This is a genomic window from Salinisphaera hydrothermalis C41B8 (assembly GCF_000732535.1).
Classification (GTDB): Bacteria; Pseudomonadota; Gammaproteobacteria; order Nevskiales; family Salinisphaeraceae; genus Salinisphaera; species Salinisphaera hydrothermalis.
The window spans coordinates 57,672-115,342 of sequence record NZ_APNK01000010.1 but is presented as its reverse complement, the minus strand read 5'-3'; the positions used below and the strand labels follow the sequence as shown (position 1 = coordinate 115,342).

Genomic DNA, 57,671 nt, shown 5'->3' with positions numbered 1-57,671 from the left:
GGGCACCCCGCGCGGCACCGAAGTCGATGCTCGCGGCTGCCCGATCGAGAAGAAGGCCCCGATCGTCCTCAAGGGCGTCACCTTCGAATTCGATTCGTCCAAGCTGACCTCGCAGGCGCAGAACCGCCTGAACAACGTGGTCGACGCGCTGAACGCCAGCCCGGACGTCGACTTCCGCATCGACGGCTACACCGACAGCATCGGCACCCAGAAGTACAACCTGGGCCTGTCGCAGCGTCGTGTGGATTCGGTTAAGAGCTACCTGACCAACCATGGCATCAGCTCCAGCCGCATCACCGGCACGAAGGGTCATGGCGAGTCCAACCCGGTCGCGACCAACAAGACCGCGGCTGGCCGCGCTCAGAACCGTCGCGTCGAGCTGCACGTCACCAACCAGGGTGGCGACAACAGCGGCATGTAATCGAAGGGTTTAATCCCAACGGTTATCGCGCTAAGCGAGAGGACCCGGCCTGCAAAGGCCGGGTCTTTTTTTTGCCCGCCATTAGGGCGTGTTGAGGTTTCGTTCGAGTCCGCGCCAAGCGCTGTTTTGCGGCAAGACGAGGCGTAGCGAACGTGGCGTAGTGGGCCTACGCGAGAGAGCGACAACGCTGGATTGCCGCAAAACAGCGCTTGTCCCGAAGGGTTGGGCCGCAAATCCCGCCCGGCGGCGTTGCGAGTCTGGGTCGTGGCACGCAACGACGCGGCGACTCGCGCCTTGCCGGACACGATTTGCGGACGCCAACGCGGCGCTCGCACGAAACCTCAACACGCCCTAGGACAATTCACACCACAATTCGGCGCTATCGCCACTGTCGCTAATACGAGGGTCGCGTATTACACTGGCGCGGCCATGAGCCTGCCCGACGACATCCAACAATGCCTGCGCGAGCAGATCGCGCAGCACGCCGGCCATCGCTGCGTGCAATTCGCGCCCCGAGACTGCCTGACTGATTGGACTGAGCTAGGCGTCGAAAACGTTGCGCTCGAAGACACGCTCGCCAGCGGCCACGAACGAGAGATGCGCTCTCACCCGGCAAGACTGGCGATTGTGATCAATGCGCCCAGAATCCTGTCGCGGCGCGCGACCGAACAACTCCTCGGCCGACTTCGAAACTACGGCACCGGGGAGATCATCGCCGCGTTCTCTATTGCACAGGCACGCGAACACGACCGCTGGTCAACGCGCGATTTCCTTGGCCTGGGGTTTCGCCGTCTGCGCTGCAATACGCCGATCGAGTCCCATTACTGGCTTTATCGCTACGCTATTCACGATTACAAAATCACGCCGGACTGGCTCAATTCGCGCCACTGGGCCAATCCGGAGCAGTGGGATAAACACCGCTGGTAAACGTCCGGGGCGCGCCGTTCGCTCAACCAGCCCCGGGCATCTCCAGTCGTCGACAATCCATACGGCGCGGCACCCGGCTCGCCTCCCAGTTGTCAACGGCCCAGCGGAGCACCCCGGGCACTGATCGCGTCTCGAGCGATGCCGGCGGCATCTGGCCCAGCATCGCCAGGCACTCGATCAATTGCGCCTGACGCGCCGCGGGATCCAGCGCCAAAGCGCCGGTACTCTTGCCGAGCTTTTCCCCATCAGCATCCACGACCACGGGTATGTGGCCATATGTGGGCGGCGCCCAACCGAGACAGCGATGGATCCAGATCTGGCGCGGCGTTGAGGACAATAGATCCGCGCCACGGATTACGTCCGTCACGCCCTGCGCCTGATCATCGAGCACGGTCGCCAGTTGATAGGCCGTGATGCCGTCCGCTCGTCGAATGACGAAATCGCCGATATCGGCGGCCAGATCCTGCCCATACCGTCCCTGAAAATGATCCAGAAGCTCGATCCGCTCGCGTTGTACTCGAAGACGCACGGAGCGCGCTTCACGACCGGGCGGCAGGCCGTTGCGACACGTCCCCGGGTAGACCGGTCCTTCCAACCCGACCGGCCCATCGCGCGCTTCACGCCGCGTGCAGCCGCAATCGAAGGCAAAGCCCGTGTTCTTCAAATGCTCGACGGCCTCGGCATAGGCGACACGGCGCTCCGACTGATACAAAACCGGCCCGTCGTGCACCAGACCGAAATCCGCGAGCGTGTCCCGGATAGCTCGCTCCGCTCCAGCCACAACCCGCGGATGATCGAGATCGTCGATACGTAACAGCCAGCGGCCGCCCTGCCCGCGGGCCTGACAGAAACTGGCCAGCGCCGCAATGAGCGACCCAAAGTGAAGCGGCCCGGTCGGTGACGGCGCATAACGCCCGATGACAGCTCTAGCCTCCTGTGTCACAAGTCACTCCCGCCACGCGCCTGCCTGGCTCACCCCTAGCGCCGCACTGCCCGAGACATCGTTCACTCCGGCCGTCGCCAAAATGCGCCCCGTGCCGGCCGTGGCACGCGCGGCCCAAGATACAACGAAAAAAGCCTTGCCCGGACTGGCCGAGGCAAGGCTTTGATCGGAAAACATAATGGTCGGGGTAGCAGGATTTGAACCTACGACCTTCTGCACCCCATGCAGACGCGCTACCAAACTGCGCCATACCCCGACGAGCTGCGCATCATATCAGACTGGGCGATGGTGACAAGACGAAAATCAATGCGCCAGCGAGAGCACAATTGACTCAAGCTCTTCACGCACCGCCGCCAGGGAATCGGCCGCAGCACCTTCGCCAAGCGTGGCCAGCGCACGCCCTTTACCATCGAGCTGCTGTCGCGCGCCCTGAATGGTGAAGCCTTCGCTATAGAGCAGGTGACGGATATCACGCACGATCTGAATATCGTGCTGCTGGTAATAGCGCCTGTTGCCGCGTCGCTTGAGCGGCTTGAGTTGACTAAATTCCTGTTCCCAGTAGCGCAGAACGTGCGATTTCACACGGCAGAGATCGCTGACCTCTCCGATCGAGAAATAGCGCTTGTCGGGTATCGGCGGCAGCCCGCCCGACGGATCAGTTGTCTCCGTCGGCTCGGGATTCGACCCGGGCTCGCATTTTTTGGCCGGGTTTGAAACTGACGACCCGCCGCGCCGAGATTGGGATTTCTTCACCGGTCTTGGGGTTTCGCCCGGGGCGCTCATTCTTGTCTCGGAGTTCGAAGTTGCCGAAACCGGAGAGCTTGACGTAGTCGCCGTCTTCCAGGGTGCTCCGCAGTTCTTCGAAGAAGAGATCGACAAATTCCTTGGATTCTCGCTTGTTAAAGCCCAGCTGCTCGAATAGCTTTTCTGTCAGGTCCGCCTTGGTAAGCGCCACGTCATTCCCCCCTGAGTCTGGCGCTGCAACGCGCGCGCAGAGCGTCGGTTATGCTAGTTATGATTAGATCAACCGTATCATCATTAAGCGTGCTCGTTTTATCTTGGAAAATCAAGCTTAAAGCCACGCTTTTGCAACCCGCTTCCAGCTCCGGCCCGCGAAAGACATCGAACACGTCAACGGACTGAATCAAAGGCTCGTTCAAGTCATTCACGACAGAGAGCAAATCGCCCACGGCCACCTGCTCCGGCACGACCAGTGCCAGATCACGGGCGACTCGCGGCTGGTCTGACGGCGTCTCATAGCGCACGACTTCGCTGGCATCCAGAGCCACTCGGTCGAGCTCGAACAGATAGGGCAACGATTGTCCCTTGTAGCGGCGCGCAAAGTTGGGTGACAGCTGACCAATCCAGCCCACCGCACGTCCGTCGACGTGAATCCGAGCCGAACGCCCGGGATGCAACGCCGGGTGCGACGCCGCCTGGAACTGCGGCACGCGGCCGCAGCGTGCGAACAAGGCTTCGACATCGCCGCGCGCGTCAAAGAAATCTACCTCGCGCCCCGCCACGTCCCAATGCGCGGGCGCCGCCGCCCCGGCGATCAGCCCAGCGACGGTATCGATCTGTGCCAAGCCGTTCTCCGCCGTCTCCTCAGGCCGGAATCTGAGACCCTGCTCGTACAGGCGAACGCGCGATTGCTGGCGACGACTGTTGTGTGCCCAAGCGCCGAGCAGACCCGCCCAGAGCGTGCGCCGCATTTCGATCATCTGATCGGAGATGGGGTTGTCCAGCGCGAGTGCCGGCGCATCGCCGGTCAGCTCAGCATGCAAAGCCGGCTCGACGAAGCTATACGTAATCGCCTCGTGATAACCGCGCTGGCGTAGAACTTCGCCCGGCGTCGTGGCTTCGAGCAGCGTGCCCCCCACGCGGGCTGGCGGCAGGGCAATGCCGCCGGCTTCCGCGATCAACCGATCGTAACCATAGACCCGGGCCACCTCTTCAACCAGATCAGCTTCGATCGAGAGGTCATAGCGCCAACTCGGCGGCACCACGACCCAGGCCTGCTCGGCGACACGCTCGCAGCTCGCTCCCAAACCGCGCAGTGCAGCCTCGATGAAATCCGACGGAATCGGCTGGCCCAACAAGCGGGCGAGCTGCGTTGCGCGCAGCTCGATACGCCGCTCCTCAGCCCACACGGGCTGGCCGGCAACCGTGGTCACCGCACCGCATACCCCGCCGCCGAATTCCACCAACAACGCGCTAGCGCGGTTCAACGCGCGCCGATGCAGCGCCGGGTCAACACCCCGCTCGAAGCGATGCAAGGAATCGGTATGGATCTTGTACCGCCGCCCCTGCCCGGCCACGGCAGCCGGTGTAAAACAAGCGGCCTCAAACAGCACGTTACGCGTATGCTCGTCGACCGCCGTGCGCTGGCCGCCGATCATGCCCGCGATAGCGACGGGGCCCTGATCGTCGGCGATCACGAGCGTATCCGCCAGCAGGTCGACGTCCTGGCCATCGAGCGTCGTGATCGATTCGCCGGCCTCGGCGCGGCGCACGCGAATGTCGCCAACGAGCTTGGCGGCGTCAAAGGCATGCATCGGCTGGCCGATATCGAGCATCACGTAATTGCCAATATCGACGGCGAGATTGATCGAGCGAATACCGGCACGACGCAGGTACTCACGCACCCATACCGGCGACCCGGCTCGCGGGTCGACATTCGCCACCGGGCGCACCGCATACGCCGCGCACAGGTCATCGGCCTCGATAACGACTTCAGGCGCCGCAATGCCGTCGTCCCCGGCAGGTGCGGGAGCTTCGGTGTCAGCGAAGTTCGCGCCGAAAGCCACAGCCACTTCGCGGGCAATGCCGCGCATGCTCAGACAATCGCCACGGTTCGGCGTGAGGTCGACTTCAACGATCGTATCGGGGGTATTGAGATACTCGGCCAGCGCCTCACCCACCGGCGCATCGGATGGCAACAGCCATAACCCGCCCGCGTCGTTGCTCAAACCCAGTTCGGCCGCACTGCACAGCATGCCGTTCGAGGCAACGCCGCGAAGCTTGGCCGCCTTGATCTTCATCCCGCTGGGCAAACGCGACCCGACGGTGGCCACCGGGACGCGCACACCGGCGGCAACATTCGGCGCGCCGCAAACGATCTGTTCGCGCGCACTGCCAATGTCGACTTGGCACACTCGAAGCTTGTCGGCATCCGGATGGGCCTCGCAGGCCATGACTTCGCCGATCACGACGCCGGTGAGATCCGGTGCGGCGGACTCCATGGCATCCACTTCCAGCCCGGCCATCGTCAACTGCTCGCCGATGGCTTCGATGTCGGCATCGACATGGACCCATTCGCGCAACCACTGCTCGCTGATCCTCATGACGCTCCTTAGGCGAATTGCGCCAGCATGCGCAGGTCGTTGTTGTAGAACTGCCGCAGATCGGTCACGCCGTAACGCAGCATGGCCAGCCGCTCGATGCCCATGCCGAAGGCGTACCCGGTGTAGCGCGACGCATCCACACCCGCGGCTTCGAGCACATTCGGATGCACCATGCCGCAGCCCAGCACTTCCATCCAGCCCGACCCCGTACCCAGGCTCAGGCCGTCAATATCGACCTCAGCCGACGGCTCGGTGAAGGGGAAATACGACGGACGAAAGCGCAGCTTGAGTTCGGTATCGAAGAAGGCTTCGAGAAATGACTGCAGCTCGGCACGCAGCTCGGCAAAGCTGACCCTCTCGGCTACGTATAGCCCCTCGACCTGATGAAACATCGGGCTATGGGTTCGATCCGAGTCGTGGCGATACACACGCCCCGGTGCGATCACGCGAATCGGCGGCTGGCGTTGTTCCATCGTGCGAATCTGAACCGGCGAGGTATGCGTTCGCAGCAACAGCCTGCCGGCGTCGAGGTAGAACGTATCCTGCATGGCGCGCGCCGGGTGATCCGGCGGCACGTTCAGTGCCTCGAAATTGTGGTAATCATCCTCGATCTCGGGACCTTCCACGATCTCGAAACCCCGCTGGACGAACAGCGCCTCGATACGCCGCCGGGTCAACGTGATCGGATGAATCGCACCCGGCGTCTCGCCACGGCCCGGCAGCGTCACATCGACCGATTCGCGCGCCATCTGTTCGGCGAACTGTCGCTCTTCGAGCTCGTGGCGTCGTGTCTCGATCGCCTCGGCGAGTTCGCGCTTGAGGGCGTTGATCGCCGCACCCGCCGACTTGCGCTCTTCTGCCGGCAACGCGCCGAGCGCCTTCAGTCGCGCAGTGATCTCGCCTTTCTTGCCCAGCAACGTAACGCGCTCGGCATCCAGGGCGCGCAGATCCTCGGCCGCTGCGATATCGGACACTGCGCGCGCGCGCAGCTGCTCGAGTTCACTCGTCATGCGGTCGGCCCTCCCGGCCGTTTTCAGATTCCGATTTTCGGGACGCGCACAAAATAAAAGGGAAAGGCCACGGCCTTTCCCTTCGATCGCTATCCATCATCGCATCGCGCGCGGCGCGCCGACGATAGCAGCTATTGGGCGGCCTTGGCCTGCTCCAGAACGGCAGCGAAGGTCGCCTTGTCGCGCACGGCCAGATCGGCCAGGATCTTGCGATCCAGCTCGATGCCGGCTTTCTTCAGACCGTTCATCAGCGTGCTGTAGGACATGCCCTGCGCCTTGGCGGCGGCGCTGATGCGGGTAATCCACAGCGAACGGAAATCACGCTTGCGATTGCGACGGTCACGGTAGGCATACTGCCCGGCCTTGATGACCGCCTGATTGGCCACACGGAACGTGCGGCTGCGCGCGCCGTAGTAGCCCTTGGCTTTCTTGAGAATTTTCTTGTGACGGGCCTTGGCCGTCACGCCGCGACTGACTCGTGCCATTTTCGCGCTTCCTGTGGTGAATCTAATACAAAGCGCGCCGTATACGGCGCGCTACGATTGAACGATCGGCGATCTCGCCTACTTGTAGGGGAGCAGACGATCCATCGGCTTCTGGTCCGCCTTGTCGACGAGCGCACTCTTGGCCAGACGCTGCTTACGCTTGGGCGCCTTCTTGGTCAGAATGTGGTTGCCGAAGGCGCGGCTGCGCTTCAGGCGGCCGCTGCCGGTACGCTTCAAACGCTTGGCGGCGCCACGGTTGGTCTTGATCTTGGGCATACGACTCTCTCTCGACTCGACTGTGGCCTGAAGCGGCCGCTATTTCTTGCTGTGCTTGGGCACGCCTTTCAACGGGGCCATGACCATGGTCATCAAACGGCCCTGCATCTCCGGACGCTGCTCGACCGACGCCCATTCCTCGAGGTCGGACTGAACATGCTCCATCAGCTCCATGCCAAGTTCCTGGTGGGCCATCTCACGACCACGAAAGCGAAGCGTGATCTTGATCTTGTCCCCTTCTTCCAGAAACTCCTTCAACTTGCGCAGCTTGATGTTGTAGTCGCCCTTATCGGTTCCGGGGCGGAACTTCACTTCCTTGAGCTGCGTCTGTTTCTGTTTTTGCTTGCCGGCCTGCTGCGTCTTCTTCTTCTCGAAGACGTGCTTGCCATAATCCATGATCCGGGTAACCGGCGGATTCGCATTCGGCGACACCTCTACCAGATCGAGGTCATACTCACCGGCCTTGGCCAGTGCATCCTCGATCGACATGATGCCAACCTGTTCACCCTCGGGATCGATGACTCGAACTTCCCGAGCAGTGATCGCCTCGTTTCTGCGATCTTTTTGTGCGGCAGCGATTGTCGACGTCCTCCTTGCTAAGCCGGCGTTACGCCCGGTCGAACGGTTCGACGGGCGTAAAGCGCGCGATTATATATAAAAGATCGCGCGTGTTCCACCAACTTTTTTGGGTTCATTGGCGATTCTTGATCTGCGTGGTCGCACGCTCGATGAAATCGGCCAACGGCATGGCGCCGAGATCCTCGCCATCGCGAGTCCGCACCGCCACGGCACCGTCAGCCTTCTCGCGATCGCCGACCACCAGCAGATAAGGCACCCGTTGCATCGTGTGCTCCCTAATCTTGTAGCCGACCTTCTCGTTTCTCAAGTCCGTATCGACTCGGATGCCGGTGTTTCGCAGGGTTTCCGCCACCTCCGACGCATAATCGGCCTGGGCATCAGTGATGTTGAGGATCACCGCCTGGGTCGGCGACAACCAGACCGGCATCGAGCCCGCGTGGTGTTCAATCAGAATGCCGATGAAGCGCTCGAGCGAGCCCAGGATTGCTCGGTGCAACATGACCGGCACCTGGCGATCGCCGTTCTCATCGACGTACGCCGCGTCCAGACGCTGCGGCATGGAAAAATCCAGCTGCATCGTGCCGAGCTGCCAGACCCGGTTCAGGCAATCGCGCAGCGAGAATTCGATCTTGGGGCCATAGAAGGCGCCCTCGCCCGGCTGCAGCTCGAAATCCAGCCCCTTGTCCTCGAGGCATTTCTGCAGCGCGGCTTCGGACTTGTCCCAGATCTCGTCGGAGCCGACGCGCTTGTCCGGGCGGGTGGACAGCTTGATCAGCACCTCGTCGAAGCCGAAGTCGGCGTAGACCTCGTACAGCAGGTCCGTGAACTTCGAGACCTCTTCACCGATCTGGGCCTCGGTGCAGAAAATATGCGCATCGTCCTGCGTAAAACCGCGCACGCGCATCAGGCCGTGCAGGGTGCCCGAAGCTTCGTTGCGGTGGCAGGAGCCGAACTCGGCCAGGCGCAACGGCAGATCGCGATAGCTCTTCAGCCCGCGGTTGTAGATCTGGACATGCGCCGGGCAGTTCATCGGCTTGACCGCGAACTTGCGATCCTCGGAGCCGGTGATGAACATGTCGTCGGCGAATTTCTCGGCGTGGCCGGATTTCTCCCACAGCGACAGATCGATCAGCGACGGCGTATGGACTTCCTTGTAGCCTTCGCGATCCAGGCGCGCGCGGATATAGTCGGTGATCTGCAGATAGATCTGCCAGCCGCGGTCGTGCCAGAAGATCATGCCCGGCGCCTCTTCCTGGATATGGAAGAGATCCTGCTTGCGGGCGATCAGCCGATGGTCGCGCTTCTTGGCCTCCTCAAGGAAGGCCAGGTGCGCTTTCAGATCTTTTTCGCTGGCCCAGGCGGTGCCGTAGATGCGGGTGAGCATCTCGTTGTCGGAATCGCCACGCCAGTAGGCGCCGGCCAGGCTCATGAGCTTGAAATGCCGCAGGTGCCGGGAATTGGGCACGTGCGGGCCCTTGCACATGTCCACGTAATCTTCGTGGTGGTACAAGGCGATGGTCTCGCCTTCGGGAATCTCGCGCACGATCGCCTGCTTGTAGGGCTCGTTGCGATCGACGAACGTCGCCAGCGCCTTGTCGCGCGTGACAACCTCACGGATCACCTCGTGATCGCGCTTGGCCAGCTCGTGCATGCGCGCTTCGATCGCCTCGAGATCCTCGGGCGTGAGCGCGCGGCCGATATTGATGTCGTAATAGAAGCCATCATCGATGACCGGCCCGATCGCCATCTGCACGTCGGGATACATCGTCTTGAGCGCCTGACCCAGCAGATGCGCGCAGGAATGACGGATGATATCCAGCCCGTCCTGTTCGCGGGCGGTCACCAAGGCGACGCTGGCGTCGTGATCGATTGGAACCGAGGCATCCGCGAGCTCGCCATCGATCCGGGCGGCAAGCGTGGCCTTGGCCAGACCGGCGCCGATGGATTCGGCGACCTGCATGCCGGTCACGGGATGATCAAACTGTTTGACGGTACCGTCGGGAAGCGTGATGGCGGGCATCTGGGCATCCTGTCAGTGGCGGCCGATACGAAGGGCCGCATGCATGGCCGACCCGTTGCGGGTCGCTGGAAAGCAAAAAAGCCGCCGACAACAGTCGACGGCTGATTTCGATATCTGGTAGGCGCGGCCGGATTCGAACCAGCGACCTCTACCATGTCAAGGTAGCGCTCTAACCAACTGAGCTACGCGCCTATCGAGGTGCGAGACAATACCGAGAACTCCGGCTTTCGGCAACCCTTTTATCGAAAATTTTTCGACGCCGCCCAGCCTTCGGGTCACAAACACCGGCTCGGACGGTATGCACCGATTGCGCGGCGTCGTTCCGCGCGCGAGGCCGGGTTCGAAGATTGGGACGGCGGCCCGTCTCAGCCCGCCTTGGCCGGCAACTCGAGCGCGTGCTCGCGGATCTTGGCGATGCGGTCGCGGATCTTGCCCGCCTCCTCGAACTCGAGGTTCTCGGCGTGCTTGAACATCTGTTTTTCGAGCTTGTCGATCTCCTTGGCCAGCTGCGAAGCCGACATCTTGGCGTAGTCGGCGCCCACCTCGGCGACCTTCTTCTTCTCCTTGACCTGGCTGTAGTCCTCGTAGCCATGGCGCATGACGTCCGCCACCGCCTTCTGGATCGTCTTCGGCGTGATGCCGTGCTCTTCGTTGAACGCAATCTGCTTGGCGCGGCGCCGCTCGGTCTCGTCGATGGCCTTGCGCATCGAGCCCGTGATCTGGTCGGCATAGAGGATCGCCCGGCCCTCGACGTTGCGCGCCGCGCGGCCCATGGTCTGGATGAGCGAACGCTCGGCACGCAGGAAGCCTTCCTTGTCGGCGTCCAGCACGCCCACCAGCGCGACCTCGGGAATATCCAGGCCCTCGCGCAGCAGGTTGATCCCCACCAGCACATCGAACTCGCCCAGGCGTAGATCGCGAATGATCTCGCTGCGCTCGACGGTATCGATATCCGAATGCAAATAGCGCACCGCCACCCCGGCTTCGTGCAGGTATTCGGTGAGATCCTCCGCCATCCGTTTGGTGAGCGTAGTGACCAGCACACGCTGCTGCTTGGCGACCACGATCTGGATTTCGGAGAGCAGATCGTCCACCTGCGTTTCCGCCGGGCGGATCTCCACCGCGGGGTCCACCAAGCCGGTCGGCCGCACCACCTGCTCGACCGTGTTATCGGTATGTTCGAGTTCGTAGGGCCCCGGCGTGGCCGACACATAGATCATCTGCGGCGCGACCCGCTCGAACTCCTCGAACTTGAGCGGCCGGTTGTCCAGCGCCGACGGCAGCCGGAAGCCGTACTCCACCAACGTTTCCTTGCGCGCGCGGTCGCCCTTGTACATGCCGCCGATCTGCGGAACCGTCACATGCGATTCGTCCAGCACCATGATGGCGTCGTCCGGCAGATAGTCGAGCAGACACGGCGGCGGCTCGCCCGGCGCCCGGCCCGACAGATAGCGCGAATAGTTCTCGATGCCGGAGCAGAAGCCGATCTCGTTGATCATCTCGAGATCGAACATCGTGCGCTGCTCGATGCGCTGGGCCTCGATCAGCTTGTTCTGCGACTCGAAATACTTCACCCGCTCGCGCATTTCCTCCTTGATCGAATCCATCGCGTCGACGATGCGATTGCGCGGCGTCACATAGTGCGTCTTCGGATAAATCGTCAGGCGCGGCACCTTGCGGCTGACCGTACCCGTGAGCGGGTCGAAATAGGACAGGCGCTCGACCTCGTCGTCGAACAGCTCGATGCGCACCGCCTCTTCTTCGGCCTCGGCGGGATACACGTCGATGATTTCGCCGCGCACACGATAGGTGCCGCGTTCAAGCGTCATGTCGTTGCGTGTGTACTGCAGTTCCGTCAATCGCTTGATGAGGTCGCGCTGACTAACCGTCTCGCCTTCGTCGAGATGCAGCACCATCGCAAAATACGCCTGCGGATCGCCCAGGCCGTAGATGGCCGATACCGAAGCCACCACGATCGTGTCGCGACGCTCGATCAATGCCTTGGTCGCCGACAGCCGCATCTGCTCGATGTGCTCGTTCATCGACGAATCCTTCTCGATGAAGGTATCCGACGACGGCACATACGCTTCCGGCTGGTAATAGTCGTAGTACGAGACGAAGTATTCCACCGCGTTGTCGGGGAAGAACTCCTTCATCTCGCCGTACAGCTGGGCGGCCAGCGTTTTGTTCGGCGCCATGATCAGCATCGGCCGGCCGGCTTTCATGGCCACGTTGGCCATCGTGAAAGTCTTGCCCGAGCCGGTTACGCCGAGCAGCACCTGATGCGCCAGGCCATCCTCGAGCCCTTCGACCAGTCCCGCGATCGCGTTCGGCTGATCGCCAGCCGGCGCCCAGTTCGCCTTGAGTTGCAGTCCGTTACTCATAGCCCCAACCATTGGCCCGACAACGGGCGATTACAAGCCAGAAAAATACGCAGCCGAGCGCCGCCACGATGCACCGACGAACACGCCCAGAAAGCATGAACGCCGCCGTATCGCGGCGTAACCAGCGATTTTTATTTTCAGGCTTGCCAAGTGAGATTCCATCGCCTAGGATACGCGTCCTTCGTCGCCAAGCGGCGAAGATATTCCCCGGTAGCTCAGTTGGTAGAGCGGGTGACTGTTAATCACTAGGTCGGCGGTTCGAGCCCGTCCCGGGGAGCCAGACAGCAAGGGCATGGAGTGTTCTCCATGCCCTTTTTTATTGCGCCGCCCCTATCGCCTCGAGGCGCGGTCGTTCGGCGCGATGACGCTCGGCCGATGCGGTGCCAAGCATTCGGGTAACGCGTCACCGTTTACACTAGGTGCGTTGGCTTACTGAAACACGAGGTCTGACCGTCGTGAGCGTGCCGGCATGACCGACCACGAAAACACCCTCTCGGCAGTTCAGGGTCTGCCGAACGACGAAGTTTCTGCCCGCCTGATTCTCGAGCATCTTTTCGAAGATCTCCCGGAGGCCGTCATCATCGGCTCTCTCGATCGCCGTCTGGTGATGGTCAATGCGGCGGCGACGCGGTTGTTTCGCTGTAGCAAGGCCGACCTCACAGGTCAGCCCAGTTCGACGATTTACGCCAGCGAGGCCGATTTCATCGAACAAGGCGAGAAACGCTTCAATGTGAGTGCAAGCGCGCGCCGCGATCGGTATGTCGCGCGCTATCGTCGATACGACGGCAGCGTGTTCACCGGCGAAACCATCGGCGGGCCGATCAACGATGGGCACGGGCGAGCGACGCTGTTCATGGCGATCGTGCGCGACGTCACCGACAAATTGGCCAGTGACAGCGTGCTGGAGCAGCTTTACGCCATCAGCTCCAACGCCGAGCTTTCGTTCGAACAATCGCGTCACGCCATTCTCCAACTCGGCTGCGAGTATTTCGGCATGCCCCTCGGCGTGGTCAGTCGTATCGAGGACCGCCGTTACGAAGTGCTGGATGCCGTCGATGCTCACGACGCCGTGCAGGCAGGTCAGGTTTACGACGCGCGCGAAACGCATTGTTTCGAGATCGTGTCACGGCGGGGCCCTTACGCGGTCGATCGTTCGACCCATCCGGAAATTTGCGATCATCCGGCCTACCAACGCTTCGGCATCGCCTCGTACATCGGCGCCCCGCTGTACGTTCAGGGCGAGTTCGTCGGTGCCATCGCGTTCTCCAGCTCGGAATCCACCACGGAATTCACGGATCATCACCTGAAGCTCGTGAGCATGTTCGGGCAATGGCTGAGCCACGAGATGGACCGCGACGCGGCGCTACGGGAATTACGCCAGGCACACGAACAGCTCCAGCGGGTCGCGACCCAGGACGAACTGACCGGCCTCGGCAATCGACGCGAGCTTACCGATCGCATCCGACGCGAGCTCGATCGGGGTCGCCGGCACGGGCGCTCGGTTGGCGTGGCGCTGTTCGACTTCGACCATTTCAAGCAGATCAACGATCGATACGGCCACGCCGCCGGCGACGCTGCGCTGCAATTATTCGCCCGACAGGCCAGCAACCAGCTGCGCAGCAGCGATATGCTCGGGCGCTGGGGCGGCGAAGAGTTTCTGCTGGTGCTGCCCGAAGCCTCGGCGAAGACCGCCGCTCGGGTCGTCGAGCGCTTGCTCGAGGCCGTTCGGTCGGCCGACTTCAGAGCGGGCGGGTATCGCGTTGCGCTATCGGCCAGCGCCGGGCTGACGCTGACTGACTGTCATGAGGATATCGATCTTATCCTGAGTCGCGCGGACAAGGCGCTCTATGAGGCCAAGCGAGCCGGTCGCGATCGGTTCGTGCTGCTGGAAGACGATGCGCCGACTCAGACTCAGGCCAGAAACGCGAAATAGCCGACGAAAACCACGAACAGTGCATAAAGAATGGGGTGTAGTTCTCGTCCCCGGCCGGTGACCACCATGGTCACCGGATAGACGACCAGCCCCAGCGCGATACCGTTGGCGATGCTGTAGGTGACCGGCATCGTGATCAGCGTCAGAAAAGCCGGCACGGCGATTTCCAGCCGGTTCCAGTCGATCTCGCCCAATGACGACACCATGAGCACGCCCACGATGATCAGCGCCGGCGCCGTCACGCTCGATGTCACCACCGACAACAACGGCGAAAAGAACAGCGCGAGCACGAATAACGCCGCCGTGACCAGCGAAGCGAAGCCGGTGCGCGCCCCGGACGCCACCCCCGCGGTGGATTCGATATACGACGTGGTCGGCGAGGTCCCGATGACAGCCGACGCAACCACCGAACTCGAGTCGGCGAGCAACGCCTGGCGTGAGCGCCGGATGCGGTTGCCCTCAATCAGTCCGGCCTTGGTCGCCACGGCCATCAACGTGCCCGCCGTATCGAAGAATTCGACGAACAGGAACGTCAGAACCACCACGAGCAGATTCAGCGTGAAAACCTGGCCGGGCGCGTCAAACAGTCGCGTAATCGCCACACCGAAGACCGGCGCCACACTGGGCACTTCGCCGACGATCGCCTGCGGCGGATTGATCACGCCGGTGATCATGCCCAGTACCGCGGTGAGCACCATGCCGAAGAAAATCGCCCCCGGGAGGCGCCGCAGCATCAGCACGATCGAGGCAAACAGACCAAACACCGTCAGCAGCGTCGCCGGCAGGGTCAGATCACCGAGGGTCACCAGCGTGGCCTTGTTGTTGACCACGATCCCCGAATCCTCGAAGCCGATCAACGCGATGAACAGCCCGATCCCGCAGGCCGAGGCCATCTTCAGATCGACCGGGATCGCATCAAGAATCATCTCGCGCAATCGGAGCACGGTGATCAGCACGAAGATCAATCCGGAAAACAGCACGCCGACCAACGCCGTCTGCCACGGCACGCCCATGCCCAGCACCACCGAGTAGGCAAAAAAGGCGTTCAATCCCATGCTGGGCGCGATCCCGACCGGATAGCGCGCGACCACGGCCATCAGCAGACAGCCCACGATCGATGCCAGCGCCGTGGCGGTGAACACCGCCCCCTGGTCCATCCCCGCGGCCGACAGGATGCTGGGGTTGACGAACATGATGTACGCCATGGCCAGGAATGTCGTGATCCCGCCGATGATCTCGCGCCGGTAGCCGGTGCCTTCGCGATCGAACTCGAAGAAGCGAGCCACCGGATCGCGATGGGTAGCGGCAGTCGTCGCGTCGGCGCCGGGCTGGCTCATCGATGCATGCTCCTGTCATGACAGTCTGGCCGTGACTGCCGGTATTCGTACACGCGTACGACCCACGTCCCCGTCGACGAGACGGGCGACGTGGGCCCGGCCCCGTCAGTCTTCAGCCAGCGGATGCCGCAGCACGATGGTATCGGCCCGATCCGGCCCCGTGGACACGATGTCGATCGGCACGCCGGTGATCTCGGCCAGGCGGTCCAGATACGCCCGGGCGTTGGCCGGCAGATCGTCGTAGTTGCGCAAGCCGGAGGTGGATTCCTGCCAGCCCGGCATCTCTTCATAGATCGGCTCGCAGCTGGCCAGGGCCTCGGCGCCGGCCGGCGGCACGGTCAGCGTCTCATCGTTACAGCGATAACCGGTGCACAGCTGAATCGCGTCGAGTCCGTCGAGCACGTCGAGCTTGGTGATGCACAGGCCGGACAGGCTGTTGTTGAACGCCGCCCGACGCAGGCCGACCGCATCGAACCAGCCACAGCGCCGCGGACGGCCCGTGACGGCGCCGAACTCGGCGCCCTTGTCGGCCAGATGCTTGCCGTAGCGATCGTCCAACTCGGTCGGGAACGGGCCGGAGCCGACGCGGGTGGTATAAGCCTTGACCACGCCCAGCACGTAGTCAAAGTACGTCGGGCCGACGCCGGAGCCAGTGGAAGCACCGCCGGCCGTTGTGTTGGACGAAGTCACGAACGGATACGTGCCGTGGTCGACGTCGAGCAGCGCGCCCTGCGCCCCTTCGAACAGGATCGATTCGTCCGCCACATAGGCCTGACGCAGCAGTTCGCCGACATCCGCGACCATCGGCCGGATCTGCTCGGCGTGCTCCAGCGCCTGATCCAGCGTCTGCTGGAAATCGACCGGCGACTGGCCGAGATAGTTCTTGAGCACGAAGTTGTGGAAGTCGAGGGCTTCGCCCAGCTTCGAGGCCAGGAGTTCGCGCCGGAACAAGTCGGAGACCCGCACCGCGCGTCGCGCGACCTTGTCTTCATAAGCCGGACCGATACCGCGACCCGTCGTGCCGATCGCCGTCTTGCCCCGTGCGGCCTCGCGCGCCTTGTCCAGCGCCACGTGATACGGAAGGATCAACGGACAGGCGGGGCTGATGCGGAGCTTGTCGCGCACCGGCACGCCGCGCGCGTCCAGTTCGCCCATCTCCTCGAGCAGCGCTTCCGGCGAGAGCACCACGCCGTTGCCGATATGGCACATCACGCCATCGTGCAGGATGCCTGAGGGAATCAGCCGCAGGATGGTCTTCTCACCGTTGATGACCAACGTATGACCGGCGTTGTGGCCGCCCTGGAAGCGGACGACGTGCCGGGTGCGATCGGTGAGCAGATCGACGATCTTGCCCTTGCCCTCATCGCCCCATTGGCTGCCGATGACGATGACCCGTTTACCCATGATATCTATCCCTGCAGTGGACGGACCTGCCAGGCCCCGTCGATCTGTTTCAGAATGCGGTCGCAACCCGAGCCGAAGGTTTCGGTATGGTCGGGCGTGGCAACCACCACGCGCTCGCCGGACGCCCGCAGGCGCCGGATTTCGGCAAGCAAAGATTCATCGTTGTTGCCGGGCGGCGCGAAGATGCCGCCGGCCGGTCGGTCGTCGGCGAATTCGCCGAGCGCCGCCAACAGATTGAGGTCGGCGGAAAAACCGGTCGCCGGACGCGGCCGCCCGAATGCCGAGCCGACATTGTCGTAGCGCCCGCCACGCGCCAGTTCCCGCCCGAGACCCGGCGCGAACGCTGCAAACAACAGCCCGGTCTTGTAGCGATAGCCGCGTAGTTCCGCCAGATCGACGAACAACGGCATATCGGGATAATGCGACGCAATAAGCGCGACCATGGCGGCCGTTTCATCGAGCGCGCGGTCGATGTCGTCATCGAGCCCGCCGAGCGCTGCCCTGGCATCCTGCAATAATTCGGCCGGCCCATTGAGCCCGATCAGCGTTGCCAGCCGGTCGTGCAGCTCATGGTCCACACGTCCGTCCGCCAGTAGCCGGTCCAGATCCGGGCGCGATTTACGTTGCACGACATCGAACAGCGTCGGTTCGAACTCTGCCGACACGCCGCCCAGCGCAACCAGCCGGCGATAGATCGCGACGTGCCCGAGATCGAGATAGGTGCGCTCGATGCCCATGCGATGCAGCGTCTCGAGCATAAGCGAGACGATCTCCAGGTCGCTATGGAGATGCCCGTCGCCGAATTTTTCGACGCCGACCTGGAGCGGTGAACGCGAGCCACCCGGCTCGTCGGGGCGTGTCCGCAACACGCTGCCGATATAGCAATAGCGCGCCGGCCCAGTTGCCGCCAGCCGATGCGCGTCGATGCGCGTGGCCTGGGTGGTCATATCGGAGCGCACCCCCATCATCCGGCCATTGAGCTGATCGGTGAGCTTGAAGGTATGCAGATCGAGCTCGTGTCCGGCGCCAGTCAACAGCGAATCGAGATACTCGATCAATGGTGGGCGGATGAGCTCGTATCCCCAGCGCCAGTACAGATCGAGCAGCGCGCGTCGCGCCGCTTCGAGCCGCCACGATTCCGGCGGAACCGTCTCCTGGACGCCCTCGGGCAGTAACCAACGTTTGGATTGCATGGCTCTAGACGTAATGTAGAAACTGCAGGGCCACGACGCCGACGGCGATCATCACGGCCCCGAAGATACGCAGCTGACGAGGCGCGACCTCGGCCAGGCGCAGCACGGTCTCACGCCAGCGCTCGGGCGCGATGAAGGGCATCAGCCCCTCGATCACACAGACGAGCGCCAGCGCGCGCAGCAGGTCGACCCACATTGTCGACCGCGGCTATTTGGTACTGCCCGCACCCGCGGCCAGTCCAGGGTTGAAGTACTTGAACAACTGGCCATCCGGCTTGAGCAACAGCACATCGTTATCGCCGATGCTCTGACGATAGAGCTGCAAGCTGCGATAGAAGCTGTAGAACTTCGGATCCTTCTTGTAGGCGTTGGCGTAGACCTCCGCGGCCTTGGCATCGCCCTGGCCCCGGATCATTTCGGCTTCCTTGTAAGCCTTGGCCAGCACCACCGTACGCTCGCGCTCGGCATCGGAGCGGATTTCCTTGGCCGCGGCATCGCCCTGGGCACGCAGCGTACGAATCACTTCCTGGCGTTCGGAGCGCATGCGCTCGTAGACCGTGTCGCTCACCTTCGACGGCAGGTCCAGCTTCATGATGCGAACGTCTTTGACATCGATGCCCAGCTGCTTGGCTGCCTCATTCACCTGAACCTGGACCGCAGCAACAATCTCGTTACGATCGTCGCCAACCGCCTGGCGAATCGTGCGCTTGGAGAACTCGGCCAGCAGATCGTTTTGTACCGACTCGGTGAGAAGCGTACGCGCGCGGTCGGCATTGCCGTGCGTCGACAAGTAGTACTTGACCGGATCGGCGATCTGCCACTTGACGTAATAGTCGACCGACAAGTTCTTGTTCTCCGAGGTCAACACGCGATCGATTTCGCCGGTGAGCGTCATCACCCGGCGGTCGAAGCGATGCACCTTCTGCACGAACGGGATCTTGAAATGCAGACCGGGCTGATACTGGGAACCCACGATCTCACCCATCTGCACGACCACCACGCGCTCGCGCGGCGTGACCACGAACATCGAATCATAGGCGACATAAGCCGCGATGAGAACGACGATCAGAGCGAATATCTGTTTGCCACTCATGAGTTGCGGCTCCGGCTACGCAGGTTGTCCACGTTCGAGTTCGAGCTGCCGCTCGTGCTCGACCCGCCGCCGCTCCCGCTCTGGTCGGATTCGTTCGGCAAAGTCATGGACGAGCCCGTGTCTCTATCCGAGTCAGAATCGCCGTTGTCTCCCGATTTCTTCGATCCGGCCGATTTCTCAAGAATCTTGTCGAGCGGAAGATAGGTCATCGAATTCGACGTCCCGTCGTTCAGAATCACGTGCGAGGCCGACAACACATCGCCCATGGTCTCCAGATAGAGCCGTTCGCGCGTCACCTCGGGGGCTTTTTCATACTGTGCCAGCAGATCCGAGAAGCGCGCGGCCTGGCCTTCGGCCCGGTCGATCTTGCGCTGCTTGTAGGCTCGCGCCTGGGCGATCATCTGGGCCTTGTCGCCCTGAGCCCGGGCCACGATGTCGCGAGCATAGGCCCGGGCGATGTTCTTGGCCCGCTCTTCTTCCTCGCGCGCCTTGATCGCCTCCTGGAACGCACCCTGCACCTGCTCCGGCGGCTGTGCGTATTGCACGTTAACCGCCAGTAGGTCGATGCCGGCATGGTACTTGTTCAACGTGTACTGCATGATCCGGCGCACGTTATCGGGCAGCTTCGCCCGCGAGCGATCGGTGATCTGCGGATACTCGTTCTGCTTCTGCTTGATCTGGCCGACCAGCTTCTGGTCGATGTCCTTGAGCCCGTTCTTCTTCTTGGGCTGGCCGGAATTCTCTTTCAGATCGACATTGGCGAGCGCCTTGTCGTCTAGCTGATTAACCTGGACACCTTCCTGGATGACCTGGTTCATATCCGACGTGCCCACGATTTCGCGCACCGCGGAACGCAGCACCTGCTGAACCGTGTTTTCCGGATCCTGCAGCTGAAACAGGTAATTCATCGCATTCGAGATGCGGTACTGCACCGAAATCTCGACGTCGACGATGTTCTCGTCCTTGGTGAGCATCACGGCACGATTACTTGCCCGCCGCACTTGCTGCGTATCGACCTTGTATACCGTGCTGACGGGATACGGCAGGTGCCAATGCCAACCGGGAGCGGTCGTATGCGTGTATTGCCCCAGACGTAGCACGACACCTTTTTCGCCCGGCTGGACCACATAGAGCCCGGTGGCCAGCCATACGACGAATGCAATCGGCACCAGCGCCAGAAATACGCCGCCGCCCACGCCGCCGCCGTTAGCGCCACCGCCATTACCACCACCGGACTTGTTGCCGCCGGGTTTATTACCGAAGCGTTCGCGGAACCGCTTCCAGATCTGATCGAGGTCGGGCGGCCCGCCGCCGTCTCCGCCGCCGCTGTTGCGGTTGCCACCGCCCCACGGATCCTTGCCCTTGCCAGGCTCGTTCCACGCCATGCTAGAAAGCCTCTGATCGAGTCGGTCGCACGGCCTGACGATGCCCGTGCTCCTCGTGTTCACACTGGGCGGTCGCATTGTTGCAACCCCCCTTGCTGTTCGCGCGCACGCGCCCCGGCTGTCCCCCGGTCAAACCCACAGTGAACAAACCGCTCTCCTTGCCAGTTAACAGCCGCATGCCACGGCGCAAAACCAACCGAAACGGCCCGATCGGATGATGCCGTTGCACGAACTGTCTGCGATTTCCCGCAAGTCTATAGTCCGCCCGAAACCCTGTCGAACCAAATAGCCCGGTAACCGCACGCAATCAGGCCGGCGGCCGCGGCGCGCGCTCGGCGGCCAGACGTTCGACATCGGGCCGCACCGGGCGACGCTCAATCAACACGTCGCCGAATTTCAGCCCTGCCTGCGCCACCACGCGCTCCAGATCGGCTTGCGACGCGGTAACCGACAGCAGCGCGTCGCCATTGTCGGCATAGCTTTCCGCGCCCACCACGCCCAGTTCGTAAAGCTGCGAGCGCAACCAGCCGGCAGCCGGCGGCACCCTTAGCGTGCCGGTGACGGTATCGGGATAACAGAACGCTGCCAGCGCATGACGCAGCTCGTCCAAGCCTTCGCCGGTCATGGCCGAGACATAGACCCGCACCGGACGCCCGTGCGCGTCGTACTCCACACGCGGCGATTCGTCATCGAGCAGGTCGACCTTATTGAAAACCTCGAGCTGCGGCACCTCACCCGCGCCAATATCCGCCAGTACGCCATTGACTTCGCGCGCATGGGCGCGGCGCTCATTGTCGGCCGCGTCGATCACGTGCACCAGCACGTCGGCTTCCCGGGTTTCCTCGAGCGTAGCCCGAAACGCCGCCACCAGCTCGTGCGGCAGATCGCGAATGAAGCCGACGGTATCGGCGACGATCAGTGGTTCGCCGACCGGCACGTCCATGCGTCGCAGCGTCGGATCGAGCGTCGCGAACAGCTGATCCGCGGCGTAGATCTCTTCGCCCGTGAGCCGATTGAACAGCGTGGATTTACCGGCGTTGGTATAGCCAACCAGCGAGACCACTGGCGTGCGGGCGCGGCGACGCGACGCTCGGCCCTGATCGCGCCGGGCCAGCACCTTGTCCAGCCGCGAACGCAGCAGCTTGATGCGGTCGTTGAGCAGACGACGGTCCGTTTCGAGCTGGGTTTCACCCGGCCCGCGCAAACCGATGCCGCCTTTCTGGCGCTCCAGATGGGACCAGCCCCGTACCAGGCGAGTCGCCAGATGCTGGAGCTGGGCCAGCTCGACCTGCAGCTTGCCTTCGTGCGAGCGCGCGCGGCGAGCGAAGATATCGAGAATGAGACCGGCCCGATCGAGCACCCGCGCATTCATGCGCTTTTCGAGGTTACGCTCTTGACTGGGGGATAGATCGTGGTTGAACACCACGAGTTCGGCGCCGTGCTCGGCCACCGCCGCCGCAATCTCATCGGCCTTGCCGCCACCGATGAAAAACCGCGGGTCCGGCACGCGGCGCGAGCCGCCGATGTGACACAGCACATCGGCGCCCGCGGATTCCACCAGTTCGCGGAATTCCTGATCCGCCTCGTCATACTCATCGATGCCGAAGGCGATATGGACGATGACGGCCGCCTGACCGGTGGGCGGCCGTTCAAACATGGGAGGTTGACCTAGCTATCGTCGGACTCCTGCGACATTTCATCGCGCACTTCACTGCGGACGTTGCGAGACGGCACGATCGTGGAAATCGCGTGCTTGTATACCATCTGATTGACGGCATTGCGCAACAGCACCACAAACTGGTCAAAAGATTCGATCTGCCCCTGCAGCTTGATGCCGTTGACGAGATAGATCGACACCGGCACACGCTCTTTGCGCAAGGCGTTGAGGAATGGTTCTTGTAATGTTTGGCCTTTTGCCATGGAACAGACTCCACGAAGTCGGGGGGACAAAAAAAGATCAAGAAAATATTAGCACGATTTCAGGTCGCGCCGGACGCCGTCTGGACCAGCCGCCGCGCCTGAATTTTCATTGTGTCGTCATCGCTCGCGAGCCATCTGGCATCGTCGAGCGAACGCAACCACGTCAACTGACGCTTGGCCAGTTGTCGCGACGCGATGACGGCGCGATCCACGGCCTCCTCATGACCGAACTCGCCGTCCAGGGCCTGCCATAACTGACGGTACCCCACCGCTCGCATCGACGGTTGCGCAAGATCGAGATCGGGACGGGCATGCAGCTTTTCAACCTCTGCCCGAAATCCTTCGGCCATCATGATCCGAAAACGTTCCGCAATATTGCGATGCAGCCGATCGCGCGTGCTCGGCGCCACGATCAACTTGGTAATCGACCACGGCAGATCGGCCGCGTCGCTGCGCGCGAACAGAACGCTCGGCGCCTCGCCCGTCAACTCGTGGATTTCGAGCATGCGCTGGATACGCTGGGCGTCGTTGCGATGAATGCGGGCCGCGGTGGGCGGGTCGAGCCGCGTCAGGCGGTCGTGTAACGCGCCCCAGCCGTGCTCGGCCGCCTCGGCCGTGAGCCGGGCCCGGAGCTCGGCGTCGCGACCCGGCATATCCGACAGGCCATGCTCGAGCGCGCGGAAATAAAGCGACGTGCCGCCGACCAGTAGCGGCAAACGTCCGGCGGTATGGATGCGATCGATCTCGATACGGGCATCACGCACGAAATCCGCGGCCGAATACGCATCGGCCGGATCGCGGATGTCGATCAGCGCGTGCGGCGCCTGACGGAGCGTCTCGGCATCGGGCTTGGCCGTGCCGATATCCATGCCGCGATAGACCATGGCCGAATCCACCGACACGATCTCGGCCTGCATGGAAGCGACCAGATCGATCGCCAGGCCAGTCTTGCCGGACGCGGTCGGGCCCAGGATGAAGATAACGGGCGGTTTATCCTTCATGGCACTACTGCCCGCGCATGAACAGCCGATCAAGGCCGGCCCGATCCACGCTCACCCAGCTCGGCCGGCCGTGATTGCAGTGGCCGGCACGATCAGTGTGTTCCATGTCGCGCAGCAGTGCGTTCATCTCGGCCAGCGTAAGTCGTCGTCCGGCTTTGACCGCGGCCTTGCAGCCCATATCGGCCAGGATGTCGTCGAGGATATCGCGCACGGCATCGGCGCCACGCGGCCCACCGTCGAGCTCGGCGATCACATCGCGGGCGACGGCCAGATAATCTCGGTCGGCGAGCAAAGCGGGCACACCGCGCAACATGGCGCTAGTCGGGCCGCTCCGGTCGAGCTCGAAGCCGACCTCGGCCAGGACGTCGGCTCGATTCTCCACCATCGCCGCCTCGCTTTCCGACAGCGACAGGCTCTCGGGCACGAGCAGGCGCTTGCATTGGATACGCCCGGCCGAGAACTCGGCCTTGAGCTGTTCGTAAAGCACCCGTTCGTGCGCGGCGTGCATATCGACCAGCACCAGGCCCTCGGCGTTCTGCGCCAGGATATAGATATCGTGCAGCTGGCCGATGGCATAGCCGAGCGGCGGCGTTTCGCCGGCTTCGTTGGCGGGCTCGCTCGCGTGCTGGCGAACGGCGTCGGGCTCGTTCGATACGCGAGGGGTTGCGGCGGACGCCGCCGACGCGGAAGGTGATGGCGGCTGCTGGAAGCGATAACTCGCGGCGGTTTCGGTCACGCCGGGACGCGAGGGTGGCGCGTTGAAATTCAGGCCGCGCGGCGTCATGGGGCGAGAATGCGCGCTCTCCTTGACGCGCCCCGGCGTAGCCGTTAGATCAACGGTTCTGGCCTCGTGCGGCCGCGCCTCGACCGCCGCCAACGCACGGGAGACGCTACGAAAAACAAAATCGTGCACCAGTCGCGACTGCCGGAAACGAACCTCGGCCTTGGCCGGATGAGCATTGACGTCGACCTGGCGCGGGTCGAGCGTCAGATACAGCACATAAGCGGGATGGCGCTGATTGTGCAACAGGTCGCGATAGGCCAGCCGCACGGCATGATTGAACACCTTGTCGCGAATCGGCCGGCCGTTGACGAAGCTGTACTGGCGATCGGCCTGGCCGCGCGAGAAACCGGGCGTAGCGATCCAGCCGGTCAGGCGCATGCCGGCGGCCGATTCGTCCACCGCCACGGCATGGTCGTCGAATTCGCGCCCCAGCACATGCGCTGCGCGCTGCTTCCGGTTGTCGTCATTCGAGCACGCCGCCAGCGCCGCCGACTCCACCCCGCCGTGGCGCAGGGTAAAACCGACATCGAACCGCGACAGCGCGAGCTGATTGAAGGCGTGGCGAATATGCTTGAACTCGGTCGCGGGGGCGCGCAGGAATTTCCGCCGCGCTGGAATCCGAGCAAACAGTTCGCGCACCTCGACGCGCGTGCCCGGCGCCCCGGCGGCCGGGCGCGGCTGGCTATCGATATGCGGCGAAATCGCATAGGCGCGATCGGCACCGGCCACGCGTGACGTGAGCGTCAGCTCGGCGACGGAGGCGATGCTGGCCAGCGCTTCGCCACGAAACCCAAGGCTCGACACTGCTTCGAGCGCATCCAGGCTATCGATCTTGCTGGTGGCATGTCGTGCCACGGCGAGCGACAGCTGATCGGCCGGCACGCCGCAGCCGTCGTCCTCGATCAGAATCCGGCGCAGACCGCCCTCCTCGACATCGACGCCGATGCGCGACGCCCCGGCATCGAGGCTGTTCTCGACCAGTTCCTTGATGATGGAAGCCGGCCGTTCGACCACCTCGCCGGCGGCGATCTGGCTGATCAGACGATTGTCGAGCAGTTGAATGGGCATAACGCGACAGACGCGGCGCAGGCGCCGATAAACCGGGAACGGCGCTTAGTGTCCGGCATCTCGACCCGGCTTGGCAAAGAGCCGGCCACCGCGCGCCGGTGCCGGCCGCACGATCGCCACGACAATGCGTGCGGCGGGCCGGATGGACTGGATCGTTTTCTTGACTCATTCCAGAAAATAGCCAATGATCGACGAGCCATGAGTCGATATGAAACATCCATCGTTGCCGAATTACGCGAGCGCGGCCTGCGGGTCACCGCGGCACGCCATGCCGTGCTCGAATGGCTGATTGATCATCCGCACGCCACCGCAGACCAAGTCCACCAAGGCGTCAGCGAGCGCCTCGGAGCGATTTCCAAACAGGCCGTTTACGACGTCCTGGCGGCGTGCGTGACGGCCGATCTGGTCCGGCAGATCAAACCCGCTGGACACCCCGCACGCTTCGAGCGGCATACCCACGACAACCATCATCATCTGGTATGTCGTGGCTGTGGGCGAATCGAGGATACGGACTGCCATATGGCGTCCGCGCCCTGCCTGGAGCCATTACCGGACCACGGTTTCGAAATCGACGAAGCCGAGGTCGTTTTCTGGGGGTTGTGCCGGAGCTGTCAGGATGAGGCACAACGTACAAAGACGGATACCGATCTATCGACGCACGCGTGACGATGGCCGATCTCGGTCACGTGGCACACCGTACCTATCGGAGGACGAAACCTTGACAGACCATAACCGCAACATCGAAACCACGACCGGCGGCGAGCCGTACCCGAGCGACGAGCATTCGCTCACCGTCGGTAACGACGGCCCGATCGTGATGCACGATCACTTCCTCATGGAACAGATGGCGGCCTTCAACCGGGAAATGATTCCCGACCGCCAGCCGCACGCCAAGGGCGGCGGCGCCTTCGGCCAGTTCGAGGTCACCGAGGATGTGTCCAAATACACCAAGGCCAAATTCCTGCAAAAAGGCGCGACCACGCCCATGGTCGCTCGCTTTTCGACGGTGGCCGGCGAGTCCGGCAGCCCGGACACCTGGCGCGACCCGCGCGGCTTTGCGCTGAAGTTCTACACCGAGGAAGGCAACTTCGACATGGTGGGTAACAACACCCCCGTGTTCTTCGTGCGCGATCCGATGAAGTTCCAGCACTTCATTCATTCGCAAAAGCGTCGTGCCGACAACGGCCTGCGTGACCACGACATGCAGTGGGACTTCTGGACCCAGTCGCCGGAATCGGCGCATCAGGTCACCTGGGTGATGGGCGACCGCGGCGTGCCCGCTACCTGGCGTCACATGAACGGCTACTCCAGCCATACCTACATGTGGGTCAACGACGCGGGCGAGCGATTCTGGGTGAAGTACCACTTCAAGACCGATCAGGGCATCAAGTGCCTGACCCAGGAACAGGCCGACGAAATGGCCGGATCGGACGCCGACTATCATCGGCGCGACCTGTTCGAGGCGATCAAGCGCGGCGACTATCCGACCTGGACGCTGCATGTCCAGATCATGCCGTACGAAGATGCGAAGACCTATCGCATCAATCCGTTCGACCTGACCAAGGTCTGGCCGCACGAAGACTATCCGTTGCACAAGGTCGGCACGATGAAGCTGGATCGCAACCCGACCGATTTCCATTCGGAGATCGAACAGGCGGCGTTCGAGCCCAATAACATGGTGCCCGGCACCGGCGTATCGCCGGACAAGATGCTGCTCGCGCGTACCATCTCGTACGCGGACGCCCACCGTGCCCGGCTCGGCGTCAACTACAAGCAGATCCCGGTCAACGAGCCGAAATGCCCGGTTCGCAGCTATACCAAGGGCGGCGCGATGCGTATTCGCAATGTTTCCGATCCGGTGTATGCGCCGAACAGCAAGGGCGGCGCCCATGCCGATCCGGCGGCCTATCCCGCCAATAACGTCTGGGAGGCCGACGGCCAGATGGTGCGCGCGGCCTATACGCTGCGGAAGGACGACGGCGACTTCAACCAGGCCAACGACCTGGTCAACAAGGTCATGGACGATGAAGCGCGTGACCGCTTGGTCCACAACATCGTCGGCCATATGTCGGCCGGTCTGAGCGAACCGGTGCTGGAACGTGCGATCCAGTACTGGAAGAACGTCGATCAGACCATCGGCGAACGCGTCGAAAAAGGCGTTCGGGCGAACTCTAAGTAAGCCCGTCGCGCCGACCAGCGCCTGTTGAAAAAAGGCGGCACGCTTGGCGTGCTGCCTTTTTTATGTAGGCGCTACGCTCGGGTTCGAGCCGTCCAGACCCTGGGTCTGGATTCGGCGATACCGACGCTGATCCCACCAGCCCAGCCAGGGCGTGCTAGACACGAGCCCCGCAGCCGGCCCGAGGTCGATCGGCATCTCGCGCAACGGCGGCGCATATCGTTTCAAGGCATGCGTTCCCGTCTCGGCCCGAAGTCCGGACAGGACAACGCGCGCCTGCCGCTCGCCGTCCCAGCCGGCCAGCACGGCGTACCCGTCCAGCGACGCGGTGGCGCCCAGAACATGCACCGACGACGCCCGCGGGCTGACCAACCGACGATCGACCCGGAGGCCCGCACTGGCCGCCGGCAAAGACATACCCAGCGCCGACGAACCCGGCTCGGCGGCGCCGGCCCAGATCACGTGATCCGCCGCGAACCGGCGGCCGTCGCGACAGCACAGACAGCCCGTCGCAAGCGTCTCGGCCTGGGCATCGATCACGTCGACGCCCAGCCAGGCCAGACGACGAAGCGCCGTCCGCGTGCGTGGGCCCGTCGCGCCGTCAGGCCACAACAGACGTACATCGAGACCGTCGCGACCAATTCTTGCGGCCAACCCACCGGCCACCTCGAGCGCCGTCAACGAACCGCCGACGATCACCACGGCCGCCTGCTTCTCGGCGTCCAGCACAACGCGCAGCTCCACCAGCTGTCTCACCGAATGGCCGGACCAGGTCCGCGGCTGTCGCGCGCCCGGGCGTGCCACCCAGTCCGGCATGCGCCGTGTTCCCAGATTCAGGCTGAGCCGGTCATATTCGAGCACTCGGCCGTCGGCGAGCCATAGCCGGCGGTGAATAGGCTGGCAACCCACCGCGCGACTGCGAATCACCGGCACGCCGGAGGGTAGCGACCACCGCAAACGCTCGGCCGGTAACGTGCCAGCCAGCAGCGCGGCGGTCGCCCCGCCGAAGCGCCCGTCGTGCGGCGCCACCACGGTCACGCGAAACGCATCTCCCAATTCGTGCAGGCCTGCGAGCACACCGCGATGGGCCTGCCCCAACCCGACCAGAACGAGATGTCGCATCGAAGTCGATCGGTATCCGGATCGAGTCGCCCGCTCAGCCGCGGCTGGCCAACTGTTGCGGCTCGGGCGGCGGAATCTTGAGCGTCTGGCCCGTCTGTAGTGTGCTGCTGCTCATATCGTTGTAACGACGCAGCGCCGACACGCTTACGCCATACGTCTGGGCGATTTCCGACAACGTATCGCCGCGCTGCACCCGATGCTCCTGCGCGGCCGCAATATAGGTCGACGGCCGGTAGCTCGCGAAATACCCCTTGATGCCGCGCAGCATCGCGGCCGCCAGGCCGTTCTGGTAGCGGGCACTGGCCAGTTTGTGCTCGGTCGCACGATTGGAGATGAAGTTCGTCTCCACGAGGATCGACGGAATATCCGGCGATTTCAGTACCATGAAACCGGCCTGCTGGACCTTGCTCTTGTGCAGCGAGCCGAGATCGTCGAGTTGGGCGAGCACGCGCCGGCCGGCATCCATGCTGGCCTCGATGCTCGCACTCTGGGACAGATCCAGCACGAACGACGCCAGTCTGGAATTTTTATCCTTCAGGCTGACGCCGCCGACCATGTCGGCGCTATTTTCGCGTCGCGCCAGCCAACGCGCGTGCTCGCTGGTCGCCCCGTGCGGCGACAACGCATAAACCGAAGCCCCGGTCGCGCCCCCGCCGGCTGGCGATGCATCGCAATGAATCGAGATGAAGAAATCGGCCTTGTCATGGCGCGCGATGACCATGCGCTGGCGCAGGCCGACGTAGTAATCGCCGTTGCGCGTCAGCACGCCCTTCATGTGCGGCTGATCGTCGATCATGCGCTTGAGCCGGCGTGCGATCGCCAGGGTGACGTTTTTCTCCAGCAAGCCATCCGGGCCGTGTGCGCCTGGATCCTTGCCCCCGTGGCCAGGGTCGATGGCCACGATGATGTCGTGTACCGGGGCCGAGCGCCGCGGCACGTCCGTCGCGGCGCCCTGGTCGACCGTCGCACGATCCGCGTCCGAATCGGCCGGCGCCGGCGAAGACGCCTGTGCCATGGCGGCAGCGGATTTATCGGCAGTGGTCTGGCTGTCGTCACCCGCCGCCAGTTCATCGCTTGATGCGTTTCCACCCGAGTCCGCCACGCGTGTGTCGGGCGCGCCGTTTTTGGGATACAGATCGAGTACCAGCCGGTAGCCATGCCCGTTTTCCGGCGACAGCATGAAGCTCTTCGCGCGCACCATATCTGCCAGATCCAGCACGACACGCACGCCAGTGCCCTTGTGGATACCGGTGCGGATTTCCTTGATCAGGCCGCTGCCCCCGGCCCGTCCGGCCACATCACCGAGATTACGCGTATGGGGCAGGTCGATCACCAGCCGTAAGGGATGATCGACCATGAAGATGTCAGGCTGGGTGTCGGCCGACAAATCGAAGACGACCCGGGTTTTCTGGGCCGACGACGACAGACGCGCATCGTGCAGCCTGGCCACCTGGGCCACCGCCGGTAGCGCCAACACGAGCAAACCGAAAAAAATCAGTCTTTGCACGCTGCGGATCATTGGATACCCCATCTCCCTTAAAAGGGGCGCAAAAGAACCGTTTTCAGAACATTATCGGCAGCGGTCATGCATGGCAACTTTTTTGGCAGGAAAAACAGCATGTAGCACAGAGATGCTGGCGATCCACTTGAATTGTTCACCCGGCACCAGCAGAACGGGCGTCCGGCTGTATTTCGACGCGTTAAAAAACAAAGACCCGCAACTGCCTGTTCTTTATTTTCAAAGGCTTCTCGACCGATGGTCGCGGCGAGTACGCGAGCGTGTACTGGCGCCATCAACCCGGCAACAGGTCTGCTTTCAGCGGGCTAAGAGGGCCGCGGTCTGAAGTCGTGCAGCTTCGCCATCAATTGCCGACCCGTCGCTGAACAAGCCGTCAGCTGCGCGCACCGCCCGGCATCTCGATATTCCAGATGTACCGCCAGATCGGTCGGCGGAAGAAAGCCGGCGCCCCGCTCGGCCCACTCCACCAACATCAGGTCGCAATCGGGAGCCATGTCCCGAATACCGAGAAATTCCAATTCTTCGGGATCGGCCAGGCGATAGAGATCCAGATGATAAAGCCGGCGCCGGGGGAATTCGTAGGGCTCGACCAGCGTGTAGCTGGGCGAAACGACGGGGCCGGCATGGCCCAACGCCTGAATCGTGGCGCGTGCCAGCGCGGTCTTACCGGCCCCCAACTCGCCGGCGAGCGTAATCACAGCGCCGCCATCGTGGGCATTGAGGGCCATCGCAAGCGCGTGGCCGAGACGATCGGTCTCGGCCGGCGTCGCCAAATCGATGTTCATGGGCGTTGCGGGTTGGCCTGACGCCGGATGCAGGGCAGCAGATCGCTCGGCAGCAGACCTCGCTCGCCGTCATCGACCGCAGCCTCGTCGCCCGCGAGGGCATGGACATAGACCCCAAATACCGCGGCTTCGGCCAGACTCATGCCCTGGGCGGCAAAACCGGCGATCACGCCGGTCAGCAGATCGCCCATGCCACCGACGGCCATACCCGGATTGCCCTGGGTACAGAGCCAGAGCTCGTCCGGCGTGGCCACGAGCGTGCCCGCCCCCTTGAGCGCCACCACGGCCTGATAACGCTCGGCCAACGTCCGCGCGGCCGAGACCCGATCGGCCACTACATCGGCGGTCGACCAGCCCAGCAGCCGCCCGGCCTCGCCCGGGTGTGGCGTCAGGATCCAGTGCTCGCGCTCGACCGGCGACTTGGCCAGCCGATTGAGCGCATCGGCGTCGACCACCAGCGGCCGCTCCGACTCGAGCACGCGCTGCCACAATGCATCGCCCCAGTCGCCATGCCCCAGTCCAGGGCCGACCGCAATCAGCGACGCGCCCTCGATCAACGTATCGAGACGCGCCCTCGCGTCGGGGGCCGAGGGATCGTCGGGCAAGCCCTGGCACATCAGCTCCGGACGCGCCTGGCTCATCGCGCCGGCATGATCCTGATGACAGGCCACGCTGACCAGCCCGGCGCCCGCCCGCAGCGCCGACTCCGCCGACATGCGAATGGCACCGCCCATGCCGCGACCGCCGCCGACACACAACACATGACCATTATCGCCCTTGTGTGCCCCGCGAGGACGCACGGGCAACGCATGTCGCAGATCGCGATGGGTGATGCGCCGGGCCACATGCGGCTGCCCCTCATAGAGCGCATCGGGCGCGCCGAGATCGTCGAAGGCCAGCTCTCCGCAATGGGCCGCGCCATCGCCGGTCAGCAATCCGAGCTTGAGGCCGATGAACGTCACGGTGGTATCGGCGGTCACAGCCCGGCCCCAGGCCCGACCGGTGCTGGCATCCACGCCCGATGCGATATCAATCGACAACACCCCGACGCCCCGGCCGGAGGCTTCGTTGATCCGGTCGATGGCGGTAGCCATGGGCCCGGTCACATCGCGATTGAGCCCGGTGCCGAACAACGCATCCACGATCAGATCGGCCTGAATCGGCTCATCGACGAAGTCGTGAATTTCGCCGCCGGCTTCGCGAAATGCCTCGAACGCCCGGGCCGCGTCGCCGGACGCTTTCGACAGGTCCAGCGGCGCCATCAACGTGACCTGCCAACCGGCCGCCATCGCCTGACGCGCGACCAGCGCGCCGTCCCCGCCGTTGTTGCCCGGCCCGCACAATGCCACCAGACGCCCCGGCATCGGCCAGCTCTGCGCCAGTTCGTCGTAAGCCGCGCGCGCGGCGCGCTGCATCAGGGTAAAGCCCTCGACGCCGAATTCGTTGATGAAACGCGAATCCAGGGCGCCGACCTGGGCTGCGTCGTAGACCAGATGCGGCAGATAGTCGCTGGTTTCGGTCATGACGAGATCCGTTATCGGTGATCAGCGAGCGATCAACGTCCCCAGGCGCGACGCACACGCGCCACCAGCGCCGCCGTGGAACCGTCGTGGGTCGCGCTCGGCGCGTCCTCGCCCAGTTCCGAGACGATCTGGCCGGCCATGGTCTTGCCGAGTTCCACGCCCCACTGATCGAAGCTGTTGACGTTCCAGATGATGCCCTGCACGAACACCTTGTGCTCGTAGGCCGCGATCAGCGCGCCGACATGGTGAGCGTCGAGTGTTTCCAGCACCAGCATATTGCTCGGCCGATTGCCGTCGAAACGACGGGCGGCCAAGCGATGCTCGAGCGCCTCGCCTTCCAGGCCCTGCGCTTCGAGTTCGGACCGGAGCGCATCGCTGTCGCGACCGCACATCAGCGCCTCGGCCTGGGCGATACAGTTGGCGATGCGCTCGCGCTCGCGGGCATCGCCGGCCGCCTTCGGACCGGACAACGGCAGGACGAAATCCATATCCACGGCCAGATCGCCCTGGTGCAGCATCTGGAAATAGGCGTGCTGCGCGTTGGTCCCCACGCTGCCCCAGATCGTCGGCACGGTGGACACCGTCGCCGGCTTGCCTTCGCGCGTCACCGACTTGCCGTTGGATTCCATTTCCAACTGCTGCAGGAAAGACGGCAACGAAGCCAGCCGCTGGGCATAGGGCACCACGCAGTGGCTTTTCAGACCGAGGAAATTGTTGTTCCAGACGCCGACCAGCGCCAGCATCGCGGGCAGGTTCTCGTCCAGCGGCGCCTGGCGGAAGTGTTCGTCCATGGTGTGAGCGCCGGCCAGAAGGGTCTCGAACTGCTCGCCGCCAAGCGCCAACAGGATCGACAGCCCGACGGCCGACCATAGCGAGTAGCGGCCGCCGACCCAGTCCCAGAACCCGAACATGCGCTCGATGCCGAACTCGGACACGGCCTCGGCGTTGGTTGATACGGCCACAAAGTGTTTGGCGATATCGCCCTCGCCGGCACCGGCATCGACCAGCCACTGGCGGGCGACACGCGCATTGGCGAGCGTCTCGGCCGTGCCGAACGATTTGGAGGTCACGATCACCAGCGTGGTCGCCGGATCGAGACCGGCCAGCGTGTCGTCCAGATCGGCCGGGTCGACGTTGGCCACGAAGTGCGGACGCGGTCCGTTGCCTTCGTACAACGCTTCACAGATCAGCCGCGGCCCGAGATCCGAACCGCCAATGCCGATGTTCAGCACGTCGGTAATCGGCTGGCCCGAAAACCCGCGCCACGAACCGCTACGGACTTCTTCGGCGAACGCGGCCATGGCACGACGGATCTCGTGGACCTCGTCGTACATGGGGGCGTCGTGTGGCGCCCGCAGCGCGACATGCCAGGCCGCCCGGTTTTCGCTCGTATTGATCGCCCGACCGGCGAACATGGCCTCGCGCGCTTCGCTTACGCCCTGGTCATCGGCGAGCGACAACAGCGCGGCGCGCACGTCGTCGTCGATGCGCTGCTTGGAATAATCCAGCGACACGCCGGCCGCGGCGAGGCTGTAACGCGTCGCGCGCGCGTCGTCCGCGGCGAACAGATCGAGCATCTGCTGGTTGGCGTTTTTCGCGGCCAGCGCCTCGAGAGTTTTCCAACTGGGTTGATTGATGGGGTCGGACATCTATTCCAGCCTTTGCGCCGTGGGGCGCGAGTCAGACGATACGAAAAGGCGCACGACGACGATTCGTCGAGCCCATCGAGACTAGCTAAAAACAGTCTTATCAGCCAGCGCTCGGCGCCGTCATGCCATGGCGCAGGATTCTGATGGCAGCCGACGCATCACGGCGCCGGCGCGGAGCTCAGACCGACACGCCCATATTGTCGATCAGCCGTGTGCGGCCGAGATGACCGGCCGCGAGTACGCGAAACGAGGACGTATCGCGTTCCGCCGGCCCGAGATCGGCGGCCCGGATCTCGAAATAATCCGGATCGAAACCACCGTCGACGAGCTGGGCCCAGCCGCGGGCTTCCAGCGCCCGAAAATCCCGCTGGCCGGCGGCCAGGCGTTCGACCACGTCGGCGATCGCGGCCGAGAGCGCCAGCGCCTGACGCCGCTGGGCGTTGTCCAGATAATTATTGCGCGAGGAATACGCCAGACCGTCGGCGTCGCGTACGGTCGGCACGCCCTCGACCGCGACGTCCATGCACAGGTCGGCGACCATCCGCTTGATTACCGCAAGCTGCTGATAGTCCTTTTCGCCAAAGAAAGCCGCATCCGGCTGCACGATGTTGAACAGCTTGTTCACCACCGTGGCAACACCGCGGAAATGACCCGGCCGGCTGCGTCCGCAGAGCATCTCGGTGATGCCGGAGACATCGACCGTGGTCGCGCTGCCGCCTTCCGGATACATCTCGTCGACGCTCGGCACGAACACGGCATCGGCGCCGGCATGGGCCAGTGCTGCCCGGTCGGCGTCGAACGTACGCGGATAGGTGGCCAGATCTTCGTTCGGCCCGAATTGCAGCGGGTTCACGAAAATACTCGCGATCACGCGATCGCAACGCTCGCGCGCAGCGGCGACCAGCGCCAGGTGTCCGGCGTGCAGATTGCCCATGGTCGGCACGAGGCCGACGGACTCCGAGCCGGCGCGCCACTCGCGCACGGCGTCGATCGTATTCAGCACTTGCATGGCGATCCGTCTCGCAAAAGCTATTTGAAACCGTGCTCCGGCGCCGGATAGCTGCGATCCTTGACCGCAGCGACATAGTCGGCGGTCGCCGTATCCAGACAGTCCGCGTCGGCCATGAAGTTCTTCACGAAACGCGGCTTGCGTCCGGGCGACAACCCGAGAATGTCGTAAATCACCAGAATCTGGCCATCGGTATCCGGTCCGGCGCCGATACCGATCACCGGCACGCTGGCTGCGGCGGTGATCCGCGCGGCGAGGGTCGAGGGCACACATTCCAGCAGGAGCATGTCGGCCCCGGCTTCTTCGAGCAGGCGCGCGTCACGCACCATGGCGTCGGCCGCCGCGTCGTCTCGGCCCTGGACCTTGAAGCCGCCGAGCTTGTGTACCAGTTGCGGGCGCAATCCCATGTGGGCACAGACCGGCACGCCGTAGGTGGTGAGGTGAGAAACGGTCTCGGCGATCTCGGCCCCGCCCTCGATCTTGACCATCTTGGCCTGGCCTTCGGCCATCAGGCGATGCGAAGCCGCCAACGCGGCATCGGGCGTGGCGTAGGTCAGAAACGGCAGATCCGTCATCAAAAACGCCCGTTCCAGCCCGGCGGCGGTGATTCGGCTGTGATAGACCATGTCATCGAGCGACACGCCGACCGTGGTACTCGCGCCCTGGATCACGTTGCCCAGGCTATCGCCGACCAGCACCAGATCGACACCCGCCCGATCCTCGAGCGCGGCGAAACTGGCGTCGTAGCAGGTCAGACTCGCAATCTTTTCGCCCTCGGCTTTCATCCGGGCGAAGTCGGCCAGCGTCAACGGCTTGCGGGTCTGCTGCTGTAAGTGGGGGTAAGGACTGATATTCATGGCGCGGACTATAGCATCGGCGGCAACGACTGCACCGACTCGGGGCGTTCCAGCGCCGAGAGCACGGCCTGATAGTCGTCGGCGTTGCCGACCAGATCCAGCGCGTCCGCGTCCACGCGCACGATCGGCGTCGCGCTGTAGGTCGCGAAATGCTCGCGATAGGCGGCAACCACACGCGCCAGATAATCGCGTTCCAGATTCGCCTCCGCCGGGCGGCCGCGTTTGGCGATACGACTCATGAGCGTGTCGATCGAGGCATCGAGATAGATCACGCAATCCGGCTGCGGCGCCTGCCAGGCCAGCCGGGCATAGATATCCTCGTACAACGCCAGCTCCGGCCCGGACAGCGTGAGCCGTGCGAACAGCGGGTCCTTGTCGAACATGAAATCGGCCACGCAACCGCCGCCGAACAGGTCCGACTGGCGCAGCGAATCCACCTGACGCGCGCGCTGTAGCAGGAAGAACAACTGGGCGGACAAGGCGTGCGCCGCCGGGTTGTCGTAGAAATCGCCGAGAAAGGGGTTCTCGTCCGGCGCTTCGTCGAGCAGGCCGGCGTTCAGATCCCTTGCCAGCCGGCCGGCGAGCGTCGATTTGCCCACGCCGATCGGACCTTCGATGGCGATATAACGGCCGGCTTTCATGCAGGCAGCTCCCAGTATTCGATGTCGTCGTGGGCCACGCGATGCAGGCAGTCGACAACGCGCCCGTGTTGGCCGAGCTCGAGCGCCGGGGCGATTTCGGCCAGCGGCACCAGCACGAAACCACGTTCGTGGGCACGCGGATGCGGCACGGTCAGAGCGTCATCATCCAGATGGCGATCACCGTAGGCCAGGATATCCATATCCAGCGTGCGCGGGCCCCAGCGCACATCGCGCACCCGGTCGTGTGCAGCTTCCATGGCCTGTAAGCGAGCGAGCAGCGCATGCGGCCCCAGGGCCGTTGTCAATGCAGCGGCCGCATTACAGAACATGGGCTGATCAGGCGGCCCGCCCACGGGCACGGTGCGATAGAACGACGAGACCGCAAGCACGCTGATCGCGGGCTCGGACCGCAGCTCGACGATCGCGCGCTCGAGCTGGCCGGCCGGGTCGTCCAGATTGCTACCGAGGCCGATCCAGGCGACATGCCGGTCGCCCGCCGGCATCACGAATCGGCCGTGGCCGTCTTGCGGGCGCGACCGCCCCGCCGCTTACGCCGGCGCGAACCGGTGCCCGACGCCGGTTTGGGCGTGGACGGGTCGTCCTGCATCACGGTCCACCATTCGGCCAGCTCGGGCTCGACCTCGCCCACCTGCGCGCGCAGCAGCAGAAAATCATAGGCCGCGCGAAACCGCGGATGCGGAATGAGGCGCTCGGGATGCCGCCCGCGGCGCTTGTGAAAACGCGGCTGGAGCTGCCAGATCTCGCGCATCGGGATCGAGAACCGCTTGGGAATCGCCACCCGCTGGACCTGGCGCGACACCACCTGCGACTGGGCGCTGGCCAGTGCCGGCGCCGGTGGCATGCCCTCGCGCTCGAGGTTGGCCGCGCCTTCGCGCACGGCCGGCCAGAGCAGTGCGGCGAAAATGAACGCCGGCGTGACCGGCTTGTTCGCTTCCATGCGCGCCGCAGTGTTGGCGATCGCTTTTTCGATCAATGCTTCGCTGGCCGCGCCGGTGGGCGAATCGAGCACGGCCATGGTGTCTTCGAACAGCGGGCGCAGCAGGTCGTAATGGCGCAGCATGCGATAGACCTGCGGCCCGGCCGGATGCATGAGCAATTTGAGCACTTCGTCGAACATGCGGGCGGCCGGCACATCGGCCAGCAGTTCGATCATGTCGGCCGGCGGCTCGGCCTCGGGATCGAGCGCCAGATCCAGCTTGGCCGCGATACGCACGGCGCGGATCATGCGCACCGGGTCTTCACGATAACGAACGCGCGCATCACCGATCAGGCGCAGACGGCGGGCCTCGATATCCGACAGACCATCCACATAGTCGTAGATGCAGTGATCGGCGACGTCCAGATACAGGCCGTTGATCGCGAAATCGCGCCGGCGTGCATCCTCGGCGATCGAGCCAAAGACGTTGTCGCGCAGAACACGCCCGGCGTCGTCCAGCTCGCGCGTGTCTTCGGTATCGCCATTGGCCGGGTCCGCTCGGAAAGTCGAGACCTCGACGATCTCGCGGCCGAAGCGCACGTGGCAGATCTGGAATCGACGCCCGATCAGCCGTGCCTTGCGGCCGAAGACGTCGACCACCGCCTCGGGCTCGGCGTCGGTGGCAACGTCGAAATCCTTGGGCGTGACCCCGAGCAACAGATCGCGTACCGCGCCGCCCACCAGACAGGCACGATAGCCCGCGTCATGCAGTCCATCGAGCACCGCCAGGGCCGCATCGCTGATGTCGTCCCGCGTGATGCCGTGTTCCTTCGGCTCGACCATTCTTAGTTCGTTAATGAATCTGCCCCAATGCGCTCAATTGATCGCTCTATAGTTTACAACGTATGAATAGCGATGCGGCCCACGCGCCGGCTATCGAACCCCAGACTTCTGAAAAAAACAAGGTTGCTCATGGATCACCGCGACTATATCCGCCACGATGCACTCGGTCTCGCCGAGCTGATCGCGCGCGGGGAAGTCTCTCCCGCCGAAGTGCTGGCCGCCGCGCGACAGCGTCTGGAGGCGGTCGACCCCACGCTCAATTGCGTCGTCCGGCGCATGGACGCCATCGCTGATGAGCATACGACAACGCCGGCTTCCGGACCGTTCGCACATGTGCCGTTCCTGATCAAGGATTTGTTCCAGAACTACGCGGGCGTGCCCACCACCTACGGCAATGCCGCGCTCAAGCGCGTAGGCTTCAAACCGCCGGTGCATGCCGAGGTCGTTCGCCGATTCATCGCCGCCGGCGTCAATATCTTCGGTAAGACCAATACACCCGAGTTCGGCGCCAAGGGCATCACCGAACCGGTCGCCAACGGTCCAACCCGCAACCCGTGGAATACGGCCCATACGCCAGGCGGCTCCTCCGGCGGCTCGGCGGCGGCGATCGCCGCGGGCGTCGTACCCATGGCGGGCGCCAACGACGGTGGTGGCTCGATCCGGATTCCGGCTGCCTGCTGCGGCTTGTTCGGGCTCAAGCCGGGTCGGGCCCGCGTGCCCGGCGGGCCCGACCATACCGACATGATGCACGGCGCCGGGGTGGATCACGTCATCAGTCGCTCGGTACGCGATAGCGCGGCCATGCTGGATGCGATCGCCGGGTACGAACCGGGGGCGATCGTGCGTATCGAAGGCCCGGCCATGCCCTATCGCCAGGCTATCGAGCACGATCCGAAACCGCTGCGCATCGGCGTGATGGAATCGTCGCCGCTGGGCCAGCCGCTACACCCGGAGGCATGGGCCGCGCTGACGCACACCATCGAAACCCTGACCGACCTCGGCCACGACGTGACCCCGGCCATACCCGCGCTGGACGGCGCCCAGCTCTGCCAGGATTTTCTGTCGATGTGGTTCGTGCAGATGGCCCGGGTCGTGGATGAGGTACGGGCCCTCACCGATGCCCGGGCCAGCGAATTCGAGCTCGATACCCGCGCCATGGCGCACCTCGGGCGCAGCCTGTCCGCGGTCGAATACAGCACGCTGCACGGGCGCTGGCTCGGCTATCGTCAGGCACTGGCGGCTTTTCATGCCGACTACGACCTGCTGCTGACCCCGACACTGGCCAGCCCGCCGGTGGCCATCGGCGAACTGGCCACACCGGCTTGGCAACACAACCTGCTGCGCCCGCTTCTGCATCTGCCGAGCGCCCGCGCCCTACTTGGCTCCGGCATCGTCGACCGCATGGCACACGAGAACCTGCGCCATGTCCCGTTCACCCAGCTCGCCAATCTGACCGGTACGCCCGCCATGTCGGTGCCACTGCACATCGGCGAATCGGGCCTGCCGATCGGCAGCCAGTTCATCGGCCCGCCGGGCGGCGAAACCCTGCTGTTCCAGCTCGCCGCCCAGCTCGAACGCGCGGCTCCCTGGTTCAACCGGCTGCCGCGGATCACCGGGGTCGATGACTAGATGGAAGCGATCTGTCTTTGATCTGCCCAGGTCCGCTTCGATCTGCGGACAGAATGTCGGTTTGCAGACCCGATTCGCCCCGTCTCGCGATGAGCGACGCTTCAGTCGACGCCCTGCAGCCTGAAGTGGCGTAGGTCGGATTAGCAGCGTAATCCGACATGAACGCCGATCTGCGAGGGGCGTGGAGCATTCCATGTCGGCTGACGGCCTTCGGCCTAAGCCGACCTACACTCGACGACAAGTGCCGTGATGCTTTCGCGGCAATGTATCTCATGACGACAGGCCCAGGACCGGTCGTCAGTTCAGCCGATGCATCCAGTAACCGGTGCCGCCGGCCAGCAGCACAGTCGGCAGGCTGGCCGCGATCCACGGCGGAATACCGTATACCGGGCCGGTCGAGGCCACGATTTCGTTGACCAGGAAGAACAGCAGCCCGATCAGACCGCCGACGAACAAGCGCTGGCCGGCACTGGCACTACGTAACGAACCGAAGGCGAACGGCAGCGCAAAGATCACCAGCACCCAGACCGTGAACGGGGTCACGATATTGCGCCACAGCGCGAGCTTGTAATCGTCGGCATCGATATCGTTGGCGTCGAGATAGTTGATGTATTGCCACAGGCCGTAAGACGACAGCTCGTCCGGCTGGGTGACGGCGAGTTCCAGCACGCTCGGCTTGATCGCGATCGGCAACGACATCGTGGCCGGCGTGTCGGTCTTGCTCTGCGTCAACGAAAGATGGGTGATCCGCGGATGATCGATGACCAGTTTCTCGCCATCGACATGAGCCCGTTTCGCCGCCACCGCCAGTTGCAGCTGGCCGTCATCGTTCAGGCGATAGACATCCAGCCCGTCGATACGCCCCCCGGGCAGCACCGAATCGATGCGTAGAACATAACCGCTGTTACGCAGCCACAGCCCGTTATCGACCGATTGGCGAGCTTCGCCGTGGCGGGCCTTGTCGCGCAGCATCGTGGCATTCTGCACGCCGATCGGCGCGGCGAGTTCGCCGAGCACGACGGTGAGCACGGCCAGCACGAACCCGGCGATGCCGACCGATACCGCGAGCCGCTTCATGGACATGCCCGCGCTGCGGATCACCACCAGTTCGCTGCCGGCGGCCAGCGCGCCCAGCGCTAGCAGCGCCCCGAGCAGCGACACCACCGGCAACACGAAGTAGATACGATCCGGCAGCATGAGCACGCAGTAGATCAGAATCTTGACCAGGCCGAAGCTGCCCTGGCCGATGTTGTCGACTTCACTGATGAACAACATCAGCGACAACAGCGCGGCGATCACGGCGATCACCATCCCGGTCGCCGCCAGGATCGTGCGCGTGATGTAGCGATCGATGATCAATAGATTCATGCCGCCACCTTGCGCTTGGGCCGCCGCGGCCAGCCGTTTTCACGCGCAATCAATACGATGGCGATCGCCAGCACAACGATGTGCACCCACCATTCACCAATCACAGGGGGCAGCAGCCCGCTCTGAATCGCCTGTCCGGATAAACGCACGAAATTCAGATAAACCACGAAAAAGAGAATGCCGACAATCACCCGCCCATAGCGCCCCGCACGCGGCGGCACCCGGCCGATCGGCAGTGCAATCAGGGCGAGGATGAAGATCGACAGCGGCACGGAAATTCGTGTCTGCCACTTGGAAATGGCCTTGCCGTCGTCGCTTCGCATCAGGGTGAGTGTGGACTTGGCGTCGTAGTCGTCGTCCTTCACGGCACTCGGCGGTGACAAACGCACGCCATGCTTGTCGAAATGAATGATGCGATAGTCCGCTTGGCCGGGCACGCCTTCGTAACGCCAGCCATCGGATAACACCAGCGTGACCGCGTGCTGCTTGTTGATGCTCTGGCGCGCGGTCTTTGCGGTCACGATCGTCTGCCGATCCGGGCCTTCCTGCGGCTGCACCACGCGCACGAACACGTTATGCAACTGTTTCTGATCGTCCCGGCTTGCAGCATAGAACGACACCCGACCGTTATCGAAGCTCGCAAACCGCCCGGGTGTGACCGACTGCACCGCGTTGGCGGCGGTCTGGGCACCCAGCCGGTTCATCTCGCGCTGGGCATGCGGCGCGACGACAATCGACATCGTGCCGGCAAACAGCGCAATCATCGCGGCGAGAGTGAGAAACGGACGATAGATCACCCCAAGGCCGACGCCGCCAGCCATGAGCGCCGCCATCTCGTTATCTCGGCACAGCCGGCCGACGACCAGCATGATCGCCAGCAATACCGAAATCGGCATCACGATATCGAGGTTGCTGACCACGCTGAGCGCGGCCAGCGTGGCCACTGTATTGACCGGCACTTCCCCGGCGGCAGCATCGCCGATGAAGCGCGACAGGCCGATTCCGAGGGTCAGGAACACGAGCACCGCGGTGATGATCAGCCAGGTCTTGGCGGTCTCACCGAACAAGTGCCTAAAAATCACACTAGGCATGAACGACCGAACTCGGACAAAAGATGGAATGTTTCATTTGGCGGCGGTGACTACGCTAGGGGATGATTTTTTCGAAAATTTATGTAGACTTCGCGCTTTCAAAGCATTTGGTCGAGCTCTAAGCGCTTCATTTGCCGGTTTGCGGAACCAACGAGGCGCGCCACCACAACTCAGGATTATCGGCTTTGCAGGAGCAACGCATGGAATATCTCGTCAAGAGCGGCAGCCCGGAAAAACAGCGGGTCGGCTGCGTGATCGTCGGTATCTTCGACCGCCGCAAGCCTTCCACGCAAGCCGAGGCCCTGGATGAAGCCAGCGGCGGCCTGATCGCTTCCGTGATGCGCCGCGGCGACATGGACGGCAAGCTGGGGCAGACTACGGTACTTCATGGCCTCGGCGATCTGTTCTGCGATCGTATCCTGCTGGTGGGCTGCGGCAAGGAACGCGACTTCAATACGCGCGCCTATCAGAAAGCCTGTGCGGCGGCTGCCGCCGAGCTCGACACCATGGGCGGCGTGGATGCAGCGTTCTATCTGACCGAGTTGAACGTGCGCGGCCGCGACGATTTCGGCTGGAGCGTCAAGCAGGCGCTGCTGACCATCGAAGATACGTTCTATCGCTTCGAGGCCTGCAAGGGCCCGAACTACGAGAAGCACACCCGCAAGCTGTCGCGTCTGGTCTTCCAGGTGCCCCGCCGCTCCGATCTGCCGGCCGCGGAGCGCGGCGTCAACGAAGGCGTGGCCACGGCCAACGGCGTGAAGCTGGCCAAGGACCTGGCCAACATGCCGGGCAACATCTGCACGCCGACCTATCTTGCCGAGCAGGCCGTGTCGCTTGCGGATACCCATAAGGGCATCAAGACCCAGGTGCTCGAAGAAGCCGACATGGAAGCACTGGGCATGGGCGCGCTGCTGGGCGTATCGCGCGGCTCGTCTCAGCCGGCCAAGTTCATTGTCATGGAGTACATGAACGGCGCGAAGTCGGACAAGCCGACGGTGCTGGTCGGCAAGGGCGTGACCTTCGACGCCGGCGGCATCAGCCTCAAGCCGGGCGCCGCCATGGACGAGATGAAGTACGACATGGGCGGCGCGGCGAGCGTATTCGGCGCCATGCAGGCCGCGGTCGAGATGGAGCTGCCGATCAACCTGGTCGGCGTGATCGCGGCCACGGAGAACCTGCCGGACGGCAATGCCTACAAGCCGGGCGACATCCTCACCAGCATGTCCGGCCAGACCATCGAAATCCTCAACACCGACGCCGAGGGCCGTCTCGCCCTGGCCGACGCCCTGACCTACGTCGAGCGCAATTACGACGCCGATGCCGTGGTCGACATGGCGACCCTGACGGGTGCGGCCGTGATCGCGCTGGGCCATCACGCCTCGGCGTTGTACGGCAACAACAGCCCGCTGCGCCGCGCCCTGCGCGACGCCGGCGACACCATCGGCGATCGCGCCTGGCCGATGCCGTTGTGGGAGGACTACCAGTCGGATCTGGACTCCAACTTCGCCGACATGGCTAACGTGGGCGGCCGCGCCGGCGGTTCGATCACGGCGGCCAGTTTCCTGCATCGCTTCGCGCGCAAGCTGCGCTGGGCACATCTGGATGTCGCCGGCACGGCCTGGAAGTCGGGCAAGGAGAAAGGCGCCACGGGCCGTCCGGTGGGTCTGCTCACGCAGTACCTGATCGACCGTACGCATCAGGCGTAAGGCACGGGCACACCCGATGACCGAAGTCTTCTTCTATATTCTGGAAGACGAAGCCGCCGACGCTCCGGCGCACTTCGCCTGCCGGCTGACCGAGAAGGCACACAACGAAGGACACCGGGTATTCATCCACGTCGCGGACGCTGCCCAGGCGTCTGCGCTCGACGAGCTGCTCTGGCAATTCCGCCAGGGCAGCTTCGTGCCGCATGCCACGGCCGAGGCGCTCGAAGCCGACGACGACCTCACCCCGGTCGTCATCGGCACCGGTGAGCCGCCGGCCGGCTTCGACGACATGTTGATCAACGTCGGCGGCGAGGTCGGCGGGTTCTTCTCGCGCTTCGCCCGCCACAATGAAGTCGTCGGCCCGCAGGCGATGGCGACCGCGCGCCGGCAATACCGTTTTTTCAAGGACCGCGGCTATCAGCTGACCACGCACAAGATCGCGGCCCGCTGATCGCGCCGCCCGCGTCGCGCCGGCCCGGTCTTGGAAGACGTCGCCCCCGCCCGCAAACTGGGCGGCTGACCTGCCGCACAAATTGATAAAGAGATCTTCCATGGCCGAGATGGACAAGACCTTCGACCCGCACGCGATCGAAGCCCGGTGGTATCCCGTCTGGGAAGAGCGCGGCTATTTCGCGCCGGATATGAACGCGCCCGGCGATCCGTTCTGCGTCATGCTGCCGCCGCCCAACGTCACCGGCCGTCTGCATATGGGCCATGCGCTGGACGACACGCTCCAGGATGCGCTGACCCGCTATCACCGTATGAAGGGCGTGCCCGCGCTCTGGCAACCGGGTACCGACCATGCTGGTATCGCCACCCAGATGCTGGTCGAACGCCAGGTCGAGGCCGAAGGCAGTTCGCGGCACGAGATGGGCCGCGAGGCCTTCGTCGACCGGATCTGGCAGTGGAAAGCCGAATCCGGCGGGCATATCACCACCCAGATGCGCCGGTTGGGTGCCTCGGTCGACTGGTCGCGCGAACGCTTCACCATGGACGAGGGCCTGTCGAAGGCCGTCACCAAGGTGTTCGTCGACCTGTATGAAAAAGGTCTGATCTATCGCGGCCAGCGCCTGGTCAACTGGGACCCGGTGCTGCACACGGCCATTTCCGATCTCGAGGTAGAAAACCTCGAAGTCGACGGCCATATGTGGCACTTCAAGTACCCGCTGGAAAACGGCGCGACCTACGAATACGTCGAACGCGACGCCGACGGCAACGAGACCTTTCGCGAGACCCGCGACTACATCTCGATCGCCACCACCCGCCCGGAAACCATGCTCGGCGACGGTGCGATCGCGGTGCACCCGGACGACGCCCGCTATGCGCCGATCGTGGGCCTGCGCTGCGAGATCCCGGTCGGCCCGAAAAGCCAGCGTCGCCTGATCCCCATCATCACGGACGAATACCCGGACCCGGAATTCGGCTCCGGCGCGGTCAAGATCACCGGCGCGCACGACTTCAACGACTATGAAGTCGCCAAGCGCAATGGCATTCCGATGTACCGGTTGATGGACGAATCGGCCACGCTGCGCGTCGACGGCGCGCCGTATGGCGAGGCCGCGGCCCAGGCCGCCGGGATCGTGGCTTCGGGCGAAACGCCGGATGCCATGACCGTCGATGCCATCAATCTCGTGCCGGACGAATACCGCGGCCTGGATCGCTTCGAAGCGCGTCAGCAGATCGTTGCGGCGATCGATGCCGAGGGCCTGATGATCACGGTCGAAGACAAGAAGATCATGCAGCCCTACGGCGATCGCTCGAACGCGGTGATCGAGCCGATGCTGACCAACCAGTGGTTCGCCGATGCCAAGACGCTCGCCAAGCCGGCGATCGAGGCGGTCGAAGACGGGCGCATCCGCTTCATTCCGGAAAACTGGTCCAAGACCTATTTCGAATGGATGCGCAATATCCAGGACTGGTGCATCAGCCGCCAGCTCTGGTGGGGCCATCGCATCCCGGCCTGGTACGACGCATCCGGCAACGTCTACGTCGGCGCCTCCGAAGCGGCGGTGCGCGACAAGCACAGCCTGGCCGACGACGTGGCGCTGTCGCAGGATGACGACGTCCTCGACACCTGGTTCTCGTCGGCGCTGTGGCCGTTCTCTACCCTCGGCTGGCCGGAAGCCACGGACGCGCTCAAGACTTTCTACCCGACCAACGTCCTGGTGACCGGCTTCGACATCATCTTCTTCTGGGTCGCCCGGATGATCATGATGGGCCTGGAGTTCATGGACGACGTGCCGTTCCGCGAAGTCTATATCCATGGCCTGGTGCGCGACTCCGAAGGCGCGAAGATGTCCAAGTCCAAGGGCAACGTCCTGGACCCGATCGACCTGATCGACGGCATCGATCTGGAATCGCTGGTCGCCAAGCGCACCTCCGGCATGATGCAGCCGCAAAAAGCCGCGAAGGTGGAAAAAGCCACGCGCGCCGAGTACCCCAACGGCATTCAGGCCTACGGCACCGACGCGCTGCGCTTCACCTTCGCCGCCCTGGCCTCTTATGGCCGCGACATCCGTTTCGATCTCGGCCGCGTCGAGGGGTATCGCAATTTCTGCAACAAGCTCTGGAACGCCGCGCGCTTCGCGTTGATGCAGGTGCCGGACGACTTCGTGCCCGCCGACGACGCCGGTGTCGAGCTGTCGATGGCCGATCGCTGGATCGTCTCCCGCCTGCAGCGGCTCGAAGCCGATATGGCCGCGCATTTCGAGACCTATCGTTTCGATCTGGCCGCCAATGCGATCCACGATTTCATCTGGCACCACTTCTGCGACTGGTATCTGGAGCTGATCAAGCCGGTGCTGTCCAACCCCGAGGCCAGCGATACCGCCAAGGCCGGCACCCGGCGGACGCTGGTCCGCACGCTGGAAACCACGCTGCGCCTGCTGCATCCACTGATGCCGTTCATCACCGAAGAGATCTGGCAGCGCGTGGCCCCGCTGGCTCGTGGCGCCGCGCTGGATGCCAACGGCGAGAGTATTTCGCTCCAGCCCTATCCGAGCGCCGACGAAACGCGCATCGATGACGAGGCCGAAGCCGACATCGAGTGGCTGAAGAAAGTCATCAACGGCCTGCGGACGATCCGCGGCGAAATGGATATCGCGCCGAAACAGAAGATCCCGCTCATCGTCGCCAATGCCAGCGACAGCGATCGCAAGCGCTTGGCCACGCATCGTGCGGCCATCGATTTTCTGGCCGGCGTGGAATCGGTCGATGAGATGGCGGCGAGCGATATTCCGGAATCCGCCGTCGCCCTGGTCGGCGACATGCAGCTGCGCGTGCCGCTGGCCGGGCTGATCGACACCGAGGCCGAACTGGCGCGTTTGGACAAGCGTCTGGCCAAGATCGACAAGGATCTGGCCGGCGTGCGCGGTCGGCTGTCCAGCGATTCGTTTGTATCCAAAGCGCCGGCTGACGTGGTCGACAAGGCGCGGGCGCAGGCCGCGGAGCTGGAGCGCGAACACGCCGAACTGACCGAACAGCGCGGGCGCATTGCCGTTCTATGAGCGCCGTCGCGCCGCGGCAGCGTGCCGGGGCGCGACTTGCCTGTGAGGCAATCGGCACCACATCACGATAAGCGAGGAGAGCGCCGGAACGGTTTCCGGCGTGCCGAACGAGGTTGATCATGGCCGCACGACTGCTACTGCTGTTCATCATTGCGCCGATTGTCGAGCTGTTCCTGCTGGTCAAGATCGGCGGCATCATCGGCGTGGTTCCCACGATCGCGCTAGTACTGCTGACCGCCATCATCGGCAGCCAGCTCGTGCGGCGTCAGGGCATGGGCGTGATGAACCGCATCCGTGAAGCCCAGGCACACGGCGAAGCCCCGGCTGTGCCGATGCTGGACGGCGCCGCGCTGCTGCTGGCCGGTTTCTTTCTTCTCACCCCCGGTTTCATCTCGGATGCCCTGGGTTTCCTATTGCTGATCCCGAAACTGCGCCAGCGGCTCGCCCGGGCCATGCTTTCGCGCTTCGTCATTCTTACGCCCGGCAACGGCGGCTTCGGTCGCGGCCCGTTCGGTGGCGCCGATGACGGCACCATCGAAGGCGAGTACCAGCGCAAATCCGATCGCAGCGATCGCCCGGGGCCCGACAACCGGCTCGATCGCGACGACTGATCCGCAAGGGCGCGATGGGCGGCGCCCCCGCGACAAGCGGACTCGCACGAAACCGCCACAGGGCCTAATCTGGGACATCCGTCGTCATCGACCGTGTCCGCATGTCGCCGCAACCGCCACCCCAGAACGCCGCGCCGGATCGCGCCGCAATCGCGGGCGCGCTCGACCGGGCGCGTCAGGCCATCGGCCAGCGTCTATACGACAAGGATCACGTCGTACGGCTGGCCCTGGCCTGTCTGCTGGCTGACGGCCATCTGCTGATCGAGGACATCCCCGGCGTGGGCAAGACCACCCTCGCCCATGGGCTGGCCGACACGCTGGGTCTGGCGTTCTCGCGTATCCAGTTCGTCTCGGATCTACTGCCCAGCGATATCCTCGGCGTGTCGGTGTTCGATCGCAACGAGGCCGAATTCGTATTCCGCCCGGGCCCGATTTTCGCCGAGCTCGTGCTGGCCGACGAGATCAACCGTGCCAGCCCGCGGACCCAGAGCGCGTTGCTGGAAGCCATGGCCGAACGCCAGGTGACCATCGAAGGCGTCACCCACGTGCTGGAGGCGCCTTTCAACGTGCTGGCGACCCAGAACCCGGCCGACCAGAACGGCACCTTCGCCCTGCCCGACTCGCAGCTCGACCGCTTTCTGATGCGGATTCATCTCGGCTATCCAACCCGCATGGCCGAGCGCCGTCTGCTGGCCGGCGGCGATACACGCGCCGAGGCGCATAACGATCGTCTGTCGCCGGTGGCCGGCCCAAACGAACTGATCGCCTGGCAGCAGGCCGCGGCGGCCACCCTCGTGCGCGATCCGCTGCTGGATTATCTGCAGGCGCTGATCGCCTACAGCCGGCGGACCGGCATATTCGAACGCGGCCTGTCGCCCCGTGGCGGGCTGGCGCTGCGACGCGCGGCCCAGGCCTGGGCATTGATCGACGGCCGCGATCACGTCCTGCCCGAGGACGTCCAGGCTGTGCTGCCCGCCGTGGTCGACCATCGCCTGATACGGCGCGAGCGCGACACCGACCAACCCTCCACGCATCTATTACACAGCGTCGACGTTGGCTAGCCTGACCCGTCGGCTCGCGGACCGGATCGAAGCCTCCATCCGCCGCCGCGCGCCGAGCGGCCGACCGCCGCTGCGGATACCCGCGCGTCGCGTCTATATCCTGCCCAGCGGCACCGGCGCCCTGTTCGGTGTGCTGTTGTTGGTCATGCTGGCCGGGGCGACCAACTACGGCAACAATCTCGCGTTTAGCCTGACGTTCTGGCTCGCGGCGGCCGCATTGGTTTCCATGCATCGCGCTCATCGCAACCTCGCCGGCCTGGAGTTGGCGGGCGTACGCGCCGAACCGGTCTTTGCGGGCGAAACCGCGATCTTCGACGTGGAACTGGCCAGCCGGGCACGGCCGCCGCGTCGCGGCCTGTATGTATCGGGCGGTGCGAGCGAGACCGGCACGGCCGTGTCGGCCGCCAGCGACCGGAACGGATATGCCCGGATCGCCAAGGCAACCCACGGCCGCGGCCGACTCGTCTGTCCGCGCCTGACCATCAGCAGCCGCTATCCGATGGGCCTGTTCCGCTGCTGGAGCTACGCCACGCCCGAGGCGCATGGGCTGGTCTACCCGGCGCCGATCGATCGCCTGGGCGAGCCGACCTCGGCCGGCGATACCGGCGACGGTCATCTTGATCGCAGCCGTCGCGGCGAGGCCCTGTTTTCCGGGCATCGTCGTTTCCATAGCGGCGACTCGCGGCGCCGTATCGACTGGAAAGCCAGCGCGCGAACCGATGAATTGATGATCACCGAGCACAGCGAGACGCAAACACCGACCCACTGGTTCGACTACGACACCCTTACCGCGTTGGCGCCGGAAGCACGCCTATCGCAGCTCGCCTATTGGATTCTGGCGGCCGATCGGCGCGGGGCCGTCTACGGGCTGCGGCTGCCGAAACACACGCTTGCCCCCGCGACCGGGCCCGCCCATCGGTGCGCCTGTCTGGAAGCACTGGCCCTGTTCTGATGGCCCGCCGCAGACCCAAACCGGCCGTATCGACCACGAGCCGCGGCGAACGGCTGGCCCTGACCAGCATCGTGGCGTTCATCGGCCTGCCGCATATCGGGCATCTGCCGTTCTGGGTGAGCCTGGCGACGGCCGCGCTGCTGGCATGGAACGCGGTTCGTTTGCTGCTCGGGCGGCCAACGCCGCCCGGCCTCGTACGCGCGCTACTGACGGCCGCCGGCGTAGGCGCCGTACTTATGGGCTTCGGTCGTATTAACGGCCAGACCGCCGGTGTCGCGCTGCTGATGCTCATGCTCGCGCTCAAGCTCACCGAGACCGTGCGTTATCGCGATGTGGTGGTGGTGCTGGCGCTGTGCTGTTTCGTGCTGGTCACCCAGTTTCTGTTCTCACAGTCGCTCGGCATGGCGCTCTACCTCGTCGCGGGCAGCTGGCTGGTGGTCGCGGCCTTCGTGCACCTGCACGCCGGCGACGACGCGCCACCCAGGGCCGCCGCGGCCGAATCGGCCCGGCTATTGGCGCTGGCGATCCCGGTGGCCGCCGCCTTGTTCGTTCTTTTCCCCCGCCTACCGGGGCCGCTCTGGGGGCTGCCGGCCAATAACGACGGCACGGCACGCACCGGGCTTTCCGGCACCATGTCGCCCGGCTCGATCGCGGATCTCGCGCGATCGGACGCCGTGGCGTTTCGCGTACGCTTCGACGGACCGGCGCCGCCGCCGGCCGCGCGCTACTGGCGCGGCCCGGTGCTCTGGAATTTCGACCACGGCACCTGGCATACCGGGCCCGGCGTTGCGCGCACGATTACCCCGCCGAGGGTGGACGCTCAGGGGCGCGGAGTCCGCACCGACATCACGCTCGCACCGAGCCACAAGCCCTGGCTGATCGCGCTCGACATGCCGCTGACAACCGCTACCGCGCATCGCCGCACGGCCGGCGGCAACTGGGTCGCGCCCCATCCCATCGACCAGCGCGTCCGCTATATCGCGCGCTCGGCCTTGCACTACACGGTGGACGCCGAACTGGCTCCGGCCGCACGCCGACTTGCTCTCGCGCTCCCCGCCACGGGCAATCCACGAGCCCGGGCGCTGGCCCATCGCTGGGCCAATCACGATCATGACGCTCGTGCCATCGTGCACAGCGCGCTCGATTTTTTCCGCCAGGGCAGATTTCGCTACACCCTCAACCCGCCACGCACATCACGTGACAACAGCGTGGACGATTTCCTGTTCACGACCCGTGCCGGGTTCTGTGAACACTTCGCCGGCGCGTTCACATTCCTGATGCGCGCCGCCGGCGTGCCCGCGCGCGTTGTGACCGGCTATCAGGGCGCCCAGCGCGCCAGCATCGGCGATTACTGGATCGTGCGCGACTCGGACGCCCATGCCTGGAGCGAAGTCTGGCTCGCCGGCGCCGGTTGGGTGCGAGTGGACCCGACCGCGGCCGCTGCGCCCAAGCGGATCGCCGACGGCATCACCGCGGCCGTCACCGACAGCGGCGATCTGCCCTACATGGCGGGCGGCCATGATCGCGACGCCTGGTATCACGCCCGCATGCTCTGGGACGCCGTGGACGCCGGCTGGAACCGCTGGTTCCTGGCCTATGGCCCCGCACTGCAACAACGGCTTTTCGCCGCGCTCGGCATCGCCGGATTCGGAACCGCCATCGCAGTGCTGACGGGACTGGTGGTAGGCACGCTCGCGCTCGTGTCGCTCTGGCTCGCCTGGCACATGCGCGCCGAGCGCGAGGCCGACCCCGTGGTACGCGCCTGGCGCCGCATCGAGCGACGGCTCGCTCGTATCGGTCTGGCCCGGCACACGGGCGAAACGCCGGTGGGCTATGCGCGGCGCGTTGCCGCAACACGCCCGGCTTTGACACGGCAGATCACCGATCTGGCCGCACGTTATGCTCGGTTACGATATGCCGCAAACATCGAGTCCGCCGAACGCCGGGAATTCATACGCCGCGCGCGGCGCTTTCATCCGCGACGCACTGGCGAAACCCGGGCGGGCTAACATCTGCTTGCGCTAAAATTATCTACGACCGAGGCGGCCCGGCTGCCGCCTCGACGCCGGAGAAATTATGGATCCACGTCGCTATTGCCCCGTCTGCGCAACACCGCTGGTCGCACGAGAAATCGCCGATATGGAACGTCTCACCTGCCCGGCCGAGGACTGTGGTTATGTCTTCTGGGACAACCCGATCCCGGTGGTGGCTGCCGTCGTCGAGCATGAGGGCCATCTCGTGTTCGCGCGCAACGTGAAATGGCCGCACGGCATGTACGGACTGGTCACCGGTTTTCTCGAACCGCGCGAGGAACCGGCCGAAGGCGTGGTGCGCGAAGTGGCGGAGGAGCTCGGCATCGAGGCTGAGATCACCGAATTCATCGGGGCCTATGGGTTTGCCCGCAAGAATCAGCTATTGCTGGCCTATCATCTGGTCGGCCACGGCGAGATCGCGCTCAACGACGAACTGGCGGAATGGTTCCATGTCGCCAAGGACGAAGCCGAATACTGGCCCGGCGGCACCGGCCTGGCCGTACGCGACTGGCTGCGTGCCCAGGGCTACGACCCGCAGCCACGCGAACTGCCGCCGCAGGTGGAAGCCTGGCTCAAGGCGCCGCCGGATATGGACTGACGTCCATAATCAGGAATGCGGTCCAAGCCCGGGCGTGTACTGATCGCACGGCCGGATGTATATGCCCGGGCGTCAGTCGGCTCCGTTCGTGATCACCAGCTTGCCGGAAACCTGGCGATTGGCGAGCGCTGCGATTGCTTCGCCGCCGCGGGCCAGCGGATACACGCCGCCGATATGCGGCCGCAAGCGACCGTCGCGGATCCACTTGAACACGGTTTGCAGCTGCCGCTCGTTGGCCTCTGGCTCACGCTGGACGAAACTGCCCCAGAACACGCCGATAATCGATGCGCCCTTGAGCAGGGCCAGGTTTAACGGCGGTTTGGGAATGTCGCCGCTGGCGAAACCGATGACGAGCAGCCGCCCGCGCCATGCGGTACCGCGCAGCGCGGCTTCCGTCGCGGCACCGCCCACCGGGTCATAGACCACATCCACACCAGCGCCGCCGGTCAGTTCTTTGAGCGAGTTCTTCAAATCGGTCTGCGTGTAGTCAATGGTTTCGTCGGCGCCGTGCTCGCGGCATATAGCGAGCTTGGCTTCGCTCGAGGCAGCGGCGATGACATGCGCGCCCAGAGCCTTGCCAATCTCGATGGCAGCCAGCCCGACACCGCCCGACGCGCCGAGGACGAGAAGGGTTTCGCCCGACAAGAGCCCGGCCCGGTCGACCAAGGCATGGTAGCTCGTGCCATAGGTCATCACGCAGGCTGACGCCGTCACATAATCCAGCCCCGTGGGCTTGGGCATGACCTGATCGGCACGGGCCACCACCTGCGCCGCAAACGCGCCATACCCCGTGAACGCGATCACATCATCCCCGGGCTTCACATGCGTCACGTTTTCGCCGACGGCTGCCACGGTGCCGGCCAGTTCCCCACCAGGCGAGAATGGCAACTCGGGCTTCAGCTGATACTTGTCCTCGATGATCAGACTGTCCGGGAAATTGACCGCAGCAGCCCGCATGTCAATGAGCACTTGGTCTACTCCGACCGCCGGCGTGTCGACCTCTTCGTACACCAATGTCTCGGGCGGCCCGAACTGTTTGCAGCGCAATGCCTTCATAAAACTCCTCAGGATCTGTTTGCAGCGGCCCGGCGCTACCGGGCAGGCCTCTTGGCCGGCTCTCCGTTAGTGGAAAGCCGGCAACCCGGTCTGGGCTTTGCCCAGAATCAAGGCATGAATATCGTGCGTGCCTTCGTAGGTGTTCACCGCTTCGAGATTCATGACGTGGCGGATAACGTGGTATTCGTCAGCAATGCCATTGCCCCCGTGCATGTCGCGGGCTTGGCGTGCGATCTCCAGCGCCTTGCCGCAATTGTTGCGTTTCATCATCGAGACCATCTCCGGTGCCCAGTGCCCCTCGTCCATCAGCCGGCCAAGCCGGAGTGCCGCGTGCAGACCAAGGGTGATCTCGGTACTCATATCCGCCAGCTTTTTCTGGATCAGCTGGGTGGCTGCCAGTGGCCGCCCGAACTGTTCTCGCCCCAGCGTGTAATCACGCGCGGCATGCCAGCAGAATTCCGCTGCGCCCATCGAGCCCCAGGCAATCCCGTACCGTGCCTTGTTCAAGCAGGAGAAGGGCCCTTTCAACCCGGTGACGTCCAACCGGTTCTCCTCGGGCACAAAACAGTCATCGAGCATAATCTGGCCCGTGGCGGAGGCCCGCAGCGAGAATTTGCCATCAATGTGCGGCGTGACCATACCGCCGAAATCGCGCTCGACGACGAAGCCGTTAATCCGTCCGTCGAGGCTTGCCCAGATAACGGCCACGTCGGCGATGGGCGAATTGGTAATCCACGTCTTTGCGCCGTTCAACAGATAGCCGCCGTCAACTCGGGAGGCGCGTGTGCTCATCGAGCCCGGGTCCGAACCGTGATCGGGCTCGGTCAGCCCGAAGCAACCCACCCACTCGCCGCTCGCCAGTTTCGGCAGATAACGCGCGCGAAGCGCATCGCTGCCGAATGCGTGGATGGGGTTCATGACTAACGACGATTGCACACTCATGGCCGACCGATAGCCAGAGTCGACCCGTTCCACCTCTCGTGCCAGCAGGCCGTAACAGACATGACTCAAGCCGGCGCCCCCGTATGCCTCGGGAATGGTCGCGCCGAGCATACCGAGCGCCCCCATTTCATTCATGATCTCGCGGTGGAATATTTCGTGCCGATTTGCCTCCAGAACACGCGTCATAAGGCTGTTCTGGCAATAATCATGAACCGCATCACGGATCATGCGCTCGTCCTCGGTCAACTGCGCGTCCAGCAGCAAGGGGTCAGACCAGACGAAGTCCTGCATCATTGAGTTCCTTCTTTGATCGAGTAAGCGCGCGTTCACACGACGGACCCGGAACTGGTATTGCTCGAACGCCAGCCAGGCTGAGCGGGCCTAGAACAAAAACGCCACCCCCGATCTTAAAACGAAACATCGTTTCGATTTAATGCGGCTTATGTATGAGTGTGTACTCACGGAAAAGGCGGCCGTACTTTTTCAGTCGCGCGGACTTCTCAGGCGGCCGCTGAAGCTTCATGTAAGCAACGCGCTACAGGCGCGGACTGGAAGCCCCACAAATAAGCCCCCCTGCGCGAAGAGGGTGACGGCTCCTAGCAGACGCGATCTAGCGGCCGAAGCGCGCCACGACGAAGTCGATAAAGCTTCGCAGTTTTGGCGAAATGCGCCGGTCACGTCGGTACACCAGATGCAACGGTCGTTCGGGCGAACGATATTTCGGCAGTATGTGGAGCAGTTCGCCGCGCTCGATGTCCTCGGCGACAGCACGCTCTGGCAGAAAAGTTATGCCCAGACCGGACAAAGCCGCTCGACGCAATGCGGCCGCGCTGTTCACGTAGACACGCCCGGAAACCGTAATATCCACAGGGCCGGCGGGCCCCACCAGATTCAGAACATAAGAAGACAGATCCGCGTGTATCTGGCGCGCATACGTATAGAGCAGGCAATCGTAGTTGACCAGTTCAGCAGGCTCGGTCGGTTGACCATGCGCGGCGACGTATCCCGGCGCCGCACAGAGCACGGATCGGAACGGCGATAATGCTCGGGCGACCAGATCTTCATTGGCGAGCTCGCCGATCCGAATGGCGGCTTCGAACTGGTCGTCGACGAGGTCGAAAAGCCGATCGTCTACAACCAGATCGATATTTACCTGCGGGTACTGTGCGGTGTAATCCGTCAACGCAGGCATGAGCCAGTCGGCACCGAAAGCATGGGGCGCCGTGATCCGCAGCTTGCCGCGCGGGGTCGCCTGGGACTGCTGGGCCAGCCGATCCGTGTCTTCGATCAATTCGAGAATATCGACGCAGCGCCTGTAGTAAACGCGGCCGAACTCGGTCAGGCTCTGACGTCGCGTTGTTCGGTTCAACAACGTCATGCCGGTCCGTTCTTCGAGCGATCTGAGGTGGTTGCCGACCATCGCCGGCGAAAGCCCGCTGCTGGTCGCCGCCGCGACAAGGCTGCCCTCGTCGACAATGCGGACGAACGTCGTCATGGCGTTGAGCAAATTCATTCAACAATCAAACTGCATAAAGAAGAAAATAAATGATCGTTTATTCACTCACGATAAGCCAATAGAGTGCAGCCCTATAGAAAGTATTCAGCGATCGCAGCCCCCTATCGCCCCTTTGTAGAGATCATCCTGCATGGATATAACGGCCCATAAAATTCGTATCACCGCGGCAGCCCTCGTCGGTCTGGGGCTGGTTACAAGCGCTATTTCGGCTGAGGCGACCGGAGCTTCGGCCACTAGCCATGTCACCTCGGCGCTGCAAAATCGAGCTGCGTCCGTCAGCCCAACTTTCGACACCCGTAGCGCGCTGGCTCTCCGAAGTCCATCGGCCATGAGTAGCCATTCCGGCAGTTTTATCGCGCCGACCCTCCCTGCTACTGCCACGTCGAGAGACGGCACCAAGCTCACCGACAGCCAACGCTCGAACAGCAAGACCGTACTGAAGTATCAGTCGCCTTACATGTCGGCACCCTATTAAGCGCTGCTACAACGAGCGCCAAGCGACTTGATACTGAAAAAGAGCGAACGCGCCCGGGCTGTCGGTGTCTGGCCCGGCTGTCCCGAGCGAGCGCTGACGCGTGATCAGGCATTGACTCTCGGTCCGGACCGCTCGATTGTCCGAGCCGAGATTAGCGATCGCTGTCTGCTTTCACCCACGACACCGTTTTAGGCGATTACCCGAATAACGAAACACAATTCCGTAATACAAAATGATGATAGCGGACAGCGAATCCGGGACGTGAGTATCGAAAGGCACGATACACAACAATACGGTGTCCCATGAGCACTGAACCAACTCGTCAAACCGCCGATCCAGCGCCACTCGGATTATTCGCTACTGCCCTGCCCGCCTGGCTATTGGGCATGATCAACGCCGGCTGGTATCCAGCGGACAACATCGGATTGCTGATCGCCGTAGTTTTTGCATTTGGGGGCGGTGCCCAGGTCATCGCGGGCTGTCTCGAATTCTTTGGCGGCAATACACTTGGTTTCACGGGTTTCACCGCTTTCGGTGCGTTCTGGTGGTCACTCGCGCT

At 63.8% G+C, this 57,671-nt stretch carries 51 protein-coding genes and 3 tRNA genes (2 of these 54 cut by a window edge); 17 read left to right on the top strand and 37 right to left on the bottom strand.

Features of this window, described 5'->3' with window-relative positions; all coding sequences use genetic code 11:
* Both C41B8_RS20655 and C41B8_RS19580 read left to right on the top strand, forming a co-directional pair.
* Nucleotides 1-421, top strand: the end of a protein-coding gene (locus C41B8_RS20655; protein ID WP_051883318.1) for an OmpA family protein. The gene continues 743 nt to the left of window position 1, outside the view; 421 of the gene's 1,164 nt are visible here — the last part of the coding sequence; its start codon lies off the left edge, out of view; it ends in the stop codon at nt 419-421.
* 429 nt (nt 422-850) lie between these two features.
* Entirely contained in the window at nt 851-1,348 is a 498-nt protein-coding gene (locus tag C41B8_RS19580) for a DUF6231 family protein (RefSeq protein WP_051883317.1), read from the top strand.
* Between the two features lie 22 nt (nt 1,349-1,370).
* On the opposite strand, the gene gluQRS is transcribed toward C41B8_RS19580, so the two are convergent.
* The 12 genes from gluQRS to uvrB form a co-directional block, all read right to left on the bottom strand.
* A complete protein-coding gene (gluQRS, locus tag C41B8_RS09015; RefSeq protein WP_232226028.1) occupies nt 1,371-2,291 on the bottom strand; it encodes a tRNA glutamyl-Q(34) synthetase GluQRS in 921 nt (306 codons plus the stop codon).
* Between the two features lie 179 nt (nt 2,292-2,470).
* Nucleotides 2,471-2,547: transfer RNA gene (locus tag C41B8_RS09010), tRNA-Pro, on the bottom strand.
* Between the two features lie 47 nt (nt 2,548-2,594).
* Nucleotides 2,595-2,933: a MerR family transcriptional regulator gene (locus C41B8_RS20860; protein WP_037336867.1), complete on the bottom strand. Its 339-nt coding sequence runs from the start codon at nt 2,931-2,933 to the stop codon at nt 2,595-2,597.
* Between the two features lie 13 nt (nt 2,934-2,946).
* Nucleotides 2,947-3,246: an integration host factor subunit alpha gene (locus tag C41B8_RS09000; RefSeq protein ID WP_037336789.1), complete on the bottom strand. Its 300-nt coding sequence runs from the start codon at nt 3,244-3,246 to the stop codon at nt 2,947-2,949.
* A 1-nt stretch (nt 3,247) separates the two neighbouring features.
* A complete protein-coding gene (pheT, locus tag C41B8_RS08995; RefSeq protein WP_037336787.1) occupies nt 3,248-5,635 on the bottom strand; it encodes a phenylalanine--tRNA ligase subunit beta in 2,388 nt (795 codons plus the stop codon).
* 8 nt (nt 5,636-5,643) lie between these two features.
* Complete coding sequence (gene pheS, locus C41B8_RS08990; protein ID WP_037336785.1) at nt 5,644-6,645, bottom strand: phenylalanine--tRNA ligase subunit alpha; 1,002 nt, start codon at nt 6,643-6,645, stop codon at nt 5,644-5,646.
* A 131-nt stretch (nt 6,646-6,776) separates the two neighbouring features.
* Nucleotides 6,777-7,130 (bottom strand): 50S ribosomal protein L20, encoded by a 354-nt coding sequence (gene rplT / locus C41B8_RS08985; protein WP_037336783.1) that lies wholly within the window; start codon nt 7,128-7,130, stop codon nt 6,777-6,779.
* Between the two features lie 78 nt (nt 7,131-7,208).
* On the bottom strand, nt 7,209-7,406 hold the full coding sequence (gene rpmI, locus C41B8_RS08980) for a 50S ribosomal protein L35 (RefSeq protein WP_037336781.1): 198 nt from the start codon (nt 7,404-7,406) through the stop codon (nt 7,209-7,211).
* Between the two features lie 39 nt (nt 7,407-7,445).
* Entirely contained in the window at nt 7,446-7,985 is a 540-nt protein-coding gene (infC, locus tag C41B8_RS08975; RefSeq protein WP_037336779.1) for a translation initiation factor IF-3, read from the bottom strand.
* Nucleotides 7,986-8,097: 112 nt separating this feature from the next.
* Nucleotides 8,098-10,005 carry a threonine--tRNA ligase gene (thrS, locus tag C41B8_RS08970; RefSeq protein ID WP_037336777.1) on the bottom strand — a complete coding sequence of 636 codons (1,908 nt, stop codon included), beginning with the start codon at nt 10,003-10,005 and terminating at the stop codon, nt 8,098-8,100.
* A gap of 115 nt (nt 10,006-10,120) precedes the next feature.
* Nucleotides 10,121-10,197: transfer RNA gene (locus tag C41B8_RS08965), tRNA-Val, on the bottom strand.
* 173 nt (nt 10,198-10,370) lie between these two features.
* Nucleotides 10,371-12,389 (bottom strand): excinuclease ABC subunit UvrB, encoded by a 2,019-nt coding sequence (gene uvrB, locus C41B8_RS08960; protein WP_037336774.1) that lies wholly within the window; start codon nt 12,387-12,389, stop codon nt 10,371-10,373.
* Between the two features lie 204 nt (nt 12,390-12,593).
* Here uvrB and C41B8_RS08955 point away from each other — a divergent pair.
* Together C41B8_RS08955 and C41B8_RS08950 are read left to right on the top strand one after the other, a co-directional pair.
* A tRNA-Asn gene (locus C41B8_RS08955) sits at nt 12,594-12,669 on the top strand.
* A 189-nt stretch (nt 12,670-12,858) separates the two neighbouring features.
* A complete protein-coding gene (locus C41B8_RS08950; protein ID WP_051883316.1) occupies nt 12,859-14,322 on the top strand; it encodes a sensor domain-containing diguanylate cyclase in 1,464 nt (487 codons plus the stop codon).
* Here the strand turns inward: C41B8_RS08950 and C41B8_RS08945 are convergent.
* The 10 genes from C41B8_RS08945 to mutL all read right to left on the bottom strand — a co-directional run bounded on the left by C41B8_RS08945 (nt 14,301) and on the right by mutL (nt 25,507).
* Complete coding sequence (locus C41B8_RS08945; protein ID WP_037336862.1) at nt 14,301-15,608, bottom strand: NCS2 family permease; 1,308 nt, start codon at nt 15,606-15,608, stop codon at nt 14,301-14,303. The two genes, C41B8_RS08950 and C41B8_RS08945, sit on opposite strands and share 22 nt — an antisense overlap.
* Nucleotides 15,609-15,764: 156 nt before the next feature.
* On the bottom strand, nt 15,765-17,063 hold the full coding sequence (locus C41B8_RS08940; RefSeq protein ID WP_037336772.1) for an adenylosuccinate synthase: 1,299 nt from the start codon (nt 17,061-17,063) through the stop codon (nt 15,765-15,767).
* Between the two features lie 5 nt (nt 17,064-17,068).
* Nucleotides 17,069-18,256 carry an ATP phosphoribosyltransferase regulatory subunit gene (locus C41B8_RS08935; protein ID WP_037336770.1) on the bottom strand — a complete coding sequence of 396 codons (1,188 nt, stop codon included), beginning with the start codon at nt 18,254-18,256 and terminating at the stop codon, nt 17,069-17,071.
* 4 nt (nt 18,257-18,260) lie between these two features.
* Nucleotides 18,261-18,452, bottom strand: coding sequence for a DUF2065 domain-containing protein (locus tag C41B8_RS08930; RefSeq protein WP_037336768.1), 192 nt, complete (start codon nt 18,450-18,452; stop codon nt 18,261-18,263).
* A 12-nt stretch (nt 18,453-18,464) separates the two neighbouring features.
* Complete coding sequence (gene hflC, locus C41B8_RS08925; protein ID WP_037336766.1) at nt 18,465-19,349, bottom strand: protease modulator HflC; 885 nt, start codon at nt 19,347-19,349, stop codon at nt 18,465-18,467.
* On the bottom strand, nt 19,346-20,734 hold the full coding sequence (locus tag C41B8_RS08920) for a protease modulator HflK (protein ID WP_051883314.1): 1,389 nt from the start codon (nt 20,732-20,734) through the stop codon (nt 19,346-19,348). Before C41B8_RS08920 ends, hflC begins: the two co-directional genes overlap by 4 nt.
* Nucleotides 20,735-21,041: 307 nt before the next feature.
* Complete coding sequence (gene hflX / locus C41B8_RS08915; protein WP_051883313.1) at nt 21,042-22,391, bottom strand: ribosome rescue GTPase HflX; 1,350 nt, start codon at nt 22,389-22,391, stop codon at nt 21,042-21,044.
* 11 nt (nt 22,392-22,402) lie between these two features.
* Entirely contained in the window at nt 22,403-22,654 is a 252-nt protein-coding gene (gene hfq, locus C41B8_RS08910) for an RNA chaperone Hfq (RefSeq protein WP_037336764.1), read from the bottom strand.
* A 59-nt stretch (nt 22,655-22,713) separates the two neighbouring features.
* Nucleotides 22,714-23,655 (bottom strand): tRNA (adenosine(37)-N6)-dimethylallyltransferase MiaA, encoded by a 942-nt coding sequence (gene miaA, locus C41B8_RS08905; protein WP_037336761.1) that lies wholly within the window; start codon nt 23,653-23,655, stop codon nt 22,714-22,716.
* Nucleotides 23,656-23,659: 4 nt separating this feature from the next.
* A complete protein-coding gene (mutL, locus tag C41B8_RS08900) occupies nt 23,660-25,507 on the bottom strand; it encodes a DNA mismatch repair endonuclease MutL (RefSeq protein ID WP_037336759.1) in 1,848 nt (615 codons plus the stop codon).
* A gap of 198 nt (nt 25,508-25,705) precedes the next feature.
* Between mutL and C41B8_RS08895 the strand changes: the two genes are divergently transcribed.
* Nucleotides 25,706-26,173 carry a Fur family transcriptional regulator gene (locus tag C41B8_RS08895; protein WP_037336757.1) on the top strand — a complete coding sequence of 156 codons (468 nt, stop codon included), beginning with the start codon at nt 25,706-25,708 and terminating at the stop codon, nt 26,171-26,173.
* 52 nt (nt 26,174-26,225) lie between these two features.
* Nucleotides 26,226-27,686 (top strand): catalase, encoded by a 1,461-nt coding sequence (locus tag C41B8_RS08890; protein ID WP_037336755.1) that lies wholly within the window; start codon nt 26,226-26,228, stop codon nt 27,684-27,686.
* Nucleotides 27,687-27,746: 60 nt separating this feature from the next.
* On the opposite strand, the gene C41B8_RS19575 is transcribed toward C41B8_RS08890, so the two are convergent.
* From C41B8_RS19575 to pcnB, 10 genes are all read right to left on the bottom strand, one after another.
* Nucleotides 27,747-28,805: an NAD(P)/FAD-dependent oxidoreductase gene (locus tag C41B8_RS19575; RefSeq protein ID WP_051883312.1), complete on the bottom strand. Its 1,059-nt coding sequence runs from the start codon at nt 28,803-28,805 to the stop codon at nt 27,747-27,749.
* Between the two features lie 34 nt (nt 28,806-28,839).
* Nucleotides 28,840-30,312, bottom strand: a complete 1,473-nt coding sequence (locus tag C41B8_RS08875; protein WP_198025129.1) for an N-acetylmuramoyl-L-alanine amidase — start codon at nt 30,310-30,312, stop codon at nt 28,840-28,842.
* A 317-nt stretch (nt 30,313-30,629) separates the two neighbouring features.
* Nucleotides 30,630-31,109 (bottom strand): tRNA (adenosine(37)-N6)-threonylcarbamoyltransferase complex ATPase subunit type 1 TsaE, encoded by a 480-nt coding sequence (gene tsaE, locus C41B8_RS08870; RefSeq protein ID WP_037336748.1) that lies wholly within the window; start codon nt 31,107-31,109, stop codon nt 30,630-30,632.
* On the bottom strand, nt 31,106-32,632 hold the full coding sequence (locus C41B8_RS08865) for a bifunctional ADP-dependent NAD(P)H-hydrate dehydratase/NAD(P)H-hydrate epimerase (RefSeq protein ID WP_037336746.1): 1,527 nt from the start codon (nt 32,630-32,632) through the stop codon (nt 31,106-31,108). The genes tsaE and C41B8_RS08865 overlap by 4 nt, the downstream gene beginning before the upstream one ends.
* Nucleotides 32,633-32,664: 32 nt before the next feature.
* A complete protein-coding gene (gene pgi, locus C41B8_RS08860) occupies nt 32,665-34,281 on the bottom strand; it encodes a glucose-6-phosphate isomerase (RefSeq protein WP_037336744.1) in 1,617 nt (538 codons plus the stop codon).
* 178 nt (nt 34,282-34,459) lie between these two features.
* Nucleotides 34,460-35,290, bottom strand: coding sequence for a pantoate--beta-alanine ligase (panC, locus tag C41B8_RS08855; RefSeq protein WP_198025128.1), 831 nt, complete (start codon nt 35,288-35,290; stop codon nt 34,460-34,462).
* 20 nt (nt 35,291-35,310) lie between these two features.
* Nucleotides 35,311-36,147: a 3-methyl-2-oxobutanoate hydroxymethyltransferase gene (gene panB / locus C41B8_RS08850; protein ID WP_051883310.1), complete on the bottom strand. Its 837-nt coding sequence runs from the start codon at nt 36,145-36,147 to the stop codon at nt 35,311-35,313.
* Nucleotides 36,148-36,155: 8 nt separating this feature from the next.
* Complete coding sequence (locus C41B8_RS08845) at nt 36,156-36,788, bottom strand: deoxynucleoside kinase (RefSeq protein ID WP_037336742.1); 633 nt, start codon at nt 36,786-36,788, stop codon at nt 36,156-36,158.
* Nucleotides 36,785-37,291: a 2-amino-4-hydroxy-6-hydroxymethyldihydropteridine diphosphokinase gene (gene folK, locus C41B8_RS08840; protein WP_037336740.1), complete on the bottom strand. Its 507-nt coding sequence runs from the start codon at nt 37,289-37,291 to the stop codon at nt 36,785-36,787. Before folK ends, C41B8_RS08845 begins: the two co-directional genes overlap by 4 nt.
* Nucleotides 37,291-38,568 (bottom strand): polynucleotide adenylyltransferase PcnB, encoded by a 1,278-nt coding sequence (gene pcnB / locus C41B8_RS08835; protein ID WP_051883309.1) that lies wholly within the window; start codon nt 38,566-38,568, stop codon nt 37,291-37,293. The genes folK and pcnB overlap by 1 nt, the downstream gene beginning before the upstream one ends.
* Before the next feature lie 129 nt (nt 38,569-38,697).
* On the opposite strand from pcnB, the gene C41B8_RS08830 reads away from it, so the two are divergent.
* A complete protein-coding gene (locus tag C41B8_RS08830; protein WP_037336738.1) occupies nt 38,698-40,197 on the top strand; it encodes an amidase in 1,500 nt (499 codons plus the stop codon).
* Nucleotides 40,198-40,494: 297 nt separating this feature from the next.
* Here C41B8_RS08830 and lptG read toward each other — a convergent pair whose 3' ends face one another.
* Both lptG and lptF read right to left on the bottom strand, forming a co-directional pair.
* On the bottom strand, nt 40,495-41,565 hold the full coding sequence (gene lptG / locus C41B8_RS08825) for an LPS export ABC transporter permease LptG (RefSeq protein ID WP_037336736.1): 1,071 nt from the start codon (nt 41,563-41,565) through the stop codon (nt 40,495-40,497).
* Entirely contained in the window at nt 41,562-42,656 is a 1,095-nt protein-coding gene (lptF, locus tag C41B8_RS08820) for an LPS export ABC transporter permease LptF (protein ID WP_084188737.1), read from the bottom strand. The genes lptG and lptF overlap by 4 nt, the downstream gene beginning before the upstream one ends.
* A 200-nt stretch (nt 42,657-42,856) precedes the next feature.
* On the opposite strand from lptF, the gene C41B8_RS08815 reads away from it, so the two are divergent.
* The 8 genes from C41B8_RS08815 (at nt 42,857) to C41B8_RS08780 (ending at nt 53,123) form a co-directional block, all read left to right on the top strand.
* Nucleotides 42,857-44,362 carry a leucyl aminopeptidase gene (locus C41B8_RS08815; RefSeq protein ID WP_037336732.1) on the top strand — a complete coding sequence of 502 codons (1,506 nt, stop codon included), beginning with the start codon at nt 42,857-42,859 and terminating at the stop codon, nt 44,360-44,362.
* A gap of 16 nt (nt 44,363-44,378) precedes the next feature.
* Entirely contained in the window at nt 44,379-44,813 is a 435-nt protein-coding gene (locus tag C41B8_RS08810) for a DNA polymerase III subunit chi (protein ID WP_037336730.1), read from the top strand.
* Between the two features lie 109 nt (nt 44,814-44,922).
* Nucleotides 44,923-47,868, top strand: coding sequence for a valine--tRNA ligase (locus C41B8_RS08805; RefSeq protein WP_037336847.1), 2,946 nt, complete (start codon nt 44,923-44,925; stop codon nt 47,866-47,868).
* Nucleotides 47,869-47,987: 119 nt separating this feature from the next.
* Nucleotides 47,988-48,479 carry an FxsA family protein gene (locus C41B8_RS08800; protein WP_037336728.1) on the top strand — a complete coding sequence of 164 codons (492 nt, stop codon included), beginning with the start codon at nt 47,988-47,990 and terminating at the stop codon, nt 48,477-48,479.
* 101 nt (nt 48,480-48,580) lie between these two features.
* Nucleotides 48,581-49,540: an AAA family ATPase gene (locus C41B8_RS08795; RefSeq protein WP_084188734.1), complete on the top strand. Its 960-nt coding sequence runs from the start codon at nt 48,581-48,583 to the stop codon at nt 49,538-49,540.
* Nucleotides 49,533-50,492, top strand: a complete 960-nt coding sequence (locus C41B8_RS08790; RefSeq protein WP_051883308.1) for a DUF58 domain-containing protein — start codon at nt 49,533-49,535, stop codon at nt 50,490-50,492. Before C41B8_RS08795 ends, C41B8_RS08790 begins: the two co-directional genes overlap by 8 nt.
* Nucleotides 50,492-52,501 carry a transglutaminase TgpA family protein gene (locus C41B8_RS08785; RefSeq protein WP_051883307.1) on the top strand — a complete coding sequence of 670 codons (2,010 nt, stop codon included), beginning with the start codon at nt 50,492-50,494 and terminating at the stop codon, nt 52,499-52,501. Before C41B8_RS08790 ends, C41B8_RS08785 begins: the two co-directional genes overlap by 1 nt.
* A gap of 130 nt (nt 52,502-52,631) precedes the next feature.
* Entirely contained in the window at nt 52,632-53,123 is a 492-nt protein-coding gene (locus C41B8_RS08780; protein WP_232226027.1) for an NUDIX domain-containing protein, read from the top strand.
* A gap of 72 nt (nt 53,124-53,195) precedes the next feature.
* On the opposite strand, the gene C41B8_RS08775 is transcribed toward C41B8_RS08780, so the two are convergent.
* From C41B8_RS08775 to C41B8_RS08765, 3 genes are all read right to left on the bottom strand, one after another.
* On the bottom strand, nt 53,196-54,179 hold the full coding sequence (locus C41B8_RS08775) for an NADPH:quinone oxidoreductase family protein (RefSeq protein WP_037336725.1): 984 nt from the start codon (nt 54,177-54,179) through the stop codon (nt 53,196-53,198).
* A gap of 66 nt (nt 54,180-54,245) precedes the next feature.
* Nucleotides 54,246-55,412 carry an acyl-CoA dehydrogenase gene (locus tag C41B8_RS08770; RefSeq protein ID WP_037336838.1) on the bottom strand — a complete coding sequence of 389 codons (1,167 nt, stop codon included), beginning with the start codon at nt 55,410-55,412 and terminating at the stop codon, nt 54,246-54,248.
* Between the two features lie 319 nt (nt 55,413-55,731).
* The gene (locus C41B8_RS08765; RefSeq protein ID WP_198025127.1) at nt 55,732-56,616 is read right to left on the bottom strand and encodes a LysR family transcriptional regulator; all 885 of its coding nucleotides are present in this window, start codon (nt 56,614-56,616) and stop codon (nt 55,732-55,734) included.
* Nucleotides 56,617-56,767: 151 nt separating this feature from the next.
* Between C41B8_RS08765 and C41B8_RS20455 the strand changes: the two genes are divergently transcribed.
* Both C41B8_RS20455 and C41B8_RS08760 read left to right on the top strand, forming a co-directional pair.
* A complete protein-coding gene (locus C41B8_RS20455) occupies nt 56,768-57,112 on the top strand; it encodes a hypothetical protein (protein WP_156962487.1) in 345 nt (114 codons plus the stop codon).
* A 302-nt stretch (nt 57,113-57,414) separates the two neighbouring features.
* Nucleotides 57,415-57,671, top strand: the beginning of a protein-coding gene (locus C41B8_RS08760; RefSeq protein WP_037336720.1) for an acetate uptake transporter. The gene runs 313 nt beyond the window's last position; the window shows 257 of its 570 coding nt (coding positions 1-257); the start codon lies at nt 57,415-57,417; its stop codon lies off the right edge, out of view.

Coding starts and splice junctions, on each gene's coding strand:
- C41B8_RS19580 (WP_051883317.1), top strand. CDS start 851: ATGAGCCTGCCCGACGACATCCAACAATGCCTGCGCGAGCAGATCGCG.
- pheT (WP_037336787.1), bottom strand. CDS start 5,635: ATGAGGATCAGCGAGCAGTGGTTGCGCGAATGGGTCCATGTCGATGCC.
- pheS (WP_037336785.1), bottom strand. CDS start 6,645: ATGACGAGTGAACTCGAGCAGCTGCGCGCGCGCGCAGTGTCCGATATC.
- rplT (WP_037336783.1), bottom strand. CDS start 7,130: ATGGCACGAGTCAGTCGCGGCGTGACGGCCAAGGCCCGTCACAAGAAA.
- rpmI (WP_037336781.1), bottom strand. CDS start 7,406: ATGCCCAAGATCAAGACCAACCGTGGCGCCGCCAAGCGTTTGAAGCGT.
- thrS (WP_037336777.1), bottom strand. CDS start 10,005: ATGCCCGCCATCACGCTTCCCGACGGTACCGTCAAACAGTTTGATCAT.
- uvrB (WP_037336774.1), bottom strand. CDS start 12,389: ATGAGTAACGGACTGCAACTCAAGGCGAACTGGGCGCCGGCTGGCGAT.
- C41B8_RS08950 (WP_051883316.1), top strand. CDS start 12,859: ATGACCGACCACGAAAACACCCTCTCGGCAGTTCAGGGTCTGCCGAAC.
- C41B8_RS08940 (WP_037336772.1), bottom strand. CDS start 17,063: ATGGGTAAACGGGTCATCGTCATCGGCAGCCAATGGGGCGATGAGGGC.
- C41B8_RS08935 (WP_037336770.1), bottom strand. CDS start 18,256: ATGCAATCCAAACGTTGGTTACTGCCCGAGGGCGTCCAGGAGACGGTT.
- C41B8_RS08930 (WP_037336768.1), bottom strand. CDS start 18,452: ATGTGGGTCGACCTGCTGCGCGCGCTGGCGCTCGTCTGTGTGATCGAG.
- hflC (WP_037336766.1), bottom strand. CDS start 19,349: ATGAGTGGCAAACAGATATTCGCTCTGATCGTCGTTCTCATCGCGGCT.
- C41B8_RS08920 (WP_051883314.1), bottom strand. CDS start 20,734: ATGGCGTGGAACGAGCCTGGCAAGGGCAAGGATCCGTGGGGCGGTGGC.
- hflX (WP_051883313.1), bottom strand. CDS start 22,391: ATGTTTGAACGGCCGCCCACCGGTCAGGCGGCCGTCATCGTCCATATC.
- hfq (WP_037336764.1), bottom strand. CDS start 22,654: ATGGCAAAAGGCCAAACATTACAAGAACCATTCCTCAACGCCTTGCGC.
- miaA (WP_037336761.1), bottom strand. CDS start 23,655: ATGAAGGATAAACCGCCCGTTATCTTCATCCTGGGCCCGACCGCGTCC.
- mutL (WP_037336759.1), bottom strand. CDS start 25,507: ATGCCCATTCAACTGCTCGACAATCGTCTGATCAGCCAGATCGCCGCC.
- C41B8_RS08895 (WP_037336757.1), top strand. CDS start 25,706: ATGAGTCGATATGAAACATCCATCGTTGCCGAATTACGCGAGCGCGGC.
- C41B8_RS19575 (WP_051883312.1), bottom strand. CDS start 28,805: ATGCGACATCTCGTTCTGGTCGGGTTGGGGCAGGCCCATCGCGGTGTG.
- tsaE (WP_037336748.1), bottom strand. CDS start 31,109: ATGAACATCGATTTGGCGACGCCGGCCGAGACCGATCGTCTCGGCCAC.
- C41B8_RS08865 (WP_037336746.1), bottom strand. CDS start 32,632: ATGACCGAAACCAGCGACTATCTGCCGCATCTGGTCTACGACGCAGCC.
- pgi (WP_037336744.1), bottom strand. CDS start 34,281: ATGTCCGACCCCATCAATCAACCCAGTTGGAAAACTCTCGAGGCGCTG.
- panC (WP_198025128.1), bottom strand. CDS start 35,290: ATGCAAGTGCTGAATACGATCGACGCCGTGCGCGAGTGGCGCGCCGGC.
- panB (WP_051883310.1), bottom strand. CDS start 36,147: ATGAATATCAGTCCTTACCCCCACTTACAGCAGCAGACCCGCAAGCCG.
- C41B8_RS08845 (WP_037336742.1), bottom strand. CDS start 36,788: ATGAAAGCCGGCCGTTATATCGCCATCGAAGGTCCGATCGGCGTGGGC.
- folK (WP_037336740.1), bottom strand. CDS start 37,291: ATGCCGGCGGGCGACCGGCATGTCGCCTGGATCGGCCTCGGTAGCAAT.
- pcnB (WP_051883309.1), bottom strand. CDS start 38,568: ATGGTCGAGCCGAAGGAACACGGCATCACGCGGGACGACATCAGCGAT.
- C41B8_RS08830 (WP_037336738.1), top strand. CDS start 38,698: ATGGATCACCGCGACTATATCCGCCACGATGCACTCGGTCTCGCCGAG.
- lptG (WP_037336736.1), bottom strand. CDS start 41,565: ATGAATCTATTGATCATCGATCGCTACATCACGCGCACGATCCTGGCG.
- lptF (WP_084188737.1), bottom strand. CDS start 42,656: ATGCCTAGTGTGATTTTTAGGCACTTGTTCGGTGAGACCGCCAAGACC.
- C41B8_RS08815 (WP_037336732.1), top strand. CDS start 42,857: ATGGAATATCTCGTCAAGAGCGGCAGCCCGGAAAAACAGCGGGTCGGC.
- C41B8_RS08810 (WP_037336730.1), top strand. CDS start 44,379: ATGACCGAAGTCTTCTTCTATATTCTGGAAGACGAAGCCGCCGACGCT.
- C41B8_RS08805 (WP_037336847.1), top strand. CDS start 44,923: ATGGACAAGACCTTCGACCCGCACGCGATCGAAGCCCGGTGGTATCCC.
- C41B8_RS08800 (WP_037336728.1), top strand. CDS start 47,988: ATGGCCGCACGACTGCTACTGCTGTTCATCATTGCGCCGATTGTCGAG.
- C41B8_RS08795 (WP_084188734.1), top strand. CDS start 48,581: ATGTCGCCGCAACCGCCACCCCAGAACGCCGCGCCGGATCGCGCCGCA.
- C41B8_RS08785 (WP_051883307.1), top strand. CDS start 50,492: ATGGCCCGCCGCAGACCCAAACCGGCCGTATCGACCACGAGCCGCGGC.
- C41B8_RS08780 (WP_232226027.1), top strand. CDS start 52,632: ATGGAACGTCTCACCTGCCCGGCCGAGGACTGTGGTTATGTCTTCTGG.
- C41B8_RS08775 (WP_037336725.1), bottom strand. CDS start 54,179: ATGAAGGCATTGCGCTGCAAACAGTTCGGGCCGCCCGAGACATTGGTG.
- C41B8_RS08770 (WP_037336838.1), bottom strand. CDS start 55,412: ATGCAGGACTTCGTCTGGTCTGACCCCTTGCTGCTGGACGCGCAGTTG.
- C41B8_RS08765 (WP_198025127.1), bottom strand. CDS start 56,616: ATGACGACGTTCGTCCGCATTGTCGACGAGGGCAGCCTTGTCGCGGCG.
- C41B8_RS20455 (WP_156962487.1), top strand. CDS start 56,768: ATGGATATAACGGCCCATAAAATTCGTATCACCGCGGCAGCCCTCGTC.